45 protein-coding genes (1 of these 45 cut by a window edge) are annotated in these 54007 nt (G+C 69.9%); 28 read left to right on the forward strand and 17 right to left on the reverse strand.

Annotated elements, in window-relative coordinates; all coding sequences use genetic code 11:
• Positions 1 to 989, reverse strand: partial view of a magnesium/cobalt transporter CorA gene (corA, locus tag ACTWP9_RS19295; protein WP_443247501.1) — the 5' portion only. The gene continues 4 nt to the left of window position 1, outside the view; 989 of the gene's 993 nt are visible here — the first part of the coding sequence; its start codon is at positions 987 to 989; its stop codon lies off the left edge, out of view.
• 67 nt (positions 990 to 1056) lie between these two features.
• Here corA and ACTWP9_RS19300 point away from each other — a divergent pair, with 67 nt between their 5' ends.
• The 4 genes from ACTWP9_RS19300 to mshC all read left to right on the forward strand — a co-directional run bounded on the left by ACTWP9_RS19300 (position 1057) and on the right by mshC (position 4672).
• A complete protein-coding gene (locus tag ACTWP9_RS19300) occupies positions 1057 to 1773 on the forward strand; it encodes a histidine phosphatase family protein (RefSeq protein WP_443247445.1) in 717 nt (238 codons plus the stop codon).
• A gap of 75 nt (positions 1774 to 1848) precedes the next feature.
• Positions 1849 to 2439, forward strand: a complete 591-nt coding sequence (locus ACTWP9_RS19305) for a DUF3090 domain-containing protein (RefSeq protein ID WP_443247446.1) — start codon at positions 1849 to 1851, stop codon at positions 2437 to 2439.
• Positions 2403 to 3323, forward strand: coding sequence for an SCO1664 family protein (locus ACTWP9_RS19310; RefSeq protein WP_443247447.1), 921 nt, complete (start codon positions 2403 to 2405; stop codon positions 3321 to 3323). The genes ACTWP9_RS19305 and ACTWP9_RS19310 overlap by 37 nt, the downstream gene beginning before the upstream one ends.
• Positions 3324 to 3442: 119 nt before the next feature.
• Positions 3443 to 4672 carry a cysteine--1-D-myo-inosityl 2-amino-2-deoxy-alpha-D-glucopyranoside ligase gene (mshC, locus tag ACTWP9_RS19315; RefSeq protein WP_443247448.1) on the forward strand — a complete coding sequence of 410 codons (1230 nt, stop codon included), beginning with the start codon at positions 3443 to 3445 and terminating at the stop codon, positions 4670 to 4672.
• A gap of 172 nt (positions 4673 to 4844) precedes the next feature.
• Here the strand turns inward: mshC and ACTWP9_RS19320 are convergent, their stop codons facing one another.
• From ACTWP9_RS19320 to ACTWP9_RS19360, 9 genes are all read right to left on the reverse strand, one after another.
• Positions 4845 to 5831, reverse strand: coding sequence for a PAC2 family protein (locus tag ACTWP9_RS19320; RefSeq protein WP_443247449.1), 987 nt, complete (start codon positions 5829 to 5831; stop codon positions 4845 to 4847).
• A 459-nt stretch (positions 5832 to 6290) separates the two neighbouring features.
• The gene (locus tag ACTWP9_RS19325; RefSeq protein WP_443247502.1) at positions 6291 to 6962 is read right to left on the reverse strand and encodes a FadR/GntR family transcriptional regulator; all 672 of its coding nucleotides are present in this window, start codon (positions 6960 to 6962) and stop codon (positions 6291 to 6293) included.
• Positions 6963 to 6997: 35 nt separating this feature from the next.
• The gene (locus tag ACTWP9_RS19330; protein WP_443247450.1) at positions 6998 to 8104 is read right to left on the reverse strand and encodes a hypothetical protein; all 1107 of its coding nucleotides are present in this window, start codon (positions 8102 to 8104) and stop codon (positions 6998 to 7000) included.
• A 96-nt stretch (positions 8105 to 8200) separates the two neighbouring features.
• Positions 8201 to 9559: a hypothetical protein gene (locus ACTWP9_RS19335; RefSeq protein ID WP_443247451.1), complete on the reverse strand. Its 1359-nt coding sequence runs from the start codon at positions 9557 to 9559 to the stop codon at positions 8201 to 8203.
• A 25-nt stretch (positions 9560 to 9584) separates the two neighbouring features.
• Positions 9585 to 12296, reverse strand: a complete 2712-nt coding sequence (locus ACTWP9_RS19340; protein ID WP_443247452.1) for an ATP-binding protein — start codon at positions 12294 to 12296, stop codon at positions 9585 to 9587.
• A 288-nt stretch (positions 12297 to 12584) separates the two neighbouring features.
• On the reverse strand, positions 12585 to 14201 hold the full coding sequence (locus ACTWP9_RS19345; protein WP_443247453.1) for an FAD-dependent oxidoreductase: 1617 nt from the start codon (positions 14199 to 14201) through the stop codon (positions 12585 to 12587).
• A gap of 5 nt (positions 14202 to 14206) precedes the next feature.
• Positions 14207 to 15751, reverse strand: coding sequence for a glycerol kinase GlpK (gene glpK, locus ACTWP9_RS19350; protein WP_443247454.1), 1545 nt, complete (start codon positions 15749 to 15751; stop codon positions 14207 to 14209).
• A gap of 52 nt (positions 15752 to 15803) precedes the next feature.
• The gene (locus ACTWP9_RS19355) at positions 15804 to 16577 is read right to left on the reverse strand and encodes an MIP/aquaporin family protein (RefSeq protein ID WP_443247455.1); all 774 of its coding nucleotides are present in this window, start codon (positions 16575 to 16577) and stop codon (positions 15804 to 15806) included.
• Positions 16578 to 16862: 285 nt separating this feature from the next.
• The gene (locus ACTWP9_RS19360; protein WP_443247456.1) at positions 16863 to 17627 is read right to left on the reverse strand and encodes an IclR family transcriptional regulator; all 765 of its coding nucleotides are present in this window, start codon (positions 17625 to 17627) and stop codon (positions 16863 to 16865) included.
• Positions 17628 to 17845: 218 nt separating this feature from the next.
• Between ACTWP9_RS19360 and metH the strand changes: the two genes are divergently transcribed.
• The 3 genes from metH (at position 17846) to ACTWP9_RS19375 (ending at position 24223) form a co-directional block, all read left to right on the forward strand.
• On the forward strand, positions 17846 to 21367 hold the full coding sequence (gene metH, locus ACTWP9_RS19365) for a methionine synthase (protein WP_443247457.1): 3522 nt from the start codon (positions 17846 to 17848) through the stop codon (positions 21365 to 21367).
• Between the two features lie 154 nt (positions 21368 to 21521).
• Positions 21522 to 22223: an HAD family hydrolase gene (locus ACTWP9_RS19370; RefSeq protein ID WP_443247458.1), complete on the forward strand. Its 702-nt coding sequence runs from the start codon at positions 21522 to 21524 to the stop codon at positions 22221 to 22223.
• A 404-nt stretch (positions 22224 to 22627) separates the two neighbouring features.
• Entirely contained in the window at positions 22628 to 24223 is a 1596-nt protein-coding gene (locus ACTWP9_RS19375) for an ABC transporter substrate-binding protein (protein ID WP_443247459.1), read from the forward strand.
• A 138-nt stretch (positions 24224 to 24361) separates the two neighbouring features.
• Here the strand turns inward: ACTWP9_RS19375 and ACTWP9_RS19380 are convergent, their stop codons facing one another.
• Together ACTWP9_RS19380 and ACTWP9_RS19385 are read right to left on the reverse strand one after the other, a co-directional pair.
• Positions 24362 to 25033, reverse strand: coding sequence for a response regulator (locus tag ACTWP9_RS19380; protein ID WP_443247460.1), 672 nt, complete (start codon positions 25031 to 25033; stop codon positions 24362 to 24364).
• Between the two features lie 42 nt (positions 25034 to 25075).
• Positions 25076 to 25999, reverse strand: a complete 924-nt coding sequence (locus tag ACTWP9_RS19385; protein ID WP_443247461.1) for a RecB family exonuclease — start codon at positions 25997 to 25999, stop codon at positions 25076 to 25078.
• 141 nt (positions 26000 to 26140) lie between these two features.
• Between ACTWP9_RS19385 and ACTWP9_RS19390 the strand changes: the two genes are divergently transcribed.
• The 9 genes from ACTWP9_RS19390 to prcA all read left to right on the forward strand — a co-directional run bounded on the left by ACTWP9_RS19390 (position 26141) and on the right by prcA (position 35602).
• Positions 26141 to 27433: a site-2 protease family protein gene (locus tag ACTWP9_RS19390; RefSeq protein WP_443247462.1), complete on the forward strand. Its 1293-nt coding sequence runs from the start codon at positions 26141 to 26143 to the stop codon at positions 27431 to 27433.
• A gap of 31 nt (positions 27434 to 27464) precedes the next feature.
• On the forward strand, positions 27465 to 28370 hold the full coding sequence (locus ACTWP9_RS19395) for a tRNA (adenine-N1)-methyltransferase (protein WP_443247463.1): 906 nt from the start codon (positions 27465 to 27467) through the stop codon (positions 28368 to 28370).
• A 347-nt stretch (positions 28371 to 28717) separates the two neighbouring features.
• On the forward strand, positions 28718 to 29275 hold the full coding sequence (locus tag ACTWP9_RS19400; RefSeq protein ID WP_443247464.1) for a hypothetical protein: 558 nt from the start codon (positions 28718 to 28720) through the stop codon (positions 29273 to 29275).
• Between the two features lie 263 nt (positions 29276 to 29538).
• Complete coding sequence (arc, locus tag ACTWP9_RS19405) at positions 29539 to 31305, forward strand: proteasome ATPase (RefSeq protein WP_443247465.1); 1767 nt, start codon at positions 29539 to 29541, stop codon at positions 31303 to 31305.
• 231 nt (positions 31306 to 31536) lie between these two features.
• The gene (dop, locus tag ACTWP9_RS19410) at positions 31537 to 33048 is read left to right on the forward strand and encodes a depupylase/deamidase Dop (protein WP_443247466.1); all 1512 of its coding nucleotides are present in this window, start codon (positions 31537 to 31539) and stop codon (positions 33046 to 33048) included.
• Positions 33049 to 33193: 145 nt separating this feature from the next.
• Positions 33194 to 33412 (forward strand): ubiquitin-like protein Pup, encoded by a 219-nt coding sequence (locus ACTWP9_RS19415; protein ID WP_443247467.1) that lies wholly within the window; start codon positions 33194 to 33196, stop codon positions 33410 to 33412.
• A 120-nt stretch (positions 33413 to 33532) separates the two neighbouring features.
• Positions 33533 to 34021: an endonuclease VII domain-containing protein gene (locus tag ACTWP9_RS19420; RefSeq protein ID WP_443247468.1), complete on the forward strand. Its 489-nt coding sequence runs from the start codon at positions 33533 to 33535 to the stop codon at positions 34019 to 34021.
• On the forward strand, positions 33973 to 34818 hold the full coding sequence (gene prcB, locus ACTWP9_RS19425) for a proteasome subunit beta (protein WP_443247469.1): 846 nt from the start codon (positions 33973 to 33975) through the stop codon (positions 34816 to 34818). The genes ACTWP9_RS19420 and prcB overlap by 49 nt, the downstream gene beginning before the upstream one ends.
• 34 nt (positions 34819 to 34852) lie before the next feature.
• Positions 34853 to 35602 (forward strand): proteasome subunit alpha, encoded by a 750-nt coding sequence (gene prcA, locus ACTWP9_RS19430; protein ID WP_443247470.1) that lies wholly within the window; start codon positions 34853 to 34855, stop codon positions 35600 to 35602.
• A gap of 42 nt (positions 35603 to 35644) precedes the next feature.
• Here prcA and ACTWP9_RS19435 read toward each other — a convergent pair whose 3' ends face one another.
• On the reverse strand, positions 35645 to 36742 hold the full coding sequence (locus ACTWP9_RS19435) for a LacI family DNA-binding transcriptional regulator (RefSeq protein ID WP_443247471.1): 1098 nt from the start codon (positions 36740 to 36742) through the stop codon (positions 35645 to 35647).
• A 77-nt stretch (positions 36743 to 36819) separates the two neighbouring features.
• On the opposite strand from ACTWP9_RS19435, the gene ACTWP9_RS19440 reads away from it, so the two are divergent.
• The 11 genes from ACTWP9_RS19440 (at position 36820) to ACTWP9_RS19490 (ending at position 49458) form a co-directional block, all read left to right on the forward strand.
• Positions 36820 to 38208 carry an MFS transporter gene (locus ACTWP9_RS19440; protein WP_443247472.1) on the forward strand — a complete coding sequence of 463 codons (1389 nt, stop codon included), beginning with the start codon at positions 36820 to 36822 and terminating at the stop codon, positions 38206 to 38208.
• A 15-nt stretch (positions 38209 to 38223) separates the two neighbouring features.
• The gene (pafA, locus tag ACTWP9_RS19445) at positions 38224 to 39585 is read left to right on the forward strand and encodes a Pup--protein ligase (RefSeq protein WP_433104472.1); all 1362 of its coding nucleotides are present in this window, start codon (positions 38224 to 38226) and stop codon (positions 39583 to 39585) included.
• Positions 39586 to 39794: 209 nt separating this feature from the next.
• Positions 39795 to 40784, forward strand: coding sequence for an FKBP-type peptidyl-prolyl cis-trans isomerase (locus ACTWP9_RS19450; protein WP_443247473.1), 990 nt, complete (start codon positions 39795 to 39797; stop codon positions 40782 to 40784).
• A gap of 58 nt (positions 40785 to 40842) precedes the next feature.
• Positions 40843 to 41217 (forward strand): FKBP-type peptidyl-prolyl cis-trans isomerase, encoded by a 375-nt coding sequence (locus ACTWP9_RS19455; protein ID WP_443247474.1) that lies wholly within the window; start codon positions 40843 to 40845, stop codon positions 41215 to 41217.
• A gap of 122 nt (positions 41218 to 41339) precedes the next feature.
• Entirely contained in the window at positions 41340 to 42407 is a 1068-nt protein-coding gene (locus tag ACTWP9_RS19460) for a helix-turn-helix transcriptional regulator (protein ID WP_443247475.1), read from the forward strand.
• Positions 42408 to 42420: 13 nt separating this feature from the next.
• Positions 42421 to 43392, forward strand: coding sequence for a helix-turn-helix transcriptional regulator (locus ACTWP9_RS19465; protein WP_443247476.1), 972 nt, complete (start codon positions 42421 to 42423; stop codon positions 43390 to 43392).
• A 47-nt stretch (positions 43393 to 43439) separates the two neighbouring features.
• Positions 43440 to 43670, forward strand: a complete 231-nt coding sequence (locus ACTWP9_RS19470) for a hypothetical protein (RefSeq protein ID WP_443247477.1) — start codon at positions 43440 to 43442, stop codon at positions 43668 to 43670.
• A 219-nt stretch (positions 43671 to 43889) separates the two neighbouring features.
• On the forward strand, positions 43890 to 44174 hold the full coding sequence (gene tatA, locus ACTWP9_RS19475) for a Sec-independent protein translocase subunit TatA (protein ID WP_433104460.1): 285 nt from the start codon (positions 43890 to 43892) through the stop codon (positions 44172 to 44174).
• Between the two features lie 107 nt (positions 44175 to 44281).
• Positions 44282 to 45262 carry a twin-arginine translocase subunit TatC gene (gene tatC / locus ACTWP9_RS19480; protein WP_443247478.1) on the forward strand — a complete coding sequence of 327 codons (981 nt, stop codon included), beginning with the start codon at positions 44282 to 44284 and terminating at the stop codon, positions 45260 to 45262.
• A 130-nt stretch (positions 45263 to 45392) separates the two neighbouring features.
• A complete protein-coding gene (locus ACTWP9_RS19485) occupies positions 45393 to 48209 on the forward strand; it encodes a DEAD/DEAH box helicase (RefSeq protein WP_443247479.1) in 2817 nt (938 codons plus the stop codon).
• Between the two features lie 115 nt (positions 48210 to 48324).
• Complete coding sequence (locus ACTWP9_RS19490; protein ID WP_443247480.1) at positions 48325 to 49458, forward strand: epoxide hydrolase family protein; 1134 nt, start codon at positions 48325 to 48327, stop codon at positions 49456 to 49458.
• Positions 49459 to 49535: 77 nt separating this feature from the next.
• On the opposite strand, the gene ACTWP9_RS19495 is transcribed toward ACTWP9_RS19490, so the two are convergent.
• Positions 49536 to 50186 (reverse strand): hypothetical protein, encoded by a 651-nt coding sequence (locus ACTWP9_RS19495; RefSeq protein ID WP_443247481.1) that lies wholly within the window; start codon positions 50184 to 50186, stop codon positions 49536 to 49538.
• A gap of 76 nt (positions 50187 to 50262) precedes the next feature.
• Positions 50263 to 50481 carry a hypothetical protein gene (locus ACTWP9_RS19500; RefSeq protein WP_443247482.1) on the reverse strand — a complete coding sequence of 73 codons (219 nt, stop codon included), beginning with the start codon at positions 50479 to 50481 and terminating at the stop codon, positions 50263 to 50265.
• A gap of 100 nt (positions 50482 to 50581) precedes the next feature.
• On the opposite strand from ACTWP9_RS19500, the gene ACTWP9_RS19505 reads away from it, so the two are divergent.
• The gene (locus tag ACTWP9_RS19505) at positions 50582 to 51799 is read left to right on the forward strand and encodes a phosphatidylinositol-specific phospholipase C1-like protein (protein WP_443247483.1); all 1218 of its coding nucleotides are present in this window, start codon (positions 50582 to 50584) and stop codon (positions 51797 to 51799) included.
• A 129-nt stretch (positions 51800 to 51928) separates the two neighbouring features.
• On the opposite strand, the gene ACTWP9_RS19510 is transcribed toward ACTWP9_RS19505, so the two are convergent.
• Positions 51929 to 52786, reverse strand: coding sequence for a siderophore-interacting protein (locus tag ACTWP9_RS19510; RefSeq protein WP_443247484.1), 858 nt, complete (start codon positions 52784 to 52786; stop codon positions 51929 to 51931).
• 88 nt (positions 52787 to 52874) lie between these two features.
• The gene (locus ACTWP9_RS19515) at positions 52875 to 53780 is read right to left on the reverse strand and encodes a 5'-3' exonuclease (protein WP_443247503.1); all 906 of its coding nucleotides are present in this window, start codon (positions 53778 to 53780) and stop codon (positions 52875 to 52877) included.
• Positions 53781 to 54007 lie beyond the last annotated feature (227 nt).

Here is a 54007-nt window from a genome sequence, read left to right on the forward strand (position 1 = left end):
AACCAGTTGCGGCGCTTGAAGACGCGGAAGAGCACCACGCAGATCGTCGCCATCAGCAGGATCGTCGCCGGATAGCCCCAGACCCAGTGCAGCTCCGGCATGTGGTCGAAGTTCATGCCGTACACCCCCGCGATCGCTGTCGGCACGGCGAACATCGCGGCCCAGGCGGAGATCTTGCGCATGTCGTCGTTCTGGCGCACGCCCATCTGGGCGAGATACGCCGACAGAATGTCCGACAGCAGCCGGTCGATGGACTCCACCTGCTCGTTCACCCGTGACAGATGGTCGGCAACATCGCGGAAGAACAGCCGCGAGTCCTCGTGCACGAACGGCACCCCCGACCCCGTCAGCCGGGTCACCGGATCCGTCAGTGGCACCGTCGCCCGGCGGAACTCCAGCGCGCGCCGCTTGAACTCGTAGATCCGGCTCACCATGTCCGGCGCCTGGCTGCTCTCCCGGGAGAAGAGACCGGCCTCCAGATCGTCCAGGGCCGTCAGGAGCGCTGCCGCAACCTCCAAGTAGTGGTCCACGACGGTGTCGCTGACCGCATACATCACCGCCGTCGGGCCGTGCCGCAGCACGCCCGGCTCGTCCTCGAGCCGTCTGCGTACCGAGCCCAGGGGGTTGGCCTCCCCGTGCCGTACGGTCACCACGAACGAGTCGCCTACGAAGACCATCAGCTCACCCGTGCTCAGCTGGCCGCTGTCCTCGTCGTACGCGACAGGCTTGAGCACCAGGAACAGCGAGTCCGCGTACACCTCCAGCTTCGGCCGCTGGTGGGCGTGGAGTGAGTCCTCCACCGCCAGCGGGTGCAGGCCGAAGGCATGGGTGACCCGGTCGAACTCCGCCTCCGTCGGCTCGTGCAGGCCGATCCACAAGAATGCGTCAGCCGCGGACCGGGCCTGGCGCAGCGCCTCTGAGAAGTCCTCCGGACGGTCCGCGCGCTGCCCGTTGCGGTAGAGCGCACAATCGACGATCACCTCTCGAATTCTTCCGCCCTCTGGCCGTCTCACAACCGGAGAGCGGCACCTGAGGCGGCTCGCTTAGGGTTGCGGCATGCCCACGCTGATCCTCGTACGCCACGGCAGGTCCACGGCGAACACCGACGGGCTGCTGGCCGGCCGCACACCGGGAGTCGCCCTGGACGAGCACGGCCGGCAGCAGGCGGCCGAGCTGCCAGGGCGGCTCCGGGACCTCCCGCTGGCCGCCGCCGTCAGCAGCCCGCTGCGCCGCTGCCAGGAGACCCTCAGGCCGCTGACCGCGGCCCGCCCCGAGCTGCCGCTGCACACCGAGGAGCGCATCACCGAGTGTGACTACGGCGACTGGTCGGGCCGCAAGCTCGCCGAGTTGAACGACGAACCCCTGATGGCCACCGTCCAGCGCCACCCCTCGGCCGCCGCCTTCCCGGGCGGCGAGTCGATGCGCGCCATGCAGGCCCGCGCGGTGGACGCCGTACGCGACTGGAACGCGCGTATCGAGGCGGAGCACGGCGCCGACGCCGTCTACCTGATGTGTTCGCACGGTGACCTCGTCAAATCGATCGTCGCGGACGCGCTCGGCATGCACCTCGATCTCTTCCAGCGGATATCCGTCGCCCCCTGCTCGGTCACGGCCATCGCCTACACCCCTCTGCGCCCTTTCCTGCTGCGGCTCGGCGACACCGGGGAGCTGGCCTCCCTCGCGCCACCGGACCGCACGGACGAAGAGGGCGACACTGGAAGTACTGGGGGAGGCACCGGGGAGGGGAACGCAACCGTGGGCGGAAGCGCCTGAGCACGATGATCGGAACGCACAGTAGGGTGCGGATGTCCGAAGCCACTCAATCCGTCGAACCCAACGGAGCAGAACGTGTCCCGTCAGGTATTTCTGTACGACCCGCCGGACCGGTTCGTCGCCGGTACCGTCGGTCTGCCTGGCCGCCGCACCTTCTTTCTCCAGGCCAGTGCAGGAGGCCGCACCACCAGTGTGGCCTTGGAGAAAGCGCAGGTCGAAGCGCTCGCCGAACGGATCGACGAACTCCTGGACGAGGTGGTGCGCCGCTCCGGCGGCAGCGCGCCCGTGCCCGCCGTCGCTCCCTCCGAGGTCGACGACACCGCGCCGCTGGAGACGCCGGTCGAGGAGGAGTTCCGGGTCGGCACCATGGCCCTTGCCTGGGACGGCGAGGGCGAGCGGATGGTCGTCGAGGCGCAGGCCATCGTGGAGCTGGAGCCCGGCGAGGACGAGGATCTGGCCGACGCCGAGGAACGGCTGCTGCAGGACGACGAGAACGGCCCCCCGATGCTCCGGGTGCGGATCAGCGGCAGCATGGCCCGCGCCTTCGCCAAGCGCGCGATGGAGGTCGTCAACGCAGGCCGTCCGCCGTGCCCGCTGTGCAGCCTGCCGCTCGACCCGGAGGGACACGTATGTCCGCGCCAGAACGGATACCGCCGGGGCGAATGAACGGCACACCACCCGGCAACGGCACGGCTCCGGCCGCCGAGGCCGCCCGCGAGCTGCTCGCGCAGGGCACCCTCACGGTGCACGGGCGGATCAGGGCGGCCTCGAACGCCGTACTGTTCGGCACCGTCGAGCACGAGGGCCGCAGCCTTCCCTGCGTCTACAAGCCCGTCGCCGGTGAGCGCCCGCTGTGGGACTTCCCCGACGGCAACCTCGCCCAGCGTGAAGTCGCGGCCTACGAGATCTCCCGCACCACCGGCTGGGACCTGATACCCGCCACTGTGCTGCGCGAGGGCCCGTACGGTACGGGCATGTGCCAGGCGTGGGTGGGGGAGCGGCCGGACGCCGAAGAGGACGCGGAGGACGCAGCGCCGGCGGAGGAGGACCCGTCGGCGGACGAGCCCGCGCCGCTGCTCGCCCTGGTCGACGGCGACGAGCCGGGCGAGGGCTGGAAGGCGGTCGGTTTCGCGGACGTGGGCGACGGTCGGACGGCGCTGCTCGTACACGCCGACGACCCCCGGCTGCGGCGGCTCGCCGTGCTCGACGCGGTGATCAACAACGGTGACCGCAAGGGCGGGCATCTGCTGCCCCGGCCGGATGGCGCGCTGTACGCCATCGATCACGGCGTCACCTTCCACGTGGACGACAAGCTGCGCACCCTGCTGTGGGGGTGGGCGGGTGAGGAGCTGACCGGCGAGGCCGTCGAGGCGCTGCGCGCGCTGTCCGCCGCGCTCTCCGAGGGGGCCCCGCTGGCCGTACGGCTCTCCCGGCTGCTGACCGAGGCCGAGGTCGAGGCCGCGCGCAAGAGGGTGGAGGCGCTGCTCAGCTCCGGGCGGCACCCGCTGCCGAGCGGCGAGTGGCCCGCGATCCCCTGGCCACCGGTCTAAGGCGTCACCGGTCCGGGCGGTGACGACCCAGACCGCCCCCCTCCGGGCGGCCACCCGGCCGGGCCGTACGGCGTCCATCCGGCCGGATACAGAACACAGGTCCGGGTTAGGCTCAAGGCATGCATGCCTGGCCCGCTACCGAGGTCCCCGTCCTGCCTGGACAGGGCCGCGACCTCGACATCCACGACACCGCGACCGGTGGCCGAGTGACCCTCACCCCCGGTCCTGTCGCCCGTATCTATGTGTGTGGCATCACCCCGTACGACGCCACCCACCTGGGGCACGCGGCGACCTACAACGCGTTCGACCTTGTGCAGCGCGTGTGGCTCGACACCAAGCGCCAGGTTCACTACATACAGAACGTCACCGATGTGGATGATCCGCTGCTGGAGCGGGCCGTCGCGACGAACATGGACTGGACGGCCCTCGCCGAACGCGAAACGGCGCTGTTCCGGGAGGACATGACGGCCCTTCGGATGCTGCCGCCGAAGCACTACATCGGTGCTGTGGAGTCCATTCCCACGATCGTTCCGCTGGTCGAGCGGCTGCGCGACATGGGCGCCGCCTATGAACTCGAGGGCGACATCTACTTCTCCGTCGAGTCCGACGCCCACTTCGGCAAGGTCTCGCGCTACGACGCCGAGACGATGCGGCTGCTGTCCGCCGAGCGCGGGGGCGACCCCGAGCGGCCCGGCAAGAAGAACCCGCTCGACCCGATGCTGTGGACGGCTGCCCGCGAGGGGGAGCCGCACTGGGACGGCGGCACCCTCGGCCCCGGGCGTCCCGGCTGGCACATCGAGTGTGTGGCCATCGCGCTGGAACACCTGGGTATGGGCTTCGACGTCCAGGGCGGCGGTTCCGATCTCGCCTTCCCGCACCACGAGATGGGCGCCTCGCACGCGCAGGCGCTGACCGGTGAGTTCCCCTTCGCCCAGACTTATGTGCACGCGGGGATGGTCGGGCTGGACGGCGAGAAGATGTCCAAGTCGAAGGGGAACCTCGTCTTCGTCTCCCAGCTGCGGAGGGACGGCGTCGATCCCGTCGCCATCCGGCTCGCTCTGCTGGCGCACCACTACCGCGCCGACTGGGAGTACACCGAGGCCGTGCTGGACGAGGCCAAGGAGCGCCTCGCCCGCTGGCGTTCGGCCGTCTCGCGGCCGGACGGTCCGCCCGCGGAGTCCATGCTGGAGTCCGTGCGGGTCGCCCTCGCGGACGACCTCGACGCCCCCGCGGCGCTGGCGGCGGTCGATGCCTGGGCGGAGGAGCAGAACTCGCGGGGCGGCACCGACGAGGGAGCGCCGGGGCTGGTCTCGCGGACGGTCGACGCCCTGCTGGGCGTGGCCCTCTAACTCGTCCCGCCGCAGCGCCTCTTCCCGCAACGGCTCCCGTCGCAACGGAACCTCTAAGCAGCAGTCCGGCGGTGCTGGTAACAGCGGCACCGCCGGACTGGTTTTACGGGTTCCAACCGTTGCGGCGGAGAAGGGCAGTGCGGCGCAGAAGGCTACTGCGGCGCAGAAAGGGCTACTCGTCGTCGTCCGGCTCCTCCGGGCGCGGCGGCTCACCGCCGGGCTTCGGCGGCGGGGGCGGCGGCTGTTGCCCCGGGTCCCGCAAATAGGGGGGAGTACCAGGCGTCGTCCCTCCCTCGGCGGAGCCGCCTCCGTCGCGGCGACGCAGATAGCGCTCGAACTCCTTCGCGATGGCTTCCCCCGACGCCTCCGGCAGTTCGGCGGTGTCCCGCGCCTCCTCCAGCGACTGCACGTACTCGGCGACTTCGCTGTCCTCCGCCGCGAGCTGGTCGACGCCGATCTGCCACGCGCGGGCGTCCTCGGGCAGCTCGCCCATCGGAATCCGGATCCCCAGCAGGTCCTCGAGCCGGTTGAGGAGGGCGAGCGTCGCCTTCGGATTGGGCGGCTGGGACACGTAGTGCGGTACGGCCGCCCACAGGCTGGCGGCCGGAACGCCTGCGTGGGTGCAGGCTTCCTGAAGGATGCCGACGATGCCGGTCGGGCCCTCGTACCGCGACTCCTCCAGATGCATCGTGCGGGCCAGGTCGGAGTCCGAGGTGACGCCGGTGACCGGAACGGGCCTGGTGTGCGGGGTGTCGCCGAGCAGCGCGCCCAGCACGACCACCAGCTCGACCCCCAGCTCGTGGGCGAAGCCCAGGATCTCGTTGCAGAACGAGCGCCACCGCATACTGGGCTCGATACCGCGTACGAGCACCAGATCGCGCCGCTTCCCCTTGCCGTCGGCGTCCTCCACGCGGACGACGGACAGCCGCGTGGTGGGCCAGGTGACCTTGCGGACACCGCCGTCCAGGAAGACCTGCGGGCGGTTCACCTGGAAGTCGTAGTAGTCCTCCGCGTCCAGCGCGGCGAAGACCTCGCCCTTCCACTCCTTCTCCAGGTGCGCGACCGCGGTTGAGGCGGCGTCTCCGGCGTCGTTCCAGCCTTCGAACGCGGCCACCATGACTGGGTCGACCAGCTCGGGAACCCCCTCCAGCTCGATCACCCAGCTCCTCCTTAACTTGCTGTCCTGGCTTGCCGGCGCCTGCCGCTGCCAGCCCTTTTCGTGCTGCTGCCGGCTCCTTTTCCGGGTACGGCTGCTGCCGTTCTGTGCGAGCCCCAGCCTATGCCGTGCCGGTGCCCGCCCCGCAGCCCCCGCACGCCCCCGAACGACAACCCGTGCGCCCCCCGGGCACCGGCTCTGGCCAGGGACCACCACGACAGGCCCCGGGACACCCCTGCCGCGGCAAACATACATCCGATGTATGAGCGGAGGTACTCCTCATCCTGCTGCTCGTCGCCCTCCGCGCGGCCGGCTTCGACGACCGCCCCGCCGCGCCGCCGTACCGACAACGCTGCCCGGGCGTACGGGATATCCGTACGCCCGGGCAGCGTGGGTCCGGCGCGGTGCCGCGACGGCAGCAAGCCGTTCGCCGGGCCGGCCCGCAGGTCGGCCGTCGGCGACTCACAGCGCCGAGCGCAGCCACTGTTCGATGCCGGCGATGTGCACCGTCGACCATGCGCGTGCCGCATCCGCATCGCGGGCGCGCAGGGCGGCGAGGATCTGCCGGTGCTCGTCCAGGGTGCGGCCGACGGTGTCCTCCTGCGTCAGCCCCCGCCACATCCGGGCCCGGGTGGTGGGTCCGGACAGGCCGTCCAGCAGGGAGCACAGTACGGAGTTACCGGAGGCGGCAACGATGCGGTGGTGGAACTCCAGGTCGGATTCGACCACTTCCTCCACGGACGGCTCCGGACCGAGCGCGTCCAGCTGGGACTCCAGCGCATCGAGCTCCGCCACCGGGATCCGGGGCCCCGCCAGCGCCGTGGCGGCGGGCTCCAGGATGCGGCGTACGGCCATGAACTCCAGGAGGGTGTCGTCGCGGTGGAAGTCCACCACGAAGCTCATCGCCTCCAGCAGCAGCTTCGGGTCCAGGCTGGTCACGTAGGTGCCGTCGCCCTGGCGTACGTCGAGCACGCGCATCAGCGACAGGGCACGGACCGCTTCCCGCAGCGAGTTTCGCGACAGGCCCAGTTCGGCGGCGAGTTCGTTCTCCTTGGGCAGCCGGTCGCCCGGGCCCAGCGCGCCCGAGACGATCATGCCCTTGATCTTCTCGATCGCCTCGTCGGTAACGGCCACGCGCTGTTTCCCGGAGACATCCGATGTCTGTTTGTTCATGGTGATCCGCCGTTCGTTGTGCCCCAGCCTCGGCGGTAGTCCCGCCAGTCCTTGTCCGTCGCCGCGAAGTCGACATAGAGGGCGACACCGAACCGGCTGCGCCTTTTGTCCTCGCGGCCCAGCCCCAGCCGCACCCCGCGCACCGCGGCGGCAACCGTCTCGGCCGAGGCGTGATGCCCCATGTCGTCCGTGTGGTAGAAGGGCAGCCCCATCAGCACATCCACCCCCGCGGGTGCTACCTCCAGGGCCAGCGCCGTCTGCTGCGCCACATAGCCGCCGTACAGGCTCTCCGCGGGCAGCGCGGTGTCGTACGACATCACCGCGATCTGGTCCACCCGCCGTGCGACCTTGCCGAAGTACTCCTGCGACCACCACTTGCCGCGCCCGGCGACCGTGCCGGAGACATGGTGCAGTCCCGGCAGCGGATCAATTTGGTGCACGGCCACGGACAGCAGCCCGCCCCGCGCGTGGACGGCCGGGCGGAGCCGGTCCAGGAGCCGCAGATAGTCGCCGTTGTCCGAATGCAGCGGCTCCAGGTCGAAGTGCACCCCGTCGAAGCCCGCGTCCAGCATCTGCCGCGCGCTCGCCACCACCGCCCGCCGCGCCGCACCGTCGGCCAGCCGCAGCCCGCCGCGCTCGCCCTTCTCGTAGACGAGCCGGTCGCCGAGCCACGCCTGCACCCGCACCCCGGGCAGCTCCCGCTCGACCGCGTCCAGCAGCCACTTGGCGCGGGGGTAGCGCTTCGACGGGAGGGTACCGTCGTGCTCCAACGGGCCGGCGTGGACGTACAGATCGCGGATCCCGGTGCCCGCCATCCGCCGCTTGAGAGCCTTGAGATCGGACTCGTCCCTGCGCCCGTCCACCCAGGCATGCCCGAGCCATATCGCGTCCCGCCCACGGGTGCGTGCGTCCGCATGCGGCTCACCCGCGTAGGAGACGCGGAGCGCCGTCGCCGCGCCCGTCACCGGCAGGACGACCAGCACCACGAGCGCGAGCGCCGCCCAGCCCACGGCCCGCCGCGCCCGTGTCCGGCCGGGCATCCGCAGCCTCACCCGCAGCCGCCGCACCCCCGGCCCCGAACGCCTTACATTTTCCCCGTTCATGCCAAGGACAGTGTCACGCCCCAAGGCCCGACCGAACCGGAGGGGACAAGCCCGTTACGAAGCTGCCGAACTGGTGATCGTCTCAGGATGAACGTTTCAATCGGTCGCTGGGCTGCCCAGCCGTTCGTACTCGCTCCTGAGCTCGGCTGCGGCGCGGCGGCCGGGTTCTCCGCTGAGTGCCAGGGATCCCTGGAGCCACGCGCGGTCTCCTCGGGGCACCTGCCCCCGCCCGGCCTGCGCCAGTTCCTCGGGGCTGAAGGGGCGGGCCAGCGGTAGCGCGGAGCGTCCGACGGGATCGGAATCGAAGGGGTAGGCCCCCCAGGCGGCTGCCTCCTCGTACTCGGGGAACAGCCAGAACTCCCTCAGGACCTGAGCCAGCACCGGCCGGACCTCTTCGGCGGAAGTCAGCGTTTCGGCGGAGGCCGACGAGAGCAGTCCGGCGAGCGCGGCGGCGAAAGCACGCACTGTGTCGCGGCAGACGACGAAGCCCCATCGCGATACGGCAGCGTTCGTCTCCTCCAGCTCCGCGACCACCTTTCCCGAGTCCGCACGCCGGTAGCCCGACACGATGCTGTGGTCGGACATGCAGAAGGTTTCCACAATGTATGGAACATCCGGAACCCGCCATCGCGTCCCGGGTTCACCTGCAGTGCTGTACATGTAGGGGCTCAGGTGGGCCAGGTCGACACCCCCTGTGGCCCGATGCTCGTGCCCCCAGAAGTAGACGTGCGGGAGCGGCAGTTCCGCGTCGGCGAGCACCGTGTGCAGGGCCCCCACCATCCGCCCCGTCCACCCGGCGTCGACCAGCCCTGTTGTGGCCGAGGCCATTCCCTCCTGATCGGCGTACTCCCGAACCAGACGGCGCATACGCTCGATTCGCGGGGCCGCAGCCTGGGCTATTTCGGGCTGGGCGACGAACCGGCGCAGCGCCGCGTTCTGCTTCGGACAGTCGGCCCTGGCATCCGGCTCGCGGGAAGCACCGACGCGGTCCAGCACTCCGGCCGCGTCGTCCGGGTCGAGACCGAGCCGCGCACACACGTCCGCCGCGTTGGAACGGATGAAGCTGTTGAAGAGCCAGTCGGCATCCGCCAGCTGTGATGCGTCGGAGGCGGCCAGGCTCCACGTACGACGGCTGCTGTACACATAGCGCAGCTCGGGCAAGCCGTCCCGGGCGGGGAGGGCGGGGAGCAGCGTTCCGGCGATCTCGTGGAGGACCTGGGCGTCCCTGGAGAGGAAGCACAGCTTTCCGAGCTCTCGCGTACGGGCCTGTTCCAGCACCCACAGCACGTAGCCGGACAGCAGGGGAGCCGCGACACCGGCCGCGACGTCGCGGATTGCTTCCTCTTCCGGGCCGCGTACGGCAACTGCGTCCCGGGCGGCGCGCGAAGCCTCGGACATCGCCGCTGCCAATCCGCCGTGCAGGTGCAACGTGCGCTCGTAGCGTGTCTGCTTCACTGCGTTCCTTCCCCGGCTTCCGCTCTCACCAGGCGGCAAGCCACTGCGCACACTCACTGTCGTCCTCCGCACCGTGCCGACGGCATTCCGCGTAGGCCCGCCGACGGGTCTCACGCCACTGGGCATCGCCCTGAGCCTTGAGAGCCTCGGCGGATCTCGCCAGGGCGCGGGCTGCCCAGATGTGTTCGCCCATCTCCAGGAAGGCGGCACGTGCTTCGTCGAACGCAGTGCAGGCGGCCGGCCATTCGCGTCGCTGGAGGTGAAGCTGGCCGCTGCTGTAGCGGACGCGGGCGTCACCTTGTGGGTATCCCATGGTCCGGTAGATGGACGAAGCCTCGGCGAGGTGGGAGGCGGCCTGCTCCCCGTCCCCTTCCCGGCGCAGGGTGTCGGCCAGGCTGATGTGCGTTCGTGCCTCCCACCGGTGGTCCCCGAGGACCCGGAAGATCCGCAGCGCCTCTTCCAGACTCCGCAGCGACTCCGCCGGTTGCCCTGCCCGGCGGTGGTTGTCCCCGAGATTGCGCAGGGTCACGGCGATGCCCCGTCGGTCGAGGAGGGACTCGAAAATGTCGAGGGCCTCACGCAGCGTTGCCGTCGCCCGGTCCGTGTCGCCCATGTTCCGCCAGAGAACCCCCATGTGACGCAGCGCGCGGGCTTCCCAGCGGCGGTCTCCCTCCTGCCGCAGTACGGCCAGCCCGTCCGCGTACAGCCGCTCGGCTTCGCGATACCGGCACTGGTCCCGGTGGAGAATGCCGAACCGGATCCGGGCCTTGGCTGCGACTGCCCTGTCGTCCGCGCTGTCGTAGAGCTGGACGCATTCGGTGAAGCAGTCGAAGGACTCCTGCCACCGGCCGCTGCCGCGGTACAGATCCCCCAGGCCGTTGAGGGCCCACGCTGTTCTGCGGTCCATGCGGTTGGCGCGGAAGACGGCGAGGGCGTTCCGGAAGCACTCGATGCCCTCGGTCAGCTGCCCGGTGTAGCGATAGGTGTCTCCCAGTACCCCGTTGGCAACGGCAGCGCCCAGATCGTCGCCGAGTTGCTCGTGCAGCGCGATCGCGGCCGTCAGTTCGCGTACCGCAGGTTCGTAATCTCCCCTGTCCCGGTGGAGGGAGCCCAGTGCGCGGCGCAGATCGGCCTCGGCCGCCACGGTCGCATCGGCGATGGCGGCGGTCAGCCCCGCCTGCAGCGCCGCTGTCCAGTCCTCCCAGTCCGTGGGCTCGCACGGAAGCGTGGCAATCACCTGGGCCAGCCGCCATGCGCGCCCCTCCAGGTTGTGCTCCACCGCCAGCCCCACGGCGTTCAGATAGGTGGAGCGTTCCGAGCGGAGCCACCCCTTCGGGTCAGCCCGCAGTGTCTCGGGCGCTGGGGGAGCGGAGGAGGTTTCCGGAACGGCACCGGGCTTCACCCGGGAGGCGGCGTATGTCGTCAGCGTGATGTACAGGTCGATGAGACGTGCCGCGGCGCTGCGGCGGGCTTCCGGCGCCTCCTCTTCGGCGAGCCGCTCCTGGGCGAAGACCCGCAGCAGATCGTGCAGCCGGTATCGGTAGGTGCCGTACCGGTCGGTCTCGGCGACCTCCACCAGTTCGAAGTCGGTGAGCTGCTCCAGACTCTCGGCAGCTTCCTCGACCGGCACATCGGCCAGCGCCGCCAAGGTGACGGGAGAGAAGACCTGCGCCTTCACCGTGCCGAGGAGCCGGAAGGCACGCCGCAGCGATGCGTCGCAGCCGTGGTAGCTGAGGGCGAAGTTGGCCCGCACTGCCAGGTCACCGGCTTTGAGGAGGTCCAGTCGGCCGGTCTCGTCCCGCAGCCGGGTGGCGAAAGCGGCGAGCTGCTCCATCGGCCGGGCCGAGAGCCGTGCACCGGCGATACGCAGTGCGAGCGGGAGATGCCCGCACAACTGGGCTATCTCCCGGGCCGGTTCCGGTTCGGCGGAGACGCGTTCCCTGCCGACGATCGCCTTGAGGAGATCCACACTGTGGTCGCTCCGCATGATCTCGACCGGCTGGATGTGCGCCCCGGCCAGGCCGATCAGCCGCGTCCGGCTGGTGATGAGGACGGCGCAGTCGGGATTGCCCGGCAGGAGAGGGCGGACCTGCGCCTCGTTGCGTGCGTTGTCGAGTACGAGGAGCACTCGCCGCTCGGCGAGTTGGGCGCGGTAGATGCGGGCCCGGTCTTCGGGGTTCTCGGGGATGCTCTGGGGCTCGACGCCCATCTCGCTCAGGAACCGGGTCAGCACTTCACCGGGACGCAACGGCTGGGCTTCGGCGCCCCTGAGGTCCACGTATATCTGCCCGTCCGGGAAGTGCGCGCGGACGCGATGGGCGACGTGCAGGGCAAGGGTCGTCTTGCCGACGCCCCCTTTCCCGTACAAGGTCACCAGCGGCAGGGCGGTGCCGCTGTCCCGGGACACCAACTGCTCGGCAAGCGCCGCAGCCTGGTCGTAGTGCCCGGTGAAATCCTCGATGTCCGGCGGAAGCTGAAAGAGGTTTCCGGTGCCCGGCAGATTGCGGGAGCTGCTGCTGCGGAGCTGCGGAAGCCTGGTCTGCTGCTGTATCTGCGTCTTGACCTGCCAGTAGGCCAGCCCGCCTGAGAGGAGTGCTGCTGTCGAGGCCAGAGCCAGCCGGGTCGAGCCGATGGCCGGGGAGTCCAGCCCGGCGACGATGCCGAAGAAGATCGCGGCGGCAGTGCCGAGGAAGGCGGCATAGGGAACGAGTGACCGCAACCGTGGAGTTGTCGTCACAGAAGTCGGCTCCGCTCGTTCGCACCGGGATACGCGTTGATCAAAGGCGCCCTCGCCCGGGCGGCCGGGGCTACCGGGGACTGGAGAATCATAGGAGCTCATCTGTCCTACGGCCACCGGCATTTGAGGGCAGCGCCCCCTGTTGTGGGGGTTCGGCCGCGAATCCGATCGGACACGACGAAGGGGCGTACGCCGTGGTTGGCGTACGCCCCTTCAGATGGCTCTCCCGGTCGGTGCTTTTGGCCGGGCGGGCTGCTCCGGGCCGCGGTCCCGTGTGCTGTTGCGGGGTCAGTTCCGCTTGGCGAGCAGTTCTTCGATGCGGTTGCGGACCTCGTCGGTGTCCAGGCCGCGGATGGTCAGAGTGGTGCGGCGGCGGGCGACGTCGTCGACCGTCTCGGCCCACTCGTGGTCGCGGGCGTAGACGACCTGGGCCCAGATTTCCGGGCCGTCGGGGTGGATGCGTTCGCCCAGGGACGGGTCCTCGTTGACCAGGCGGGCGATGTCGAAGGAGAGCGAGCCGTAGTGGGTGGCCAGCTGGCGGGCGGTCAGCGGGTCCATACGGACGCCCGGTTCGCGGTCGACCAGCAGCCGGTGCGCGACCGCGTTGGGGTTGGCGATGCCGGGCAGCGGGGTGCGCCGCACCAGCTCCTTGACCGGCACTGTGCTTTCCATGGACGCCGCGAGGGCACCACCAGGCAGCTTCTCCAGCTTGTTCAGCACCGTACGGCCGATGTGCCGGTAGGTGGTCCACTTGCCGCCGGCGACCGACAGCATGCCGCCCTTGCCCTCGGTGACGACGGTCTCGCGCTTGGCGGACTCCACGCCGCCGGGGCCGCCCGGCAGTACGCGCAGCCCGGCGAAGGCGTACGTCATCAGGTCGCGGTCGAGGTCGGCGTCCCGTACCGAGAACGCGGCCTCGTCCAGGATCTGCTGGATGTCCGACTCGGTGGCCCGCACGTCCGCCGGGTCGCCGGTGTACTCCTCGTCCGTGGTGCCCAGCAGCAGCTGGTCCTCCCACGGCAGGGCGAAGGTGATGCGGTACTTGTCGATGGGGGTGGCCATTGCGGCCCGCCACGGCGACTTGCGCTTGAGCACCAGATGGGCGCCCTTGGACAGCCGGATGGAGGGCGCCGCACCGCTGTCCTCCATCGTGCGCAGGTGGTCCACCCAGGGGCCGGTCGCATTCAGCACCAGCCGCGCGTTGACGCCGAACTCCGTGCCGTCCGTCCGGTCCCGCAGCTCCGCACCGGTGACCCGGCCGCGGGTGAAGCGCAGCCCGGTGACCTCCGCGTGGTTGAGGACGACGGCACCCGACTCCACGGCGGCGCGGACGGTCATCACGGCCATCCGCGAGTCGTTCATCTGGTGGTCGTGGTAGACCGCGACGGCCTTGAGATTGTCCGTGCGCAGCGCCGGGTTGTCGGCGGCGGCCTTGGCGGGGGCCATGACCCGGCCGACGCCGTCACCGAAGGCGGACAGCGCCGAGTAGGCGAAGACACCGGCACCCAGCTTGGTGGCGCCGTGCGGGCCGCCCTTGTAGACGGGCAGGTAGAAGGTGAGCGGGTTGACCAGGTGCGGGGCCACGTCCTTGGCCAGCACCCGCCGCTCGTGGTGGTTCTCCGCGACGAGCTTGACCGCGCCGGTCTGCAGGTACCGCAGGCCGCCGTGCACCAGCTTCGAGGACGCGGAGGAGGTGGCACCGGCGAAGTCGCCGGCGTCCACCATGGCCACCCGCAGTCCCGACTGCGCCGCATGCCAGGCGACCGAGGTGCCCAGGATGCCGCCGCCTATGACCAGGAGGTCGTACGTCGCGTTTGCGAGCAGCCCTCTGGTCTCTGCGCGGCCAGGGTTGCTGCCGGCAGTCGGGTGCGTCCCGAGGGTGGGGACGCTCTGCGAGGTGTTCATTACTCTCAGTTCTCCTCTTCGATCCAGCCCATGGTCCGCTCCACGGCCTTGAGCCAGCTCCGGTATTCCCGCTCACGCGTGTCCGCGTCCATGCGGGGGGTCCATTCAGCGGCGCGCTTCCAGTTGGCCCGCAGCTCGTCGGTGTCCGACCAGAAGCCGACGGCCAGGCCGGCCGCGTATGCCGCACCGAGACAGGTGGTCTCAGCAACCATCGGACGGACGACGGGCGCGTCCAGTACGTCCGAGATGGTCTGCATCAGCAGATTGTTGGCGGTCATACCGCCGTCCACCTTCAGCGCGGCCAGCTCGACGTCCGAGTCCTTCTGCATCGCGTCGACTATTTCCCTGGTCTGCCAGGCCGTCGCCTCCAGCACCGCGCGGGCCAGGTGCGCCTTGGTGACGTAGCGGGTCAGGCCGGCCAGGACGCCGCGCGCGTCCGAGCGCCAGTACGGGGCGAACAGCCCGGAGAACGCCGGGACGAAGTAGGCGCCGCCGTTGTCCTCGACGGAGCTGGCCAGCGTCTCGATCTCCGCCGCGCTGTTGATCATCCCCATCTGGTCGCGCATCCACTGCACCAGCGAGCCGGTGACCGCGATGGAGCCCTCCAGCGCGAAGACCGGCTGCTGGTCACCGATGCGGTAGCCGACCGTGGTGAGCAGCCCGTTGTAGGAGTTGACCGGCTCGTGGCCGGTGTTCATCAGCAGGAAGGTGCCGGTGCCGTACGTGGACTTGGCCTCGCCCTGCGCGAAGCAGGTCTGGCCGAACAGCGCCGCCTGCTGGTCGCCCAGCGCGGAGGCGACGGGCAGCCCCGCCAGCTCACCGGTGGCCTCGCCGTACACCTCGGACGAGGACCGGATCTCGGGCAGCACCTCCATGGGGATGCCGATGGAGGCACAGATCTTCTCGTCCCACGCCATGGTGTGCAGGTTCATCAGCAGCGTGCGGGAGGCGTTGGTGACGTCGGTGACGTGCTTGCCCCCGTCGGGCCCGCCGGTCAGGTTCCAGATGACCCACGAGTCCATGGTGCCGAAGAGGATCTCGCCCCGCTCGGCGCGCTCCCGCAGCCCCTCGACGTTGTCGAGCAGCCAGCGGATCTTCGGGCCTGCGAAGTAGGACGCCAGCGGCAGTCCGGTCTCGCGGCGGAACCGGTCCTGGCCGACGTTGCGGCCCAGCTCCTTGCAGAGCGTGTCGGTGCGGGTGTCCTGCCAGACGATGGCGTTGTGCACCGGTCGGCCGGTTGCCTTCTCCCACAGGACGGTCGTCTCGCGCTGGTTGGTGATGCCCAGCGCCAGGACGTCGCTCTTGGTGACCCCGGCCTTCTCCAGCGCGCCCGTGACCACCTGCTGGACGTTGGTCCAGATCTCGGCGGCGTCGTGCTCGACCCAGCCCGGCTTCGGCAGGATCTGCTCGTGCTCCTTCTGGTCGACCGCGACGATCCGGCCGTCCTTGTCGAAGACGATGCAGCGGCTGGACGTGGTGCCCTGGTCGATCGCGGCTATGAAGGGCCCGCCGCCGTGTGCGGAGGCGTGGGTGCTGTGGGTGTCGCTCATGGTGTTTCTGCTCCGATGCGTCGTTGGTTCGGTCGGCGGTCGGGTCTGTCGCTCATCCCCAGGCGAGGTTGTAGACCCCGGCGGCGACGGCGGCGCCGACCATCGGGCCCACCACGGGCACCCAGGCATAGCTCCAGTCGCTGCCGCCCTTGTTGGGCAGCGGCAGCACCGCGTGGATGATGCGAGGACCGAGGTCACGCACCGGGTTGATGGCGTAGCCCGTGGGCCCGCCGAGCGACAGACCGATACCGACGACGACCAGCGCGGTGATCAGGGCGCCCATCTTGCCGAGGCCGACGGTGCCGTCGACGTCCTTGACCAGGCCCTGGGTGAGGATCGCGATGATGAGCACGAACGTCGCGATGACCTCGGTGAGGAAGTTCAGCAGCGGCTTGCGCACCTCGGGGGAGGTGAAGAAGACACCGTGCACGGGGCCCGGGTTCGCGTTCTTCAGCTCGACGGCGTCCGGCTCCCGCAGGGTGACCTGGAACTGTGCGTAGTAGACGAGCCAGACCAGCACCGCGCCGAGCATGGCACCGAGCATCTCGCTGCCCAGGTACACCGGAACGTCGCTCCAGGGGAGGGCCCCCTTGCCTTCCTTCATGGCGAGGGCCAGAGTGACGGCGGGGTTGAGATGGGCGCCCGAGGACTGAGCGATGTACGCGCCCGTGAGAACCGCGAAGCCCCAGCCGAAGGCTATGGCCACCCAGCCGGCTGCGAATGCCTTGGAGCGCTTCAGATTGACTGCGGCGCACACGCCGCCACCGAGGAGGACCAGCACCATGGTGCCGAGGACCTCACTCGCGAAGATGTCGGAGCTGGACACCCGGGACTCCTTTGTCACTTATGTCTTGGGGGCATCTCCCACCGGAGGGCTGGGGGAGGGTGGCGGGCCGGTCGGTAAGCGTCCGGTGTTCGACAATGTCGACCGCCGAACGGCAACTTTTCTCCTAAGTGAGGGTCCCGTCAAGGGGCAGTGACAGATGACTCCTGCCTGTCATCCTGCGGGCACACAGCGGTGGCAGCACCCCCGGGCGCCCAGACGGCGTGGCAGGTCCACCCGGGCGCCCGGAACCGCCGGGCCCGGCCGTCGACCCACCGGGGCCAGGGCTCAGAACCGCTGCGCGCCCAGGTCCCGGGAGACCGCGCGGGCCGTGTCGCGTACGGCCGCGACCAGCCGGGAGAGCGGCTCATCGCCCTCACACATCCGTTCAACGGCCCCGGTTATCCCCACCGCGCCCACCGGCATCCGGCGCCGGTTGTAGATCGGCGCGGCCACCGAGGCGAGTCCGTCCCAGGTCTCCTCCACGTCCGCCGCCCAGCCGCGCGCCCGAACGATTTCCAGCAGCGCCTCGAACCGTTCGGGGTCGGTCACCGTGCGCTCGGTGAAGGCCGGCCGCTCCCCGTCCAGCGCCTCGCTCAGCGCCACCGGGTCGTACGCGGAGAGCACCTTGCCCAGCGCAGTGCTGTGCAGCGGCTGCATGGCGCCGACCTCCAGCACCTGGCGGCTGTCGTCCGGGCGGAAGACGTGGTGCACGATGAGCACGCCCTGCTGGTGGAGCACGCCCAGATAGACACTCTCCCCGCTGGAGCGGGCCAGGTCGTCCGTCCAGACCAGGGCCCTGGCCCGCAGTTCGTGCACGTCCAGATAGCTGTTGCCCAGGCGCAGCAGCTCGGCCCCGAGCTGGTAGCGGCCGGTGACCGGCTCCTGCTCCACGAAGCCCTCCTGCTGGAGGGTGCGCAACAGCCCGTGCGCCGTACCCTTGGCCAGGTCGAGGGCCGAAGCGATCTCGGAGAGCCCGAGCCGTCGTTCGCCGCCCGCCAACAGCCGTAGTACGGCCGCCGCACGCTCCAGCGACTGGATGGTCCGGGCCATCGGTCCTCCCTGACCTGCTGCCTTGAATTCGACAATGCCGAACGCTATCGCTTCATGTCGACGGGGTGGTAGTCGGGATCGAGCCGGGATCGAGCAGGGGAGTGTCCGATGGTCGGAATGTCGACCGGCACTCTTGCGTCCGCCCGCTACGCTGACCGGATGCGCTGCCGTACCGGCGCGCAAAGCCGACAGCCGTCGCATCCCAGGGAGCTTCTTCCATGGCCTCGTCGCCGAGCAGCACGACCGCATCCTCGTCCCCCACCCGGGCCGAAGCGCTTCGCCAGGCGCTGGCCTCCCGGGTGGTCGTCGCCGACGGCGCGATGGGGACGATGATCCAGGCGCAGGACCCGACGCTGGAGGATTTTGAGCAGCTGGAGGGCTGCAACGAGATCCTGAACGTGACCCGCCCCGACATCATCCGCACGGTGCACGAGGAGTACTTCGCCGCCGGCGTGGACTGTGTGGAGACCAACACCTTCGGCGCCAACCACGCGGCGCTGGGGGAGTACGAGATCACCGACCGCATCTTCGAGCTCTCCGAGACGGGCGTACGCATCGCCCGCGACGTCGCCGAGGAGTTCGAGTCCGGCGACGGCCGGATGCGCTGGGTGCTGGGCTCGATGGGCCCGGGCACCAAGCTGCCGACCCTCGGCCATGCCCCGTACGCCACGCTGCGGGACGCCTACCAGCAGAACGCCGAAGGCATGATCGCGGGCGGCGCCGACGCGCTGCTGGTGGAGACCACCCAGGACCTGCTCCAGACCAAGGCGTCCGTCATCGGCGCCCGCCGGGCCATGGAGGCGGCCGGCGTGGACCTGCCGCTGCTGTGCTCGGTCACCGTCGAGACGACCGGCACGATGCTGCTCGGCTCCGAGATCGGCGCGGCACTCGCCGCCCTGGAGCCGCTGGGCATCGACATGATCGGCCTGAACTGCGCGACCGGCCCCGCCGAGATGAGCGAGCACCTGCGCTATCTGGCCCAGCACTCCCGCGTCCCGCTGTCGTGCATGCCGAACGCCGGTCTGCCGGTGCTGGGCAAGGACGGCGCCCACTACCCGCTCACCCCGCAGGAGCTGGCGGACGCGCACGACACCTTCGTCCGCGACTACGGCCTCTCCCTGGTGGGCGGCTGCTGCGGTACGACGCCCGAGCACCTGCGGCAGCTGGTGGAGCGGGTGCGCGACCGTGCGCCGGCGCCGCGCGAACCGCAGCCGGAGCCGGCGGCGGCCTCCCTCTACCAGGCGGTGCCCTTCCGCCAGGACACCTCGTACCTGGCCATCGGGGAGCGGACCAACGCCAACGGGTCCAAGAAGTTCCGCGAGGCGATGCTGGAGGGGCGCTGGGAGGACTGCGTCGAGCTGGCCCGCGAACAGATCCGCGAGGGCGCCCACATGCTCGACCTGTGTGTCGACTACGTCGGCCGCGACGGCGTCGCCGACATGGCGGAGCTGGCCGGGCGGCTGGCCACAGCCTCCACGCTGCCCATCGTGCTGGACTCCACCGAGATCGCCGTCATCCAGGCCGGGCTGGAGAAGCTGGGCGGCCGGGCCGTCATCAACTCCGTCAACTACGAGGACGGCGCCGGCCCGGACTCCCGCTTCGCGAAGGTCACCAAGCTGGCGGCCGAGCACGGCGCCGCGCTCATCGCGCTGACCATCGACGAGGAGGGCCAGGCCCGTACCGCCGAGCACAAGGTCGCCATCGCCGAGCGCCTCATCGCGGACCTGACCGGCAACTACGGCATCCACGAGTCGGACATCCTCATCGACGTCCTCACCTTCACCATCTGCACCGGCCAGGAGGAGTCCCGCAAGGACGGCATCAACACGATCGAGGCCATCCGGCTGCTCAAGCAGAAGCACCCCGACGTACAGACCGTGCTGGGCCTGTCGAACATCTCCTTCGGTCTGAACCCGGCCGCGCGGATCGTGCTCAACTCCGTCTTCCTCGACGAGTGCGTCAAGGCGGGGCTGGACTCCGCGATCGTGCACGCCAGCAAGATCCTGCCGATCTCCCGCTTCGACGAGGCGGAGGTCACCACGGCCCGGGATCTGATCTACGACCGGCGCAGCGAGGGCTACGACCCGCTGCAGAAGCTGATGGAGCTGTTCGAGGGCGCCACCGCCAAGTCGATGAAGGCCGGCAAGGCCGAGGAGCTGGCGGCCCTCCCGCTGGAGGAGCGCCTCCAGCGCCGCATCATCGACGGCGAGCGCAACGGCCTGGAGGCCGACCTGGACGAGGCGCTGGAGGAGCGGCCCGCGCTCGACATCGTCAACGACACGCTGCTGGCGGGCATGAAGGTCGTCGGGGAGCTGTTCGGCTCCGGCCAGATGCAGCTGCCGTTCGTGCTCCAGTCGGCCGAGGTGATGAAGGCCGCCGTCGCCCACCTCGAACCGCACATGGAGAAGGCCGAGGACGCCGAGGGCAAGGGCACGATCGTGCTGGCCACGGTGCGCGGCGACGTCCACGACATCGGCAAGAACCTGGTCGACATCATCCTGTCCAACAACGGCTACCAGGTCGTCAACCTCGGCATCAAACAGCCGGTGAGCGCCATCCTGGAGGCCGCGGCCGAACACCGCGCGGATGTGATCGGCATGTCCGGGCTGCTGGTGAAGTCCACGGTGATCATGAAGGAGAACCTGGAGGAGCTCAACCAGCGCAAGATGGCGACCGACTTCCCGGTCATCCTCGGCGGCGCCGCGCTCACCCGGGCCTACGTCGAGCAGGATCTGCACGAGATCTACGAGGGCGAGGTCCGCTACGCCAAGGACGCCTTCGAAGGGCTGAGCCTCATGGACGCCCTGATGGACGTCAAGCGCGGCGTCCCCGGCGCCAAGCTGCCCGAGCTCAAGCAGCGCCGGGTGCCCAAGCGGGACCTCGACATCCCCGAGCCGGAGGTCAACGACGGCTCCGTCCGGTCCGATGTTGCGGTCGACAACCCCGTCCCGGAGCCGCCCTTCTGGGGAACCCGCGTCGTCAAGGGCCTCCAGCAGCAGGACTACGCCTCCTGGCTCGACGAAGGCGCCCTGTTCAAGGGCCAGTGGGGGCTCAAGGAGGCCCGCAAGGGCGGCGGCCCCACCTACGAGGAGCTGGTGGAGACCGAGGGCAGGCCGCGGCTGCGCGGCTGGCTGGAGCGGCTGCAGACGGAGAACCTGCTGGAGGCGTCCGCCGTCTACGGCTACTTCCCCTGCTACTCCAAGGGCGACGATCTGATCCTGCTGGACGAGCAGGGCAACGAGCGCACCCGCTTCACCTTCCCCCGCCAGCGGCGCGGCCGCCGGCTGTGCCTGGCCGACTTCTTCCGTCCGGAGGACTCGGGCGAGACGGACGTGGTCGGGCTGCAGGTGGTCACCGTCGGCTCGAAGATCGGCGAGAAGACCGCCGAGCTGTTCGCGGGCGACGCCTACCGCGACTACCTGGAGCTGCACGGCCTCTCCGTGCAGCTCGCCGAGGCGCTGGCCGAGTACTGGCACGCCCGGGTCCGCAGCGAACTCGGCTTCGCGGCCGAGGACCCCGACCAGATGCAGGGCATGTTCGACCTGAAGTACCGGGGAGCGCGCTTCTCCCTGGGCTACGGCGCCTGCCCCAATCTGGAGGACCGCGCCAAGATCGCTGAGCTGCTGCGGCCCGAGCGGATCGGCGTCGAGCTGTCCGAGGAGTTCCAGCTGCACCCCGAACAGTCGACCGACGCGATCGTGCTGCACCACCCCGAGGCCAAGTATTTCAACGCCCGATGAGGGTAGAGGTCATACACTGATCGGTCCGGTTCAGGCCGGTCGTCCCCTTCCACCGGGGTTCCGCCGGAGTCCACAGGGATTCCGCGGGGTTCCGCCGCGAGGGGGCGGCCGGCCTTGTCGTCCCTTTGGGGTCGTCTTTCAAGGAGGTGCTGCGATGGCCGATCCGTCCCCCGCCGTCACCACTCTGACGGGTGAGGAGCCCGCGCTCCAGGCCGTGCTGCTGGACATGGACGGCACCCTGGTCGACACCGAGGACTTCTGGTGGGACGCGGAGGTCGAGGTCTTCGCCGAGCTGGGACACGAGCTGCGCGACGAGTGGCGCACCGTGGTGGTCGGCGGGCCCATGTCGCGCAGCGCGGGCTTTCTGATCGAGGCCACGGCCGCCGATATCGGTCTGGAAGAGCTGAGCGTGCTGCTGAACGCCAAGTTCATCGAGCGGCTGGAGCGCGGCGTCCCGCTGATGCCCGGCGCCCGCCGCCTGCTGGCGGAGCTGGCGGCGCACCGGATCCCCGCAGCGCTCGTCTCCGCCTCGCACCGCACCGTCGTGGACCGCATGCTCACCTGGATCGGCCGCGAGAACTTCGCCTTCACGGTCGCCGGTGACGAACTGGCCCGCACCAAGCCGCACCCGGACCCGTATCTGACCGCGGCGCGCCGGCTGGGTGCCGACCCGGCACGCTGCGCCGTGCTGGAGGACACCGCCACCGGTGTCGCCGCTGGCGAGGCCGCCGGGTGTCATGTCGTGGCCGTGCCGTCCATCGCGCCGATCAAGCCCAAGTCCGGCCGCACCATTGTGAGTTCACTGGAAGAAGTCGATCTCGAATTTCTGCGTTCGCGGATCATGGTCACGCGTTGAAGCGCTCAGTTCCGTACCGGATTCGATTCTGACCGGACGCGGAAAATCCGCTGTCCTGACCCGGGAAATCCACTGCTGCGGGTGGCGCAAAACGTTGAACTCCGGTGTCCGGTGCGCAGATTGGTCCAGTGACGTTCGTCACGCACAACCCCCTCGACGGCGCGAGTGACGTGTGGTTCCCCTGGTGCTGGTGGGGAAAATGTCCTTCCGTTGTGTCCGCATTGGTAGAACGACGCGGAGATCGTTCCGGCGTCCGAATAGCGGACAGGAAGCTCGTGGTTTCTGTCCGTGAAACCGGCTCCGTGGCCTGCGCTTCGGAAGCGACCGGAGTAGACCATTAATGTCGGTGTACCGGCCATTCCACCCCTGCAGCAAACCCTGGCCGGCCGAGGAGATCGTCGACCATGAACCGTAAAACTGTGGTGCTGCCGGTGCTTGCCGCCGGGCTGCTCACGCCGCTTCTCGCCGGGTGCGGGACCGAAAAGGGCGGAAGCGCCGGCGGCGATGCGATCGTCGTCGGTACGACGGACCACTTCGCGGTCGGCAAGAACGCGCCGGCCCCGTTCGACCCGGCGGCGGCGTACGACGTCGCGGCCTGGGGCGTCATGCGCAACACCTTCCAGACGCTCCTGCGCCTCCCGCGCGCCGGCACCTCCCCGGTGCGGGACGCCGCCGCCAAGTGCGGCTTCACCGACACGGCGAACGAGCAGTACCGCTGCACCCTGCGCGAGGGGCAGACGTTCTCCAACGGGCACGCGCTGGACGCCGAGGACGTCGAGTTCTCCCTGCGGCGCCTCAAGCGCATCAACCACAAGGGCGGCCCCGCCGTCCTCTTCAGCAACCTCGACCGCGTCGAGGCCCACGGAAAGAACCGGATCGTCTTCCACCTCAAGAAGCCCGACGCGACCTTCCCGTACAAGCTGACCACCCCGGCCGCCGCCATCGTCGACAGCCAGACCTACCCGGCCGACTCCCTCACCAAGGGCGGCCGGCTGACCGGCTCGGGCCCCTACGCGCTCGGCAGCATCGACGCCAAGTCCGCGGTCCTCACCAAGAACCCGCACTACAACGGTGGGCTGAAGCTGCAGAACAGCGAGATCGAGCTGCGCTTCTTCGACGGCGCCACAGGCATGGAGAAGGCGCTCAAGGCGGGCGACATCGATGTCATGGGCCGGACCATCTCGCCCCGCCAGGTCGGCCGGCTCGGCGAGGCCCAGGGCAACGGCATCGAGCTGGTCGAGCAGCCCGGCCAGGAGATCCGCTACCTCGCCTTCGACACCGACGACGACACCGCGGGCAAGAAGGCCGTCCGCCAGGCCATGGCCCAGCTCGTCGACCGCAAGAAGATCGTCCGGGACGCCTACGACCGCAGCACCGAGCCGCTCTACAGCATCGTGCCCGCCGGGCTGCCGGCCCACCGCAACTCGTTCTTCAACAAGTACGGCGACCCCAGCAAGGAGGCGGCCGAGCGCACCCTGCGCAAGGCCGGCATCGACAAGCCCGTCAAGCTCACCCTCACCTACACCACCGACCACTACGGCGACGCCACCGCCAAGGAGTTCGCCGTCCTGAAGCAGCAGCTCAACGAGAGCGGTCTCTTCGACGTACGGACCAAGGGCGTCGAGTGGGACCGGTTCCGCCCCGCGGCCACCGACGGCAAATACCAGGTCTGGGGCTACGGCTGGTACCCGGACTTCCCCGACGCCGACAATTTCGTCGCCCCCTTCTTCGAGAAGGACAACTTCCTCGGCTCGCCGTACACCAACCGCGAGATCCGCGACAAGCTGGTCCCGCAGACCCGCCGCCAGACCGAACGCGCCGCCACCACCGGCACCTTCGGCCGCGCCCAGGACATCGCCGCCGAGGACGTCCCGGTGCTCCCTCTCTGGCAGGGCAAGCAGTACCTCGCGGCGCGCGACGACATCACCGGCGTCGAATGGGCCCTCAACTCCTCCTCGGTGCTCCAACTGTGGGAGCTGGGCCGCGGTGAGAGCGACTGACGCTTACGGGGGCGCGTCCCCCCGCTGCGCTTGGGCAGTCTGCTCCCCCAAGCTCTTCGAGCAGGGGGTGCCCCCCAGGGCGCAGGGTGGGCAAGCGCAGCCCCCATTGCCGGGTACGCAAGATCCGGCGGACCCTCCCTACGCGGAGCCTGGCCGCACCAGTCCGCTCTCGTACGCGTACACCGCCGCCTGCACCCGGTCGCGCAGCCCCAACTTGGTCAGCACATGGCCGACATGCGTCTTGACCGTCGTCTCGCTCACGAACAGATCCGCCGCGATCTCCGCGTTCGACAGCCCCCGCGCCACCAGCTTCAGTACTTCCACCTCACGCTCGGTCAGCTGGTGCAGCGTGTCCGGCACCGGGTCCTCGCCCGAGGGAAGCTTGCCCGCGTACTTGTCCAGCAGCCGGCGGGTGATGCTCGGTGCCAGCATCGCCTCGCCCGCCGCCACCACCCGGATGGCCTGCACCAGCTCACCGGCGGGCGCGTCCTTCAGCAGGAACCCGCTGGCCCCGGCCCGCAGCGCCTCCACCACATACTCGTCCAGGTCGAAGGTGGTGAGCACCAGCACCTTCGCCGGGCCGTCCTTGGCGGGGCCGGTGATCCGACGGGTCGCCTCCACACCGTCCATCCGGGGCATCCGGATGTCCATCAGCACCACGTCGGGCTGCAGCGCCCGCACCTGGTCCAGCGCCTGCAGACCGTCACCTGCCTCACCGACCACCGCCAGGTCCTGCTCGGCCTCCAGAATCATCCGGAAGCCGGTGCGCAGCAGCGGCTGGTCGTCGACCAGCAGTACGCGGATTGCCACGGGAACTCCTCAGGGGGACGGCAACGGTCGCCCCATTCTCACTCAGCCCCCGGCTCTGTTGCCCGCTGCCCCTTTCGACTCGGAAGCCGGCCCCGGTTCCGACCCGGACTCCGGCTCCGGCCCACGCGGCTCGGGCAGCCGGGGCTGGATCATCAGCGGATACGGCGGGGGAGTGCCGCCGAACTCGGGGCAGTGCACCTGGTGGTCGCACCAGCCGCACAGCTTGCTCGGCTTGGGGCGCCAGTCGCCCGTCTCCGTCGCCCGCTCGATCGCGTCCCACAGCGCCAGCAGCTTGCGCTCGGTGGCCAGCAGGTCGCGCTCGTCCGGGTCGTAGGTGAGGACGTCGCCGCTGCCCAGGAAGACCAGCTGCAGCCGCCGGGGCACCACCCCGCGCAGCCGCCACAGCACCAAGGCGTAGAACTTCATCTGGAACAGCGGGCCCTCGGTGTACTCGGGGCGCGGCGCCTTGCCCGTCTTGTAGTCGACGATCCGCACCTCACCGGTGGGGGCCACATCCACCCTGTCGATGATCCCGCGCAGCCGCAGCCCCGAATCCAGCCGCGCCTCCACGAACAGCTCGCGCTCCGCGGGCTCCAACCGGGTGGGGTCCTCCAGGGTGAACCACCGCTCCACCAGCGCCTCGGCCTCCGCCAGCCACTGCGCCAACTGGGCGCCGTCCGAGGCGTCCTCCGCGAACAGCTCGGCCAGCTCCGGACGCTTGGCCAGCAGCCGCTCCCACTCCCCGGCCACCATGGCCCGCGCCCGCCGCGCGCTGCGCTCCGGGGCCGGAGCGTCGAAGAGTCTTTCCAGCACCGCATGCACCACCGTCCCCCGGGTGGCGGCGGCCGAAGGCTTCTCCGGCAGTTTGTCGATCACCCGGAAGCGGTAGAGCAGCGGGCACTGCATGAAGTCCCCCGCCCGGGAGGGCGACAGCGAGGTCGGCGGTGTGGCCGCGCTGGTTTTCATGGGGTAAGACCCTACGGCCCACCACTGACAGCGGACACTTACCATCGACGGCAGACCCCCTCGCGTCGGGTGATCGCCAACCCGAGGCTGATTCAGCCGCGCGGCGCAGCGGGGCGCGAGGGAAGCAGCAGAGGGGAACCCGTGGCGGACGAGGACAACGACGGGAAGCCGCGGTCCGGCGGCTCCGGCGAGGGGAACGGCCCCGAAGAGCCGAAGCGCCGTCAGCCGGTTCCGGGCAGACCCGTGCGCCCCAACCGGCCGGGCGGCGGCATCCTGATGGGCCGTCCGTTCGGCGTCCCCATCTACGTCGCCCCGTCCTGGTTCCTCGTCGCGCTCCTGATCACCTGGGTCTTCGGCGGACAGCTCGGCCAAGTACTGCCCGAGCTGGGTGCGGTCCGCTATCTGATCGCGCTCTTCTTCGCCGTCGCCTTCTACGCCTCCGTCCTCGTCCACGAGCTCGCTCACACGGTCGCCGCGCTCCGCTTCAAACTGCCGGTCCGCCGCATCCAGCTCCAGTTCTTCGGCGGCGTCTCCGAGATCGAGAAGGAGTCCGAGACCCCCGGCCGCGAATTCGTCCTCGCCTTCGTGGGCCCGCTGCTCTCCCTCGCCCTGGCCGGCCTCTTCTACGGTGCGATGTACGCCGTGGAGCCCCGTACCGTCCCCAGCGTCCTGCTCGGGGGGCTGATGTTCTCCAACCTCATCGTCGCCGCCTTCAATCTGCTGCCCGGCCTCCCGCTGGACGGCGGCCGGATGCTGCGCGCCGTCATCTGGAAGATCAGCGGCAAGCCGATGACCGGCACCGTCGTCGCCGCCTGGATCGGCCGGGCGCTGGCCGTCACCGTGCTGATCGGCCTCCCGCTGGCCACCCACGCGGGCGGCCTGTCCAGGGACGGCGTCAGCGGCACGGACTCCCTCACCCACGCGCTGCTCGCCGCGATCCTGGCCGCCATCATCTGGACCGGGGCCGGCAACAGCCTGCGGATGGCCAGGCTGCGCGAGCGTCTGCCCGAGCTGAGTGCCCGTTCGCTGACCCGGCGTGCCGTCCCCGTCGAGACCGACACCCCCCTGTCCGAGGCCCTGCGCCGGGCCAACGCGGCGGGCGCCCGCGGCCTGGTCGTCGTCGACGGCAAGGGCGACCCGCTCTCCCTGGTGCGGGAGGCCGCCATCGCCTCCGTACCCGAACACCGCCGCCCCTGGGTCGCGGTCAGCACCCTCGCGCAGGACCTGAAGGAGGGCATGCGGGTCCCCGCCGAGCTGGCCGGGGAGGACCTGTTGGAGTGGCTGCGCGCCACCCCCGCCACCGAGTATCTGGTGGTGGAGGAGACCGGCGAGATCTACGGGGTGCTGTCCACCGCTGACGTCGAGCGCGCCTTCGTCGAGGCCATGTCCAAGCGCCCGGAGCAGGACGGCGACGGCGCCAGGCCCACCGGCTAGCCGCACTCCGCGGACCGGCTAGGCTGTGCGTATGTCCGAACCGACCGGTGCCGCCCGCCGTCGCGGGCCCTTCAAGGTCGGGGACCAGGTCCAGCTCACCGACCCAAAGGGACGCCACTACACGATCACCCTCGAAGAGGGAAAGAGCTTCCATACCCACAAGGGAGCCTTCCCCCACGACGAGCTGATCGGTGCGCCCGAGGGGAGTGTCGTCCGTACCACCGGAAACGTCGCCTACCTCGCGCTGCGTCCACTGCTCCCCGACTACGTCCTGTCCATGCCGCGGGGAGCCGCCGTCGTCTACCCGAAGGACGCCGGACAGGTGCTCGCCATGGCCGACATCTTCCCCGGCGCGCGTGTCGTCGAGGCGGGGGTCGGCTCCGGCTCGCTCAGCACCTTTCTGCTCCGCGCCATCGGCGACCAGGGCATGCTCCACTCCTACGAGCGCCGTGCCGATTTCGCCGAGATCGCCCAGCAGAACGTGGAGCGCTACTTCGGCAGCCCCCACCCGGCCTGGACGCTGACCGTCGGTGACCTCCAGGACAACCTCACCGACAGTGACGTGGACCGCGTCATCCTCGACATGCTCGCCCCCTGGGAGTGCCTGGAGGCCGTCTCCAAGGCCCTGGTGCCCGGCGGCATCCTGTGCGCCTACGTCGCCACCACCACGCAGCTGGCGCGCATGGTCGAGTCGATCCGCGAGTTCGGGACCTTCAACGAGCCGCAGGCGTGGGAGACGATGGTGCGCAACTGGCACATCGAGGGTCTCGCCGTCCGCCCCGACCATCGCATGATCGGCCACACCGGCTTTCTGCTCACCGCCCGTCGGCTGGCCGACGGCGTCGAGCCGCCGCTGCGCCGCCGCCGGCCCGCCAAGGGCGCCTACGGCGAGGACTACACGGGCCCCGGCAGCCAGTCCGGCGGCGGCCGGGCGTAACGCCGACCGCCGCGGCCCAGGTCGGACGCGGTGGCGCGGTGACCGCCCTCGCCGCGAACGCCGCACCCTCTCCGCGGTAGTCGTTCGCCGTCGCCGGTAGGCGTTCGCCGTCGCGGCGGACGGAAGGCCCTGCCGCGGACAGAAGGCCCCGCCACTTCTCGCTGGCCCCGGTACGACACGCTGCCCCGCCCCGTACGAACCCGGGTGCGGGGCAGCGCCGTTGGCCGGCGCGGGCCCTCGCGGCGACGGCCTCCGCAGAGCGGCCCCCGCCGTTCCGCGGCAGTGTGACCTATGGCACGATGCGTAGCACTCCGCGTTCGTCTCGTCCCGCACAGGAGTCACCCCGAGTGACGGAACTGCCGCACACCCGCACCCGCGCCGTCCACTGGCTCGCCACCGCCGCAGCCCTCGCCGCCGTGCTCGGCGGCACGGCCCTCCTGCAACCCGCCACCGCCACCCCCGCACCCGCCACGGGCACCTCCGGTCAGGCCCCCGACCCGGTCCGCGCCCGCTACCCGCTGGACTGCGGTCCGTCCAGGGCCGGCATCGACGTACTCGACAAGGCCGCCGCCGACTTCGACGGCGACGGCACCGCGGAAACAGTCGCGGTCGTCCGCTGCCAGGCGCGCGGGGGCACCCCGCCCAGCGCGGTCTTCGTACTCTCCGGAACCGCACAGAGCGGACGCCCGCGGATCGCCGCCACCCTCGTCAAGCACCGGGAGAGGATGTCGGTCCGGGACCTCGCGGTGCGGGGCACCACCATCTCCGCGACCCTCCTCGGCTACTCCTCGGCCGACGTGCCGCGCTGCTGCCCCGACAAGCGACGCACGGTCAAGTGGGAGTGGCGCCAGGGGAAGTTCGCCCTGCGTCCCGGGCCGGTCGCGGGCGGTGGCGTCAGCGTCTGACGGGCCCTCCCGCGGCCCGGTACGGAACCGCCTCCTCGACTCCGCCTCGGGACGAAATAGTGCGGCACTTGAAGGGTGTTGAACGTCTCGGCACCACAACCGGTCGCTTTCAGATGGTTGTGGGTGGGTATTCCCTGTCCTGAGGGAGTGCGCAAGGGTGAAGATCGGACACACCCCGACCGTCTTTGTGATCTAGGGGTTTCAACCCGCACCGGCCCAGGTAGGGTCGAAGCGTCCAGCTCCCCCTGGAGGAGGTGAGGACCGTGGCAGCCCACGACGACGACACCAACCGCGGCATCCGGCCCGGTCGGGGTTCCGAAGACCCGTCCGGCCAGATCGCCTACCTTGAGCAGGAAATCGCCGTCCTGCGCCGCAAGCTCGCCGACTCTCCGCGGCACACTCGTATTCTCGAGGAGCGGATCGTCGAGCTGCAGACCAACCTGGCCGGTGTGTCCGCCCAGAACGAGCGGCTCTCCAACACGCTCCGCGAGGCGCGTGACCAGATCGTGGCCCTCAAGGAAGAGGTCGACAGGCTCGCCCAGCCACCGGCGGGCTTCGGAGTATTCCTGCAGGCGAACGACGACGACACGGCCGACATCTTCACCGGAGGCAGAAAACTCCGGGTGAACGTCAGCCCCAACGTCGACCTCCAGTCGCTCCAGCGCGGCCAGGAGCTCATGCTGAACGAGGCGCTCAACGTGGTCGAGGCCATGGAGTTCGAGCGCGCGGGTGACATCGTCACCCTCAAGGAAGTACTCGACGACGGAGAGCGAGCGCTGGTCGTCGGCCACACCGACGAGGAGCGCGTCGTCCGGCTCGCCGAGCCGCTGCTGAACACCACGCTGCGGGCCGGTGACGCCCTGCTGCTGGAGAGCCGCTCCGGCTACGTCTTCGAGGTCGTGCCCAAGAGCGAGGTCGAGGAACTGGTCCTCGAAGAGGTCCCCGACATCGACTACACCAAGATCGGTGGCCTCGGCGGACAGATCGAGCAGATCAGGGACGCCGTCGAGCTCCCGTATCTGTACCCGGACCTCTTCCGGGAGCACGAACTGCGCCCGCCCAAGGGTGTGCTGCTCTACGGCCCGCCCGGCTGCGGCAAGACGCTGATCGCCAAGGCGGTGGCCAACTCGCTGGCCAAGAAGGTCGCCGAGGTCACCGGCCTGCCCCAGGGGAAGAGCTACTTCCTCAACATCAAGGGCCCCGAGCTGCTCAACAAGTACGTGGGCGAGACCGAGCGGCACATCCGGCTCGTCTTCCAGCGGGCCCGGGAGAAGGCCAGCGAGGGCACGCCCGTCATCGTCTTCTTCGACGAGATGGACTCCCTCTTCCGCACCCGTGGCTCGGGCGTAAGCTCGGACGTGGAGAACACCATCGTCCCGCAGCTGCTCTCCGAGATCGACGGCGTGGAGGGCCTGGAGAACGTCATCGTCATCGGCGCCTCGAACCGCGAGGACATGATCGACCCGGCGATCCTGCGTCCCGGCCGGCTGGACGTGAAGATCAAGATCGAGCGCCCGGACGCCGAGGCGGCCAAGGACATCTTCTCCAAGTACCTCACCCCGAACCTGCCGCTCCACGCGGACGACGTCGCGGAGCACGGCGGCAATGTGGAGGCCGCCTGCGACGCCATGATCCAGTCGGTCGTGGAGCAGATGTACGCGGAATCGGAGGAGAACCGCTTCCTCGAGGTCACCTACGCCAACGGTGACAAGGAAGTCCTCTACTTCAAGGACTTCAACTCCGGCGCCATGATCGAGAACATCGTCGGCCGGGCCAAGAAGATGGCCATCAAGGCGTACCTGGACCACAACCAGAAGGGTCTGCGCGTCTCCCATCTCCTGTCGGCCTGCGTGGACGAGTTCAAGGAGAACGAGGACCTGCCCAACACCACCAACCCGGACGACTGGGCCCGCATCTCCGGCAAGAAGGGCGAGCGGATCGTGTACATCCGCACCCTCGTCACCGGCAAGCAGGGAGCGGACACCGGCCGTTCCATCGATACCGTCGCCAACACCGGTCAGTACCTGTAACGAGGACCGATTCCGGCTGCGGGTCCCCGCCCGGGGTACCCGCAGCCGGATTGTTTCCCGGAGCATCGAGGAAGTCCGCAGAGTGATCTCCCCACTCCACTCCGTGCGTCATAGGCTCTTCCCTACCGCCGCGACGCGCAGTGCGCAGGAGGGGGCCGCACACGGGACGGATGCGCAGCGGGACTTGAACGGTGGTCCACCGGCGGGCCGCCGTCAGGCAAGGAGGGCCGCATGACCGTACGGCGCGTAATGGGCATCGAGACCGAGTACGGCATTTCCGTGCCCGGCCACCCCAACGCCAATGCCATGCTCACCTCGTCCCAGGTCGTCAACGCCTACGCGGCCGCGATGCACCGGGCGCGCCGCGCCCGCTGGGACTTCGAGGAGGAGAACCCGCTGCGGGACGCCCGCGGCTTCGATCTGGCGCGTGAGTCGGCCGACGCCAGCCAGCTGACGGACGAGGACATCGGCCTGGCCAACGTCATCCTCACCAACGGAGCCCGGCTCTACGTCGACCACGCCCACCCCGAGTACAGCGCCCCCGAGGTCACCAACCCGCGGGACGCCGTGCTGTGGGACAAGGCGGGCGAGCGGATCATGGCCGAGGCCGCCGAGCGCGCGGCCGAGGTCCCCGGCACCAGCCCGATCCACCTCTACAAGAACAACACCGACAACAAGGGCGCCTCGTACGGCACGCACGAGAACTATCTGATGAAGCGGGAGACCCCGTTCTCGGAGATCGTGCGGCATCTGACCCCTTTCTTCGTCTCCCGGCAGGTCGTGTGCGGAGCGGGACGGGTGGGACTGGGGCAGGACGGCAGCGAGCACGGGTTCCAGCTGAGCCAGCGCGCCGACTACTTCGAGGTCGAGGTCGGACTGGAGACCACGCTCAAGCGGCCCATCATCAACACCCGTGACGAGCCGCACGCGGACGCCGAGAAGTACCGGCGGCTGCATGTGATCATCGGGGACGCCAACCTCTCGGAGGTCTCCACCTACCTCAAGCTGGGCACGACCTCGCTGGTCCTGTCCATGATCGAGGACGGCTTCATCGCCGTCGATCTCGCCGTCGACCAGCCCGTCCGCACCCTGCACCAGGTCTCCCACGATCCGACACTCGAACGGCTGATCACCCTCCGCAACGGCCGCACCCTCACCGCGGTACAGCTCCAGATGGAGTACTTCGAGCTGGCCCGCAAATACGTGGAGGAGCATTGGGGCGCCGACGCGGACGAGCAGACCCGGGATGTGCTGGCCCGCTGGGAGGACGTGCTGGGCCGGCTCGAACGCGACCCCATGAGCCTGGCGGGAGAGCTGGACTGGGTCGCCAAACGCGAGCTGATGGAGGGCTACCGCCGCCGCGACGGGGTCGACTGGGACGCCCCCCGGCTGCACCTGGTCGATCTCCAGTACGCGGACGTACGCTCCGACAAGGGCCTCTACAACCGGCTGGTCTCCCGCGGGAGCATGCAGCGGCTGCTGTCCGAGGAGGAGGTCAAGGAGGCCGCCTTCAAGCCGCCGGAGGACACCCGCGCCTACTTCCGCGGCCGCTGTCTGGAGCAGTACGCCGACGACGTGGCCGCCGCCTCCTGGGACTCGGTCATCTTCGACCTCCCCGGCCGTGACTCTCTGCAACGGGTCCCGACCCTGGAGCCGCTGCGGGGTACCCGTAACCACGTGAAGGAGCTGCTGGACCGCTGCCGCACAGCGGAAGAGCTGGTGAAGGTGCTTTCGGGCGGCTGAATCGCGGCTATTCGGTCCGCGGTCCGGGAATCATCGAGGTGGTTGCCGGACGTTGTAAGAACGAAGGAGCCGATGACAGTCCCGGCTTGTAGGGTCTGATCTTGTACGTTCCGCGTACACCACCGAACCGAGCGGGGTGAGGGATATGGCGACCAAGGACACCGGCGGCGGACAGCAGAAGTCCACACGTCAAACCGAGGAGACCGAGGAGCAGACCCAGGACGCGCAGGTCTCCGAGGACCTCAAGGAACGGCAGGAGGCGCTCTCGGACGACGTGGACTCGGTGCTGGACGAAATCGACGACGTACTCGAAGAGAACGCAGAGGATTTTGTTCGGAGTTTTGTGCAAAAGGGTGGACAGTGAGTAATGCCCGATTTGCACAAAGAGAAACATTGCCGCAAGTGTGACAGAACCCTTCCGTCGGCCTCATTCGCTTCGGACAAGAACCGACGAGATGGGCTCCAGCCTTACTGCCGGGAGTGCGTGGCCAGGTATTCGGCCACGCACTACCGGCGGCGCCGGGCGGCCTTGGGCAAGAAGGTACGAGAAAAGATTGTCGTTCCTGCTGGCCACAAGTTCTGTCGCATATGCGAGAAGGCCAAGCATCATGCTGAGTGGCACAAGAACGCGACGGCGTCGGACGACCTTTCAACACGGTGCAAGGAATGCAAAGCAGCCCAAGGGCGTGCCGGGCATCTCAAGCGCCAGTACGGAATGACCGTGGGACAGCGCAAAGCTCTGCTGGACGAGCAGTTCGGTATCTGCCCGATCTGCCTGAAGCCCGGTCCTGAGCATGTGGATCACGATCATGAGACGGGTAGGGTCCGGGGCGTACTGTGCTTCAGCTGCAACGCCGCGCTGGGGCAGTTCAGGGATCGGCCGGACGTCATGCGGCGTGCGGCCGCCTACGTGGAAGGAAACGTGTGGAAGCCGAAATTGGTAGCACCGGGCGTCTACCGGCTGCCTTCCTGACGCCGGGGTCGTCCTCCTTCATGGACTTTCTGTCAGCCCACGCCCCCGAGCAACTGCCGGGCAACCGGCCGCTGCCGCCCGTGGAGGGTGCCGTGCAGGCGCCGCACGGGACCACGATCGTGGCCGTGACCTTCGCCGGCGGCGTGGTGCTGGCCGGGGACCGGCGGGCGACGATGGGCAACGTCATCGCGCAGCGGGACATCGAGAAGGTGTTCCCCACCGACGAGCACTCCGCCGTGGGCATCGCGGGCACCGCGGGGCTGGCGGTGGAGATGGTGAAGCTGTTCCAGCTGGAGCTGGAGCACTTCGAGAAGGTGGAAGGGTCCACGCTCTCCCTGGAAGGCAAGGCCAACCGCCTCTCCACGATGATCCGCAGCAACCTGGGCATGGCAATGCAGGGCCTCGCCGTGGTGCCGGTGTTCGCCGGGTTCGATCTGGACCGCGGCAAGGGCCGGATCTTCTCCTACGACGTGACGGGCGGCCGTTCCGAGGAGCAGGGCTTCGCCGGAGTCGGCTCCGGTTCGGTCTTCGCGCGCGGCTCGCTCAAGAAGCTCTACCGCGACGAGATGACCGAGGAGCAGGCCGCCACGGTGGTCCTCCAGGCGCTCTACGACGCGGCGGACGACGACTCGGCCACCGGCGGTCCCGATATGACGCGCCGTATCTACCCGATCGTCGTGGCGATCACCGAGGACGGTTACCGCAGGCTGAGCGAGGAGGAGGTCTCCGGGCTGGCGCAGACGGTGCACGACGGCCGCCTCCAGCTGCCAAACGGGCCGCAGGCCCCCGTCTCCTAGAGCACTCATTCGGACAGGAAGGGACGGATAGCCGGTGTCGACGCCGTTCTATGTGTCACCCCAGCAGGCAATGGCCGATCGCGCCGAGTATGCCCGCAAGGGCATCGCGCGTGGACGCAGCGTGGTCGTGTTGCAGTACGCGGACGGCATCGTTTTCGTCGCCGAGAACCCCTCTCGGGCACTGCACAAGGTCAGCGAGATCTACGACCGGATCGCCTTCGCCGCAGTCGGCAAGTACAACGAGTTCGAGAACCTGCGCATCGGCGGTGTCCGCTACGCCGACCTGCGCGGCTACACCTATGACCGCGAGGATGTCACGGCGCGCGGCCTTGCCAATGTATACGCCCAGACGCTGGGCACGATCTTCTCCGCGAACGCGGAGAAGCCCTATGAAGTGGAGCTGATCGTCGCCGAGGTGGGCCCGGCCCCCGAGGACGACCAGATCTACCGGCTGCCGCACGACGGCTCGATCGTGGACGAGCACGGTTCGGTCGCTGTCGGCGGCAACTCCGACCAGATCGGCAGCTACATGGACCAGCGGCACCGGGAGGGAATGTCGCTGGGCGAGGCGCTGAAGCTCGCCGTCGAGGCGCTCAAGCGGGACAGCAACGGCAGCGAACGGACACTGACCGCCGAGCAGTTGGAGGTCGCCGTACTGGACCGGGAGCGCCCCCAGCGGCGTAAGTTCAAGCGCGTCCCCGCCGGCCAGGTGGCCCGCCTGCTGGAGGAGACCCCGGCTCCGGAGAGCACGGAGGACGAGACCGAGGGCGGCGAAGAGAAGTAAGACCCCGGACCCCGCCCCGCGCCGGTTCGAGGGGCGGGGGTCCTAGGGGGAGACCGGCAGGTCGGTGGAGGGGCAGGGGCCGGTCGAGCCGCGTACCACCAACCGCACCGGCAATCGCACTGCTTCCACCTGCTGACCGTCCAGCACGGCCAGCAGGGCCCGCATGCCGGCGACCCCCACCCGCTGGGCGGGCAACCGTACGGTCGTCAGCTCGGGCTCCACGGCGGTGGCGAGGGCGACATCGTCGACCCCGGTCACCGAGACCTCCTCCGGCACCCGCAGGCCGAGCCGTCGCGCAGCCTTCAGCGCGCCGACAGCGAGCAGGTCGTCGTCGCACACGAGGGCGGTCGGCCTGCCTTCGGCGGTGTCCGCGGCGGGGGATCCGTAAGCCGCCGTCAGCGCCCGGGTGGCCGCCTCCAGTCCGCCGGCCACGCTCAGTGGCCCGCGTGCGGTGTGCACCAGGGCGGCTCCGCTCGTGTGCAGCTCTTCGTGCAGCGCCCGCGCCCGGATCTCGAAGGTCCAGGAGTCCACGTCGGCCGCGATATGGGCGATCCTGCGGTGGCCCAGCTTCCGCAGATGGGCGACCACCTGCCGCATGCCGTCGGCGAGATCGACGTTGACGGTGGCGTCACAGGCTCCCTCGTCGCTGTCCAGCATCACCAGGGGCAGCCCCTCGCCGCGCAGGGCCGCGAGGGCTTCGGGGGCCATGGAGGAGGCGATGACGCCGTCGAGCGCGGTGCGGGCCGAGGCGAAGGGGTCGGGGGCCGCGTTGATGCCTTCGGGTGAGGGGTAGAGGACGATCCCGAAGTCGTGTTCCCCGGCGACCTCGGCGGCTCCGCGGTGCACGTTGGCGAAGAAGTCGTTGGTGAGCGCGGGGACGACCAGCAGCGCCGTGCGGGTGCGGCCCAGGCGCAGGGTACGGGCCGCGAGGTTGGGGCGGTAGCCGAGCTCACGGGCCGCTGCGCGGACGGCTTCGGCGGTGCGGGCGGAGACCCGGCCCTCCCATTTGCCGCCGAGCACGAGTGAGACGGTGGCCTGTGAGACGCCCGCAGCACCGGCCACGTCGTGGCCGGTGGGCCGGTTGCGGCCGCGGTTTCCGCTGCCATGATCCCCGTCGGCTGATGCGTGCTGTCCTGGCACGAAAACTCCTTCACCGCGGCTGCCTTGGCATGGTACGTATGGCGAGGCCGTTATACGTAAAACTGGGGGTGGGGCGGATGGCGACGGGCTATGCCGAGCTGCTGCGGGCCAGGCACGCGATGCGCCTGCTGGCGGGAACGCTGGTGGGCAGGCTGCCGAATGCCACGGGGCCGATCGCCATCGCGCTCTTCATCCGATCCGACGGCGGCAGCATGGCGCTGGCGGGCGCCCTCTCGGCGATCTACGGCCTGGCCACCGCGTTCGGCCAGCCGATGCTGGGGCGGCTGGTGGATCTGTACGGGCAGCCGCGGGTGATGCTGCCCGCCGCCGTGGTCTCCGCCGCCGGTGCGGCCACGCTGGCGCTTGCGGGGACCGGCTCGCTGCCGCTCGCCTATGGGTGCGTACTGGTCTTCGGCCTGTTCACGCCCCCGCTGGAGGGCGGGCTGCGGGCGCTGTGGCCGACGGTGCTGCGGCGCGAGGAGCAGGTGCACAGTGCGTACGCGCTGGATGCCGTCGCCCAGGAAGTGATGTTCGCGGCGGGGCCGCTGCTGGTGACGCTGCTGGTCGCCGGATGGAGCGAGGCGGCGGCACTGCTGGTGGTCAACGCGCTGGGGGTGCTGGGCGCCCTCTCGGTGGTCGTCTCGCCCCCTTCGCGCCGCTGGCGGTCCTCGCCCCGTAAGCCGCACTGGCTGGGCGCGCTGCGTTCGCCGGGGCTGAAGGTGATGCTGGGCTCGTTCTTCTTCGTGGGGCTGGCGCTGGGCACCTTCGCGCTGGCCGCGGTCTCCTACGCCGACGGCCACGACGACAAGCTGATCTCCACCTATCTGCTGGCGGCGCAGGGTGCGGGTGCCCTGGTGGGCGGGGTCGGCTACGGGGCGCGGGGCTGGCCGGGCAGCCACGAGGGGCGGCTGCGGGTGCTGGTGGGCCTGTTCGCGGCGGGCAATCTGCCGCTGGCCCTGGTGCCGGGGGTGCCGGTGATGGTGGTGCTGGGCGGCCTCTCCGGGCTCTTCCTGGCCCCGGCGCTGGCGTGCGCCTTTGTCGTGGTGGACCGGCACGCGCCGTCGGGGACGGTGACGGAGGCGTTCTCCTGGCTGGTGACGACGTTCGGCGTGGGGGCGGCAACGGGGACGGCCGCGGTCGGCTCGGTCATCGAGTGGGGCGGCACGGGCGCGGGCTTCGGCCTGGCCGGGGCGGGCGGGCTCGCGGCGCTGGCCGTCATCGTGGCGGCGCGCCGGTTCCTGGCGCCTCCGGACGGCTCCGGGCGGGGCGGGGTGGTGGCGGGATCGACGGCGCCGTCGGCGGAGCCCGTCGCCGGACCGGTGGCCGCAGCGTCGCCTCCGGCAGGCGGGGAGAGCGAGCCGCGGCCGGGCCTTCCGCACACCGGAACCGGACGTCAGGGGCGCCCGTCAGGTGCGGAAACTGATCGGAACGGCTCTCCCGAACCCGGTTTCAGATCCTCCACGTAGGCGTACTGTTCAGGCATGGACCGCCGAATCTTCGGGCTGGAGAACGAGTACGGCGTCACATGTACGTTCCGGGGCCAGCGCCGGCTGTCCCCCGACGAGGTGGCGCGGTACCTCTTCCGCCGTGTTGTGTCATGGGGCCGCAGCAGCAATGTGTTTCTGCGGAACGGCGCGCGCCTCTATCTGGACGTGGGCTCGCACCCGGAGTACGCCACTCCGGAGTGCGACAGCGTGACCGAGCTGGTCACTCACGACAAGTCGGGTGAGCGCATTCTCGAGGGCCTGCTCGTCGACGCCGAACGCCGCCTGCACGAGGAGGGCATCGCGGGCGACGTCTATCTCTTCAAGAACAACACCGACTCGGCAGGCAACTCCTACGGCTGTCACGAGAACTATCTGGTGGCCCGGCACGGGGAGTTCTCCCGGCTGGCGGATGTACTCATCCCGTTCCTGGTGACGCGGCAGCTGGTGTGCGGCGCGGGCAAGGTGCTGCAGACCCCGCGCGGGGCCGTCTACTGCGTCAGCCAGCGTGCGGAGCACATCTGGGAGGGCGTCAGTTCCGCCACGACGCGCTCCCGCCCGATCATCAACACCCGTGACGAGCCGCATGCGGACGCGGAGCGGTACCGAAGGCTGCACGTCATCGTCGGCGACTCGAACATGTCGGAGACGACGATGCTGCTCAAGGTCGGCGCCACCGACCTGGTGCTGCGCATGATCGAGGCCGGCACGGTGATGCGGGACCTGACGCTGGAGAACCCGATCCGGGCGATTCGCGAGGTCAGCCACGACATCACGGGCCAGCGCAAGGTGCGGCTGGCCAGCGGCCGGGAGGCGTCCGCGCTGGAGGTCCAGCAGGAGTACTTCGACAAGGCGCTGGACTTCTGCGACCGGCGCGGCATCCGCACCGGCCGGGTCGAGCAGGTGCTGGAGCTGTGGGGGCGGGCCCTGGAGGCAGTGCGCACCCAGGAGCTGGACAAGATCAACACCGAGATCGACTGGGTGATGAAGTACCAGCTCATCGAGCGGTACCGGGCAAAGAACAACATCACGATGTCGCATCCGAGGATCGCGCAGATAGACCTCGCGTACCACGACATCCACCGGCGCCGGGGTCTTTACTATCTGCTGGAGCGCAGCGGCAAGGCGGCCCGTATCTGCAACGACGTCAAGATCTTCGAGGGCAAGTCGGTGCCGCCGCAGACGACACGGGCCCGGCTGCGCGGCGACTTCATCCGCAGGGCCCAGGAGCAGCGCCGGGACTTCACCGTCGACTGGGTGCATCTCAAGCTGAACGACCAGGCGCAGCGCACGGTGCTGTGCAAGGATCCGTTCCGATCGGTGGACGAGCGGGTGGAGAAACTCATCGCGGGGATGTGACCTGTGACGAGGATCTGACCGATGAGCTGACGCGGCGTCCGAAGGCTTTACCGAGGGCGGTCCCGGGCTTCCGGGACCGCCCTTCTGCGTGTGCGTCAGCGTGAATTGACCGCGCCGGTCGGCGCCGTGTCGTGGGCGGCGGCAGCCTCGTTGCTGGGTCGTAGGCTGTCAGGACTGCACGAATATCCCTAAACCCACGAGTGGGACACATGTTGCATTTCTCCGGGGGCTCGACCCCCCGCACCACCCGAGCCTTCCGGAATCCGCACCGGACGAGTACGCGCCGCCTCGCCATGCTGCTGGCGGTTCCGCTGCTTGCGGCCACGGCGGCAGCCTGTGGCAGTGACGACGGATCGTCCGATGACAAGGGCGGCCCTCCGGCGGTGAGCGGATCCTGGGGCAAGAAACCCAAGATCGACAAGGGGGAGGGCGACCCGCCCTCCGAGCTCAAGACGAAGGTGCTCAAGAGCGGCAACGGGCAGAAGGTGCGCAAGGGTGACGCGGTAAGCGCGCACTACGTGGGCCAGTTGTGGAACGGCAAGGAGTTCGACAGCAGCTGGAAGCGCCAGATGGCCGCCACCTTCCAGATCGGTACCGGCAAGGTCATCAAGGGCTGGGACGAGTCGCTGGTCGGCAAGAAGACCGGCAGCCGGGTCGAGATCGTCGCCCCGCCGGACAAGGGGTACGGCAAGAAGGGGCAGCCGCCGACGATCCCCGGCAACTCCACGCTGGTCTTCGTCGTCGACCTGGAGAAGATCGCCCCCAGCGAGATCGACGGCAAGCCCGTGGACAAGCCGCAGAACCCGCAGCTGCCCAAGGTGAGCACCAAGGTCGACAAGAGCAAGGCGCCGACGGTCCAGATTCCCAAGGGCAAGGAGAGCGCGCCGGGCCGGCTGATCAGCGAAACCATCGTCCAGGGCGACGGCAAGAAGACGGTCGGTGCGAACAGCACCATCCTGACCCACTTCACCGCCAAGACGTGGAAGGGCGGCAGGCAGTTGGACGACACCTGGGCGCAGAACGGTGCGCCGCAGGAGATCCCCGTCGCCCAGATCCCGGGCTGGAAGGACGGGCTGAAGGGGGTCAAGACCGGCAGCCGCGTGGTGATCTCCGTGCCGCAGAACAAGTTCCCCAAGGAGCAGCAGAAACAGTTCAAGGACGGAGTCGTCTTCTCGGTGGATGTGCTCGACGTGAAGTGACTACTTCCGTGGCAGACTGGCGCGGTTGTCCCGCAGATACGTTCGTAGGAGCAATTTCGTGAGCATCGACAAGCCCGAGGTCGACTTCCCCGAGGGCGAGCCGCCGTCCGACCTGGAGATCCAGGACCTGTGGGAGGGCGACGGGCCCGAGGCCAAGGCCGGGGACAACGTCTCCGTGCACTATGTGGGCGTCTCCTTCTCCACGGGTGAGGAGTTCGACGCCAGCTGGAACCGCGGCAAGCCGCTCCAGTTCCAGCTGGGCGCCGGCCAGGTCATCGAGGGCTGGGACAAGGGCGTTCAGGGCATGAAGGTCGGCGGCCGCCGCCGGCTGACCATCCCGCCGCACCTCGCCTACGGTGAGCGTGGCGCGGGCGGCGGGCGGATCAAGCCCAACGAGACGCTGATCTTCGTCTGCGACCTCGTCGCCGTCTGACGGCCGCATAGCACACCCCATGGGAGCCCCGCCGACCGCGGGGCTCCCGGCTTTTGTCTCGCGCCGCGCTGGCGGTACGGTCGAGGGCCCAGAACAGCATGAGAGAGGGCACGAGGGAACCCATGGCGATTGCCAAGGCCGAGCGGCTGATGAATCTGGCGCTGTGCCTGCTGGGGGCCCGCCGCCCGCTCACCAAGCGTGAGCTGCGCGCATCGATCGAGGCTTACGTCGAGGCGTACGGCTCGGGGGAAGCAGCGGCCTACGGGCCGGGAGAGGCAGTGGCCTTCGGTTCGGGAGAGGCGGGGGCGGCCTTCGGCCCGGGGGACGGGTCCACGGGGACCGAGGAGTCCTTCAGCCGGATGTTCGAGCGCGACAAGGACGACTTGCGCGAGCTGGGGCTCGTCATCGACACCGTCGACAATCTGGACGGGGAGACCGGCTACGTCGCCCGTCGCGACAGCAATCGGCTCCCGCCCATCACTCTGGACGCCGCCGAGGCCACCGCGCTCGGCCTCGCGGCCCGCGTCTGGCAGCAGGCCCGCCTCGCCGCGGCGGCCAGCGGTGCCCTGCAGAAGCTGCACGCCGCCGGCGGTATGCCGCCGGGCACCATCCCCGAGCAGGGCGGGGAGCGGCAGCTGAGCACGCTGGAGCCGCATATTCCGGCCCGCGAGGCCGCGTTCGAGCCGCTGATGCTGGCCTGCCGCGACCGCCGCCCCGTCGTCTTCGACTACCGCAAGTCCAACGCGGCCCGCTCCGAGCGGCGGCATGTCGAGCCGTGGACGCTGGAGTGCTGGCGCGGGCACTGGTATCTGGCGGGGTGGGACCGGGAGCGGCAGGACGAGCGGGTCTTCCGCATCTCGCGGATCACCGGCCCGGTCCGCTCCCGCGCCGCCGCCTTCACCGCGCCGGTACCCGATCAGGTGACGGTGCGCGAAACCGTGGAGCGCTGGGCGGGAGAGGGCGCCACCAGCACGGCGCGGATCAGGCTGCGCGCGGGCGCGGGCTACCCGCTGCGGGCGCGGGCGCTGCACACCCGGGAACTCGGTGACGGATGGGAAGAGTTGGAGATCCCGTACGGGCACGGCCTGGACGCCTGGCTGGTGGAGTTCGGCCCGGACGTCGTCGTGCTGGAGCCCGCCGAGCTGCGTGCCGATGTGATCGACCGGCTGCGTGCCGTGGCAAAGGGCTGAGGGAGGAGCGGCAGTGGCGGTGAACGCCATCGACCAGACCCGCAGGATGCTCTCGCTGGTCACCTATCTCAGGGACCGGCCGGGAGCCCGGGTCGAGGAGGTCGCGCGCGCCTTCGGTATCTCCGACGACGAGCTGATCTCCGATCTGAACGTGCTGCCGATGTGCGGCACCAGCTTCCGCGGCGGCGATCTGCTGGAGATCGACACCGACGGGGAGCGCATCTGGTGGCGCAACTCCGAGGCGCTGGGCAGCGATACGGCACAGCCGCTGCGGCTGGCCGCCGACGAGGCCACGGCGCTGCTGGTCGCGGCCCGCGCCGTGGCCACACTGCCGGGCCTGCGGGAGAGCGACCGGGACGCGCTCCAGCGGGCCACGGCGAAGTTGGAGACGGCGGCGGGCGAGAGTGCGGGCGCCAGCTCGCGGCTGTCGGTCACCTTCGAGTCCGAGGGCGGCGTCTTCGCCGACGTCGACCGCGCCATCGCCGAGCGCCGTCGGCTGTGGATCCGCTACTACTCGCCCGCCCGGGACGAGCTGACCGAGCGCGAGGTGGACCCGATCCGGCTGTTCGCCGTCGGTCACACCTACGTCGAGGCGTGGTGCCGGCTCTCGGAGGCGCGGCGGACCTTCCGGCTGGACCGGGTGGCCGAGATCAGGCTGCTGGACGAGCGCTCCGACCCGCCGCCGATAGAGCCGCGCGATCTGAGCGCCGGGCTGGTGCAGCCCGCGGCCACCGATCCGGAGGTCGTCGTCGAGGTCGGCCCCGGGGGGCGGTGGGTCGCGGAGTACTACCCGCACGACAGCGCCGAGGAGCTGCCCGACGGCGGCCTGCGCATCACGCTGCGTACCCCGGACCCCGCCTCGCTGCGGCGGCTGGCGCTCCGGCTGGGTCCGGACGGCCGCATCACGGCGCCGGAGGAGCTCGCCCACAGCGCACGGGAAGCGGCGCGAAAGGCGCTGGCGGCGTACGGCGAGCAGGTCGTATAGGAAGGACCGGCAGGGCGTCGTCACTGCCAGGCACTAGGCTGCCCCTCATGCTCTGGCCGATGGTGTTTCTGGCGCTCGCGTTCTGCGGGATCGCCGTGCTCGGAGTGCTCGCCGTACGGGTGGGGCTGGAGGTGCAGCGCTTCTCGCGGGCGGTCGGCGACAGCTCGGAGCGGATCACGCGGGCCGCGGAGAACCTGGAGCGGGCGGCGATGCCGCTGGCAGCGCGGTCCGGCCAGGGGACGGATTCCGACGGAACGCAAGGCCCCAACGAGACATAACCGACGTACGGCCGGTCTCCGGCCCTGGATCGGGGAGCGGTAGGCTGCAAGGTGCCGCGTCGACGGGCGCTGGGGTGTGCCACCGGGGGGATGCACAGGGATTGCCCGGTGTTCACTCCACAGGGTTACGATCGATGCTGGCACGTCAGCACGATGAAGCCAGTCCGATTCATCCGGCAGGCACGGAACACGCCGCCCCGGCGAGAAGGTAGTGGCAACATGCCCCTAGGTTTGAGGCCCATGGAGATCGTTCTGATTCTCCTTGTCATCCTGCTGCTGTTCGGCGCCAAGAAGCTTCCGGACATGGCCCGTTCGCTCGGCAAGTCGGCCCGCATCCTCAAGAGCGAAGCCAAGCAGATGAAGAAGGAAGGCGCCTCCGACGCCGAAGCGGACAAGTCCGGTGAGGCGCAGCAGTCGGCGCCGAAGACGATCCAGGCCGCTCCCGGTGACGTCTCGACGTCGCGTCCTGTCACCGAGCCGGCGGACCAGCCGAAGCAGAGCTGAGCGACGGCCCGGCCACCGTGCCGGCCGTGCCCGCCGTCCGCTCCGTGGCACCGGCCGCGGGGTGGCGGAGTCAGCCGTATCCGACACTTCGAGACTGAGGACGAGGGTTGCTCAAGTCCGCCCGGAAGCAGGGTAAACAGGAGAAGGACCCCGAGGGGCGGATGCCTCTTGCGGACCACCTGCGGGAGTTGCGCAACCGCTTGATGAAGTCGGTGCTGGCGATCCTCGTCGTCACCATCGTGGCGATGATCTACTACAAGCAGATCGCCGATTTCCTGATGCACCCGGTGCGGGAGTCGGTCGGCTGTGGCGACAAGAGCTTCGGCAAGGCCGCCGCGGAGGGCGAGACTTGCGCGGAGATCACCATCAACGGGCTGATCGCGCCGTTCACGATCATGCTGAAGGTGGCGTTGACCACCGGTGTCGTCATCGCCTCCCCGATCTGGCTGTACCAGCTGTGGGGCTTCCTCGCCCCCGGCCTGCACAAGCACGAGAAGCGGTACGCGCGCTCCTTCGTCGGTGCCGGTGTGCCGCTGTTCCTCGCCGGTGCCTTTCTGGCCTATCTGATCCTGCCGAAGGCCGCCAAGACGCTGCTGGACTTCTCCCCGGACGGCGCGGGCAACCTGATCCCGCTGGACGACTTCCTCGACATCGTCACCCGGCTGGTCATCGTCTTCGGTCTCGCCTTCGAGCTGCCGCTGCTGCTCGTCCTGCTCAACTTCGGGGGAGTGCTGACCGGCAAGCGGCTGCTGGGCTGGTGGCGGGGGATGGTCATCGGCATCACCGTCTTCGCCGCCGTCGCCACCCCCACTGGTGACCCGCTGACGATGGGTGCGCTGGCGGCGCCGATCGTGCTGCTGTACTTCGCCGCCGTCGGTATTTGTCTCTTCAACGACCGCCGCCGCAGCCGCTCCGACCCCTACGCCGGGCTGGACGACGACGAGGCATCGCCGCTCGACGACGCGCCCGAGACCGTGGGCGCCGCCGAGTCCCTGCCCGCCCCGCGCCCCGACGCCGAGGGCAGTGCGCAGGACGGCGGTGGTGCGGGCGGCCCGCAGCGGCCTGACGGTTACGACGACGCAACCTGAGCAGCGCTTCGGGCCGGGCGGTCACCGTCCGCATCCGAGCGGTCGGCAGCGCGCTGACCACGGGGTTTGCTCCATGGCCCGGTAAAGATCGTGAGTTCTGTCAGAGGTGGCCGGTAGGCTCGTAGACACGATGACCGAGGATCTGTCCCCCGCGGAGCGGTATTCGGCGGCGCGCAAGCGTGCCGCCGAGCAGGCCACCGCTCTCGCGCCCTTCCGTGACCTGTACGACTTCGATCTGGACCCCTTCCAGATCGAGGCGTGCGAAGCCCTCGAAGCAGGAAAGGGTGTGCTGGTCGCGGCGCCGACCGGCTCCGGCAAGACCATCGTGGGCGAGTTCGCCGTCCACCTGGCCCTCACGCAGGGCCGCAAGTGCTTCTACACGACCCCCATCAAGGCGCTGTCCAACCAGAAGTTCAGCGATCTGGTCAAGCGGTACGGACCGGCCAAGGTCGGCCTGCTCACCGGCGACAACAGCGTCAACTCCGAGGCACCCATCGTCGTGATGACGACCGAGGTGCTGCGGAACATGCTCTACGCGGGCTCGAAGTCCCTGCTGGGCCTGGGCTACGTCGTCATGGACGAGGTCCACTACCTCTCGGACCGCTTCCGGGGCGCCGTATGGGAAGAGGTGATCATCCACCTTCCCGAGTCGGTCACCATCGTCTCGCTCTCGGCCACTGTCTCCAATGCGGAGGAGTTCGGCGACTGGCTGGACACTGTGCGTGGCGACACCGAGGTGATCGTCTCCGAACACCGTCCGGTGCCGCTGTGGCAGCACGTGCTGGCGGGCCGCCGGATGTACGACCTGTTCGAGGAGTCCCGCGACAAGCGCGAGGTCAACCCCGATCTGGTGCGGATGGCCCGGATGGAGAACAGCCGGGTGGGCAACGGGCGCGACAGGCGCCGCGGACGCCCCCAGAGGGAGGCCGACCGGGAGCGGGAGCGGCGGCAGCGCGCCCGGATCTGGACGCCCAGCCGCCCCGAGGTGATCGACCGGCTGGACTCGGAGGGGCTGCTCCCGGCCATCACGTTCATCTTCAGCCGCGCGGGCTGCGAGGCCGCCGTCCAGCAGTGCCTCTACTCGGGCCTGCGGCTCAACGACAACGCGGCCCGGGCCCGGGTCCGCGAGATCGCCGAGGAGCGCACCGCCGACATCCCCGACAAGGATCTGCACGTCCTCGGCTATTTCGAGTGGCTGGAGGGCCTGGAGCGGGGCATCGCCGCGCATCACGCGGGCATGCTGCCCACCTTCAAGGAGGTGGTCGAGGAGCTGTTCGTCCGCGGACTGGTCAAGGCCGTCTTCGCCACCGAGACGCTGGCGCTGGGCATCAACATGCCGGCCCGCTCCGTGGTGCTGGAGAAGCTGGTCAAGTGGAACGGTGAGCAGCACGCCGATATCACTCCGGGTGAGTTCACGCAGCTCACCGGGCGCGCGGGGCGGCGCGGCATCGACATCGAGGGGCACGCCGTGGTGCTGTGGCAGCGCGGCATGGACCCGGGTGCGCTTGCGGGGCTGGCCGGTGCGCGTACGTATCCGCTGCGCTCGTCGTTCAAGCCGTCGTACAACATGGCGGTCAACCTCGTCTCGCAGTTCGGCAGACACCGCTCGCGCGAGCTGCTGGAGACGTCGTTCGCGCAGTTCCAGGCCGACCGCTCGGTGGTCGGCATCTCCCGGCAGGTGCAGAAGAACGAGGAGGGTCTGGCGGGCTACCAAGCCTCCATGACCTGCCACTTGGGGGACTTCGAGGAGTACGCGCGGCTGCGCAGGGAGCTCAAGGACCGCGAGACCGAGCTGGCCAAGCAGGGTGCCAACCAGCGCCGGGCGCAGGCGGCGGCAGCGCTGGAGAGGCTCAAGCCGGGCGATGTCATCCACGTGCCCACCGGTAAGTACGCCGGCCTCGCGCTGGTGCTGGACCCGGGTGTGAGCGGCGGACGAGGATCCGGGCCGCGCAGGGGCTACGACGGAACGACAGGGCACGAGGGCCCGCGCCCGCTGGTGCTGACGGCGCAGCGGCAGGTCAAACGGCTGGGCCCGATCGACTTCCCGGTGCCGGTCGAGCCGTTGGAGCGGATGCGCATCCCCAAGTCGTTCAACGCACGCAGCCCTCAGTCCCGCCGCGATCTGGCTTCGGCGCTGCGCAGCAAGGCGGGCCCCTATGTGCCCGAGCGGCACCGCAGACAGCGCTCGGCCGCCGCCGACGACCCCGAGATCGAGCGGCTGCGCAAGGCCATCCGGCAGCACCCCTGCCACGGTTGCGACGAGCGCGAGGACCACGCCCGCTGGGCCGAGCGCTACCACCGGCTCAAGCGGGACACCCGCCAGCTGGAGCGGCGCATCGAGGGGCGTACGAACACGATTGCCCGCACCTTCGACCGGGTGTACGCGCTCCTCTCGGAGCTGGGCTATCTCTCCGGCGACCACGTCACCGACGACGGCCGGGTGCTGGCCCGGCTCTACGGCGAGCTGGACCTGCTCGCCTCGGAGTGCCTGCGCGAGGGCGTATGGGAAGGGCTGCCGCCTGCCGAGCTGGCCGCCTGTGTCTCCGCGTTGGTGTTCGAGGCCCGCAGCAACGACGACGCGCTGCCCCCCAAGCTGCCCGGCGGCCGGGCGCGGGCCGCGCTCGGCGAGATGGTGCGGATCTGGGGGCGGCTGGACGCCCTTGAGGAGGAGCACCGCATCACCGCGACCGAGGGCGTCGGCCAGCGCGAGCCCGACCTGGGCTTCGCCTGGGCCGCCTACCGTTGGGCGGACGGCCATGGCCTTGACGAGGTGCTGCGCGAGGCCGACATGCCGGCCGGTGACTTCGTGCGCTGGTGCAAGCAGGTCATCGATGTCCTCGGCCAGTTGGCCGCGGCTGCCCCGGAGGGCGGCACGGTATCGAGGAACGCCCGCAGGGCGATCGACGGCATGCTGCGCGGCGTGGTGGCGTACTCCAGCGTGGGGTGAGCACGGGCCTGGTTCCGGATGATGCCGTCGATTCCCGCCCAGGTGTCGTCCCGCCGTGCCTCGGCGCCTGACCTTGCGGACAGAAGTTGTCCGCAGGGGTTTCTATCGTCACCGCATGACCTTTCAGATCCGCCCCTTCCGCATCGCCGTCCCCCAGGCCGACCTGGACGACCTCAGGGAGCGGCTGGCCCGTACCCGCCTGCCCCGCGAACTGCCCGGCGAGGGCTGGGACCGCGGCGTCCCCGGGGAGACGCTGCGCGAGCTGGCCGCTTACTGGGCCGAGGAGTTCGACTGGCGGGAGCAGGAAGCGGCACTCAACCGGTTCCCGCAGTTCATGACGGAGATCGATGGACAGGACCTGCACTTCCTGCATGTGCGCTCGCCCGAACCCGGAGCGCTGCCGCTGCTGCTCCACCACGGCTGGCCCAACACCTTCGCCGAGTTCGCCCGGTTGATCGGCCCGCTCACCGACCCCGGCGCGCACGGTGGGGACCCCGCGCAGGCTTTCCACGTCGTGGTGCCCTCGGTGCCCGGCTTCGCCTTTTCCGCACCGCCGCGCGGGACGGGCTGGGACGCGGCACGGGTGGGCCGGCTGTCCGCCGAGCTGATGCGGCGGCTCGGATACGACCGCTACGGCGCCCAGGGCGGTGACTTCGGTGCCTATGTGGCCCCCGAGGTCGCCACCGCGGCGCCCGGGCATGTGGCGGGGGTGTACATCACCGGAGGGCTGGGCTTCCCCACCGCGGACGACGTTCCCGAACTGAGCCCGGACGAACGCGCCCTGTACGACGCGCTGATGAACCAGGACTGGATGCACGGGGTCGACCACCACGCGCTGCTGCGCGCCGCGCCACAGACCTTCGCGTACGGCTGGCACGACTCGCCCGTCGGGGCGCTGGCCTGGCTGGCGCAGAAGTTCCACGACTTCAATGCGACGGGCAGGCCGCTGGAGGAGACCATCGACCGGGATCTGTTCCTGACCAACGTCAGCCTCTACTGGCTGACGGACACGCTGGGTTCGGCATCGTGGCCGTACTACGAGAGCAGCGGGTTCGGCTGGCCGCGCGGCAGTGCCGAGGCGCCGAGCGGCGTCTACTGCGGCCCGCCCGGCATCCGGCGGCTGGCCGAGAAGCACACGAAGGTGCTCCACTGGCCCGAGGACAACCCCGCAGGCCACCACTTCCTCGCCATGGACCAGCCGGAAGCGCTGGCCGCTGACATGAGGGAGTTCTTCGCCAAGGTGCGATGAGTACGGCCGGATCGTCCGGTTGTCGGTCGTCTACCGGGTGCCGGCGGCGGATCGGTCCCGGTACGAGAACCGGCGTCTCACGCACGCACGTTGACGCGGCCGTCCTGCAGTGCGTCGACGTAGCGCCGGGACTCGTGCAGGCTCATGCCGGTGTCCCTACGTGCCTGGACGACCGCCTCACGGTGCTTGTTGTCCGCTATCAGGCGCAGCAACTGGGGCGAGGGCGGGTGGACGCATGTCTTCCGGCGCACGAGCTGCCCGTCGTCGAGAAAGGCTGGTTCGAGGAGGGTGTCCTCGTAGAAGCGCAGATGGACATCGAGATCGAACTGCGGGTCGAGCACCCGCCGGGTCAGCCAGCTGATGCACTGTTCCGGCCCTTCGAAGTCGTCCGGGTGCACCTCCTGACGGCTCGTCAGTGCCCAGCCAGGGCGGGGCCCGTTGCGCTCGCGGCGCCGCAGATCCGAGAAGAGCACCCCGCCGATCCGGCCGGCTGCCCCTCGTCCTGCCAGTGCCGGGCGTCTGCTCTCCTCCCAGGTGCCTTCAGCGCCCGGTGCGTAGTCGGCGAGCTCGCCGTCGTCGTCGACGAAGTCCATGGGGAAACCCGTCACGATGGTGCACTCCTGCGGCTCCGGTCCCAGCCCCAGGTGCCAGCGCAGCTCGGTCAGCTCGGCTTCCGAGAGGTCGTCGGGGAGATCCGCGTTGATGAGCAGCTCGTATACGTCAGCCATGCCGCGCAGTCTGACAGGCCGGGGTGACAGTGACGGCGTTGCGCAGCCCCATCCGGATCACCAAGGGCCGGCTCGGTCATTCCTCGGAGTCCTGGTAGCCGTATGACGCGAGGTTCCCGTCAGCCGGCTCGACAGCGTTGTCCTCGTCGCCCTCGGACACGATCTCGTCGGCCGGCGCGGCCTTCACCTCGTAGAGACTGCCCAGGATGTGGTGCGCGTCCTTGCGAGCGCCGGTTCGCGCAGCGTCATGGGGCGGGGCGGTGTTGACGGCCGTCGTGGGGGGCGGGATGTTCAAGCGTGTGTCAACTGCCGGGCACCGGGTGGCCGTACGTGCCCGGCAGTGTCTTGTGTGATGCGCGCGACCCGCGTGCATCCCGTACTCGACAGGGGGCCAAGTGCGTACGAGCAGCAGCACCAGCAGAGCCAGATCCCTGACCCGCCGTTGGGCCTGCGCCGTGACCGCCGTCGCCGCGGTCGCGGCGCTGTCGTCCACGGCCGCCACCGCGCAGCCGGGCACCGCCGCGGCCCAGGGCGGGCACGGTGATCCGGCCGGGAACCTGCGGCTGACCCAGCTGCAGGCGATGGCCACGCACAACAGCTACCACCGCGAGACCACCTCCCTCGCCGAGCAGAACCTGATGTCCCAGTACGACCCCAACTGGCAGACGCTGCTCTACAGCCACTCCTCGCTCCCCGTACAGTTCGAACGCCAGCGTGCCCGCGGCATCGAACTCGACGTCTTCCCCGATCCGGAAGGCGGCCTCTATGCGGACCCGCTGCTCCGCAAGCGTGCCGGGCTGCCCCCGCTGGACGACCCGGAGCTGAAGAAGCCCGGCTTCAAGGTGCTGCACTGGGCGGACTTCGACTACCGGTCGACCTGTGTGACCCTGCGCGGCTGTCTGCGCCAGGTCAAGAAGTGGTCCGACAGCCGGCCGGGACATGTGGCCGTACCGATCCTGTTGGAGCTGAAGCAGACGGATCCGCGGCTGGAGGAGCAGGGGGGCGCCAAGAGCCCGCCGTGGGACACGGCGATGCTCGACGCGCTGGACAAGGAGATCCGCTCCGTCTTCCCCGACGACGAGACGGTCACACCGGACGACATCCGGCGGCCCGGCCGGACGCTGGAGCAGTCGGTGTTGCGCCACGGCTGGCCGAAGGTACGTGACACCCGGGGCCAGGTCATGTTCTTCATGGACAACGACGGCAAGGAGATCCAGGATGCCTACCGTGCCGGAGGGCGCGAGAGCCTGCAAGGCCGGGTGCTGTTCACCGACTCCGAACCGGGGCGGGCGGACGCGGCCTTCATGAAGGTGAACGACCCGACGGGCGCCAACAAGGCCGTCATCCGCGATCTGGTGCAGCGCGGGTTCTTCGTACGGACCCGGTCGGACGTACCGCTGGACCAGGCGCGGAGCGGGGACACCGGGATGCTGCGGGACGCGCTCTCGTCCGGGGCGCAGATGGTGAGCACCGATTTCCCGGTGCCCGGGATGGCGGCCCGCTACGGGTCCGACTACGTCGCGGAGTTGCCGGGCGACAGGGACCGCGCCGTACGGTGCAACCCCGTGACAGGTCCCCGGCACTGCCCCCAGGGCCCGTTGGAGCCGCGCTGATCCTGGCCTGTTGGCCTGTTGGCCTGTTGGCCTGTTGGCCTGTTGGCCTGTTGGCCTGTTGGCCCACGTCCCTGGTCCCAGGCCGCTGCCCCGCCCCGGGCGGGCGGGGCAGAGTCTTCCCCGGCCCACTCAGGCGGCGGGCTGGTGCTCCTGCTCGGCTTCGACGCGTTCGTTCCACTCCTTCTTGGACGACTGCCAGCCGTCCTCGTCGGCCCCGAGCCGCCAGTAACCGGATATGGAGAGCTGCTCGCGCTCGATGCCCCGCTCCAGCCGCAGGTGGCCGCGGAGTTCCTTCACGAAGCCTGCCTCGCCGTGGACGAAGGCGTGCACCCGCCCCGGGGGGAACTCCAGTTCGCGGACGGCCGCTACCAGGCGTTCGCCCACGGGCGCCGCACCCCGGTGCAGCCAGCGCACCTGGGCGCCGAGCGGCGTGTCCAGCGGCTGCTCCTCCTCGGGCCCGGCGACCTCGATGAGCGCCCGTACGGAGGCTCCGGCGGGCATCCGGGCCAGCGAGGCCGCGATGGCGGGCAGCGCGCTCTCGTCCCCGGCCAGCAGATGCCAGTCGGCTTCCGGGCTGGGCGCATAGGCGCCGCCGGGGCCCAGGAACCTGACCTCCTCGCCGACGGTGGCGGAGCGGGCCCACGGTCCGGCCAGCCCCTCGTCGCCGTGGACGACGAAGTCGATGGTCAGCTCCAGTGCGGCCGGGTCCCAGGCGCGGACGGTGTAGGTGCGCATCGAGGGCCACTGCGAGCGCGGCAGGTCGGCACGGATGCGGGCGATGTCGAACGGCTCCGGGTAGCGCACGCCGGGGGCCGGGAACAGCAGCTTGACGTAGTGGTCGGTGTACTCACCGGCCGGGAAGCCCGCCAGGGACTTGCCGCCGAGGACGATGCGCACCATGTGCGGTGTCAGCTGCTCGGTGCGGATCACGCGCGCCTGGTGGAGCTGCGGTTTGTTGCGGGCTGGACGGGCCGGGCGTTCTGGCACGGGGCCTCCCTGGACACGGGGCAACTTAGGCATACCTAAGCTAACAGATGGGTGCCGGGAAAGATCGGCCGCCGGCCCTGCCGCGGTCTCAGCCCGCGAGCGCTTCCAGCAGCCGTCGCAGCGAGCCGCCCAGGCCCCAGCGTTCGGACAGTGCCTCCAGCAGTGCGGGGTCGCGCGGGGCGCGCGGCAGGGTGAGATCGACGTCCGGGAGGGAGATGTCCCGGGCGACCCGCACCACCGTCGGCGCGACATCCAGATAGGCGGCGGCCTCCTTGAACTTCGTGCGCTGCGCTGGGGTGAGCCGCGAGACCGGGTCGGCCGCGGCGGCGCGGATACCGGCCAGATCGCCGTACTGGGCCAGCAGCTTGGCGGCGGTCTTCTCGCCGACGCCGCGCACCCCGGGCAGGCCGTCGCTGGGGTCGCCGCGCAGCACGGCCAGATCCGCGTACCCGGCGCCGTCGACGCCGTATTTGGCGCGCAGCGCCGCACCGTCGTACGTGTCCAGGCTGCCGACGCCCTTGACGGGGTAGAGCACGCGGACGTCGCGCTCGTCGTCGACGAGCTGGAACAGGTCGCGGTCGCCGGTGACGACATCGACAGGTCCGGCGGCGCGGGTGGCGAGGGTGCCGATCACATCGTCCGCCTCGTATCCCTCGGCACCCAGCCGGGCCAGCCCGATCGCGTCCAGCACCTGCTCGATCACCGGAACCTGCGGGCCTAGGGTGTCGGGGGTCTCCTCCTCGTCCGGGCCGTCCGGGATCTCCTCGGCGACGCGGTGCGCCTTGTAGGAGGGGATCAACTCCACCCGCCACTGCGGGCGCCAGTCGGCGTCCATGCAGGCGGCCAGCGCCTGGGGGCGGTGGTCCTGGACCAGTCTGGCGATGAAGTCGAGCAGCCCGCGCACCGCGTTGACGGGGGTTCCGTCCGGGGCGCGGACGGTGTCCGGGACGCCGAAGTAGGCGCGGAAGTAGAGCGAGGCGGTGTCCAGGAGCATCAGCCGATGGCCGCCTCGTGCGTGCGCTGTGTTCGCTGCGTTCGCTGTGGTGATGGTCACGAACCGATGATGCCGTACGGGACTGACACAGCACGGCTCGTGGTCGTTCGGCGGCTATAGGTGCCACTTGGTTGGACTCCCGCCCCGGCCTGGAGGACAAGCTGGCTCCGGTCAAGTGACGGCCCCTCGGGTTGCCGAGGAGTGAAGCCCTGCTGAGCGGCCCAGGG

The organism is Streptomyces sp. 3N207, from assembly GCF_052246355.1.
Lineage (GTDB): Bacteria > Actinomycetota > Actinomycetes > Streptomycetales > Streptomycetaceae > Streptomyces.

What these genes read in the sequence shown, in the direction of transcription:
- ACTWP9_RS19300 (WP_443247445.1), top strand. Translation starts at nt 1,057, where the DNA reads ATGCCCACGCTGATCCTCGTACGCCACGGCAGGTCCACGGCGAACACC.
- ACTWP9_RS19310 (WP_443247447.1), top strand. Translation starts at nt 2,403, where the DNA reads ATGTCCGCGCCAGAACGGATACCGCCGGGGCGAATGAACGGCACACCA.
- mshC (WP_443247448.1), top strand. Translation starts at nt 3,443, where the DNA reads ATGCATGCCTGGCCCGCTACCGAGGTCCCCGTCCTGCCTGGACAGGGC.
- ACTWP9_RS19330 (WP_443247450.1), bottom strand. Translation starts at nt 8,104, where the DNA reads ATGAACGGGGAAAATGTAAGGCGTTCGGGGCCGGGGGTGCGGCGGCTG.
- ACTWP9_RS19345 (WP_443247453.1), bottom strand. Translation starts at nt 14,201, where the DNA reads ATGAACACCTCGCAGAGCGTCCCCACCCTCGGGACGCACCCGACTGCC.
- glpK (WP_443247454.1), bottom strand. Translation starts at nt 15,751, where the DNA reads ATGAGCGACACCCACAGCACCCACGCCTCCGCACACGGCGGCGGGCCC.
- ACTWP9_RS19360 (WP_443247456.1), bottom strand. Translation starts at nt 17,627, where the DNA reads ATGGCCCGGACCATCCAGTCGCTGGAGCGTGCGGCGGCCGTACTACGG.
- metH (WP_443247457.1), top strand. Translation starts at nt 17,846, where the DNA reads ATGGCCTCGTCGCCGAGCAGCACGACCGCATCCTCGTCCCCCACCCGG.
- ACTWP9_RS19370 (WP_443247458.1), top strand. Translation starts at nt 21,522, where the DNA reads ATGGCCGATCCGTCCCCCGCCGTCACCACTCTGACGGGTGAGGAGCCC.
- ACTWP9_RS19375 (WP_443247459.1), top strand. Translation starts at nt 22,628, where the DNA reads ATGAACCGTAAAACTGTGGTGCTGCCGGTGCTTGCCGCCGGGCTGCTC.
- ACTWP9_RS19385 (WP_443247461.1), bottom strand. Translation starts at nt 25,999, where the DNA reads ATGAAAACCAGCGCGGCCACACCGCCGACCTCGCTGTCGCCCTCCCGG.
- ACTWP9_RS19395 (WP_443247463.1), top strand. Translation starts at nt 27,465, where the DNA reads ATGTCCGAACCGACCGGTGCCGCCCGCCGTCGCGGGCCCTTCAAGGTC.
- dop (WP_443247466.1), top strand. Translation starts at nt 31,537, where the DNA reads ATGACCGTACGGCGCGTAATGGGCATCGAGACCGAGTACGGCATTTCC.
- ACTWP9_RS19415 (WP_443247467.1), top strand. Translation starts at nt 33,194, where the DNA reads ATGGCGACCAAGGACACCGGCGGCGGACAGCAGAAGTCCACACGTCAA.
- ACTWP9_RS19440 (WP_443247472.1), top strand. Translation starts at nt 36,820, where the DNA reads ATGGCGACGGGCTATGCCGAGCTGCTGCGGGCCAGGCACGCGATGCGC.
- pafA (WP_433104472.1), top strand. Translation starts at nt 38,224, where the DNA reads ATGGACCGCCGAATCTTCGGGCTGGAGAACGAGTACGGCGTCACATGT.
- ACTWP9_RS19450 (WP_443247473.1), top strand. Translation starts at nt 39,795, where the DNA reads ATGTTGCATTTCTCCGGGGGCTCGACCCCCCGCACCACCCGAGCCTTC.
- ACTWP9_RS19460 (WP_443247475.1), top strand. Translation starts at nt 41,340, where the DNA reads ATGGCGATTGCCAAGGCCGAGCGGCTGATGAATCTGGCGCTGTGCCTG.
- ACTWP9_RS19470 (WP_443247477.1), top strand. Translation starts at nt 43,440, where the DNA reads ATGCTCTGGCCGATGGTGTTTCTGGCGCTCGCGTTCTGCGGGATCGCC.
- tatA (WP_433104460.1), top strand. Translation starts at nt 43,890, where the DNA reads ATGCCCCTAGGTTTGAGGCCCATGGAGATCGTTCTGATTCTCCTTGTC.
- ACTWP9_RS19485 (WP_443247479.1), top strand. Translation starts at nt 45,393, where the DNA reads ATGACCGAGGATCTGTCCCCCGCGGAGCGGTATTCGGCGGCGCGCAAG.
- ACTWP9_RS19490 (WP_443247480.1), top strand. Translation starts at nt 48,325, where the DNA reads ATGACCTTTCAGATCCGCCCCTTCCGCATCGCCGTCCCCCAGGCCGAC.
- ACTWP9_RS19495 (WP_443247481.1), bottom strand. Translation starts at nt 50,186, where the DNA reads ATGGCTGACGTATACGAGCTGCTCATCAACGCGGATCTCCCCGACGAC.
- ACTWP9_RS19515 (WP_443247503.1), bottom strand. Translation starts at nt 53,780, where the DNA reads ATGCTCCTGGACACCGCCTCGCTCTACTTCCGCGCCTACTTCGGCGTC.